Origin of the sequence: Ruegeria marina, assembly GCF_900101475.1 — a bacterium.
GTDB classification, from domain to species: domain Bacteria; phylum Pseudomonadota; class Alphaproteobacteria; order Rhodobacterales; family Rhodobacteraceae; genus Ruegeria_B; species Ruegeria_B marina.
Genome location: NZ_FMZV01000004.1, coordinates 1 through 56,989, shown reverse-complemented (window position 1 = coordinate 56,989; position 56,989 = coordinate 1). Strand labels below are relative to the sequence as shown.

Below are 56,989 nucleotides of genomic sequence, written 5' to 3'. Positions count from 1 at the left end.
ATCTCGAGTTTCGGCTTTGTGACGTCAAACGCCGTTGTCATGTTTACCTGGGCGGCCATCGTGGCAGGGATGACCTTTGTTGCCATGATCCCGGGATTCCTGGGGCTTTTCATCGTTTTGCCATGGCTTGGACATGCATCCTGGCACCTCTACCGACAGATCACACGCGGCGAGGATTGAAGCTGCGGTCGCCCGGGATCAGCGAAAAGGGTCGTCCGGACGCAGCAAACGGCGGTGAAACGGCGGCAGGTCTTCCTTGTTCAGGAAACCCGCCTGCCGGGCGGTCCGGTAAACCGCCGACTTGTCGCGCCCCAGGTGCTCATATGCCATTCGGGTAATCCGGATGCCTGTATCGGGTTCGCGAATTGACCGCGAGACGTATCCAACCCAGAAGTTGTTTTCGAACGAGGCGACCCGGGCAAGGTAATTGAATGAGAAAGTCATTGCATTCCTGCGCGAGATCAGGAGTGCAACGCCATCGTCCTCGCGCGTTACGTAGCCACGAAATTCGCGGGTCGAAGGATCCGTGGGAAGGTCCTGTTGACGCATTGCCTCTCGGGCTTCATAGCCGCGGATATAGGTTGCGCCATCCCTGCGAAATACAAACACAAGGCCCAGCACGAACTTGGTGTCATTGATAAAACTGCGCCGGGTAAACCTGTAGAAGCCGCTTGGAAAATCGTCTTCCTCGAGTTTCGTGACCGTAGGGCCAAAAAAATCGGCCAGCACAGTGCCGGACAATATCTGGTCAGAAGCGGGAATGCTGTCGACAGGGTCGAGCAGAATACGTGCGTCGACAGCAAAGAACTTGCAGATTCTGTCCAGAACATCGGGACGGGGGAAGCTTTCGCCGGAAAGATATCTGTTGAACTGGGTCCGATTGATTCCCAACTGCCGGGAAAGTTCGGAAATTGAAGGATAACGACGGCATAACCGGCGCAGGTTCTCACCGAACATGTTTCGAAGTTCTGCGGGTGTCCTGCTGGCTTTGTTCATGTCCAATCCGGGGAAAAGTCTAGTCGGGGTTGGCCGTAACGTAAAGGGAAAGTGGCAGTTCCTTCAGGCCGCAAACACGCACTGGCACTAAATAGCGTCATGGTTGACGCTATTTAGTGCCGGGAGGCTAGTTGAGCAGACACAAAATGCAATAGCCAGACACGCAATTTGCCATGTTTGAGATGGTTTATTTCGCTCAATCTAATCAAAACACTACAATGGGACGGAATATGTTTGGCGTAGTTCTGTGGAGCGACACAACTGACCGCAAGGCGGTCATCTGGTGCGAGGATCACGGGGACCTGGCCTTTTACAGGCAAACAGACAAGGCACAGGGCGTGCGACTGGATGTGGGGGACTGGGTCCAGTTTGATCTGGTGACCGAGCGCAACCAGCGCATGGCCTTCAATCCGCGCCTGGTAGACCAAGGCTACAGCCCTGGTCTACCGGACTTGTTGCGCCAGGCCGACACCTCGGAGTCGATGCAGGCGGCCAGTCATGGCGAGGCGACCGGCGCGAAGGTGGTTCCGTTTGCTCCACGCGATGAGAAGTCTCGGAGCAAGTCCCCGCCCCTCGCCTGTCGCGCCTGAGAGCAGGAGGGATCAGTCTCCGCGCAACAGCGCGGCCACGCCGGTGCGTGCGATCTCGGCCAGACCCAACGGGCGCATCAGGTCTGCAAATGCATCGATCTTTTCGGGGGCGCCGGTGATCTCGAAAACAAAGCTGTTGAGCGTGCTGTCGACCACGTTGGCCCGGAAGATATCCGCCAGTCGCAGCGCCTCGACCCGTTTGTCGCCGGCTCCCACCACCTTGAGCATCGCGAGTTCGCGTTCGACCGCTCGACCCTCGACCGTCAGGTCGTGCACGTCGCGGACTGAGACGATGCGGCCCAGCTGCGCCTTGATCTGTTCGATCACCTGCGGCGTGCCGGTGGTGACGATGGTGATGCGGCTCAGGTGACCGGTGTGGTCCACCTCGGCCACGGTCAGGCTTTCGATGTTGTAGCCACGGCCCGAGAACAGACCGATGACCCGCGCCAGAACGCCGGGTTCGTTCTCGACCAGAACGGCGATGGTATGCCGTTCGGCCACATCGGAAAAAGTCGGGCGCAGGTTGTATGCGGAGTGGCTCGTCGAGCCTTTCTTCAGGTGCAGGGCAGACATGGGGGCCTCTTTCTGAATGTTGCATGTGTCGGCTGGAACGGGCGCAGCCGACAAAATTCGCCGAATTTTGTCAGACGAGAACCGCGCCGCCGGCCTGGATGACGCCCTGTGTTTCCGCGTCGCCCAGCAGCATCTCGTTATGCGCCTTGCCTGACGGGATCATCGGGAAGCAGTTCTCGTGCTTTTCCACCAGGCAGTCGAAGATCACCGGCCCGTCATATTCGAGCATCTCCATGATCGCGTCGTCCAGATCCGCCGGGTCCTTGCACAGTATGCCTTTGGCGCCGAACGCCTCGGCCAGTTTCACGAAATCGGGCAGCGCCTCGGACCATGACTGGGAATAGCGCTCGCCATGCAAAAGCTCCTGCCACTGGCGCACCATGCCAAGGCGTTCGTTGTTGAGGATGAACTGTTTCACCGGCAGGCGGTACTGTATCGCGGTGCCCATCTCCTGCATGTTCATCAACCAGGATGCCTCGCCGGCGACGTTGATCACCAATGCTTCGGGATGCGCCATCTGGACGCCGATCGAGGCGGGAAAGCCGTAACCCATGGTGCCCAGACCGCCAGAGGTCATCCAGCGGTTGGGGTCCTCGAAGCCCAGGAACTGTGCCGCCCACATCTGGTGTTGGCCGACCTCGGTGCAGATGTAACGGTCACGCCCCTTGGTCAGCGCTTCGAGCCGTTCCAGCGCGTATTGCGGCTTGATGGTCTTTTCCGAAGGTTTGTAGGTCAGGCATTTCACCTTGCGCCATTCGTCGATCTGGGCGTTCCACTTGGCGACCGCCTCGGCATTGGTCTTGCGGCCGCGCGATTTCCAGATCTTGAGGATATCTTCGAGCACATGGCCGACATCGCCGACGATGGGAATGTCGACCCGGATCACCTTGTTGATCGAGCTGGGGTCGATGTCGATATGGGCCTTCTTCGACTTGGGGCTGAAGGCGTCGATCCGGCCGGTGATGCGGTCGTCGAAGCGGGCGCCGATATTGATCATCAGGTCGCAATCGTGCATCGCCATGTTGGCTTCGTAGAGGCCGTGCATGCCAAGCATCCCCAGCCAGTGCTTGCCCGAGGCAGGATAGGCGCCAAGACCCATCAGCGTCGACGTGATCGGAAAGCCGGTCGCGTCCACCAGCTCGCGCAAAAGCTGGCTGGCGCCGGGGCCCGAGTTGATCACGCCGCCGCCGGTGTAGAACACCGGGCGCTTGGCCTTTTCGATTGCGGCGACAAGTTCGGTGATCTCTTCCATGTCACCCTTGAGCCGCGGCTGGTAGTGCGAGGTGATCGCCTTTGGCCCGGTATAGGTGCCGGTGGCGAACTGCACGTCCTTGGGGATGTCGATCAGCACCGGGCCGGGCCGGCCCGAAGTGGCGACGTGGAACCCTTCGTGGATGGTGGCAGCCAGACGGTCGGTATCCTTGACCAGCCAGTTGTGTTTCGTGCAGGGGCGGGTGATGCCGACGGTGTCGGCCTCCTGGAACGCGTCCGAGCCGATCATGAAGGTCGGAACCTGGCCGGTGAGAACGACGATCGGGATCGAGTCGAGCAGGGCATCGGTCAGGCCGGTAACGGCATTGGTGGCGCCCGGACCCGAAGTCACCAGGACCACGCCGGGCTTGCCCGTGGAGCGGGCATAGCCCTCGGCCGCGTGCACCGCGCCCTGTTCATGGCGCACGAGAATGTGGCGAATGTCGTTCTGCAGGAAGATCTCGTCATAGATCGGCAGTACCGCGCCGCCCGGATAGCCGAATACCGTGTCCACGCCCTGATCCTTGAGGGCCTGTACCACCATCTTTGCGCCGGTCATCTCACGTGTCATCTGCTTTGCTCCATTGGCGACATGCGTCTTCTCGTTCAGCATAAAAAAAGCCCCCGAACTTTCGGAGGCGCATGGGGACGATTATGGTCTACCGTTACCGGCCCATGCGCTTGGTTCCTACGATTACGACTAGCGAAGTCATGGCCTTCGGCTCCTTTCAGCTTGGCGGGGACATTATGGGCGAGGGGACGGAGCGTCAACAGGCAATCGGGCAAAAAAACTGTCTCCGGGCACAGAAAATACGACATTTTATTGCGCGGTATGTCGCGGGCCGCGACATTTCCGTGAATTGTCCCCATCGGATCGAGCAGTTGCGACACGATTTGCGTCCGAACACGCCGCAAACGGGCCAGATCATTGCGAGTCGCCGGAACACTCTTTGCAGCAGAGACAAGCAGGAGGGCGCAATGGAGTTGCATGACCTGATCGACCTGGGCCGCTATCCGATCGACCGGCCTGACAGCGCGGCATATGCGGGGCTTCTGGCCGACCTGCGCCGCGAGATCGCCAGCGACGGTTGCGCCGTGCTTCCGGGGTTTGCCCACGAGGCCGGGCTGGCCCGGCTGGTGGCAGAGGCCGATGCGGTGGCGCATCTGGGACACCGGTCCTTCAGCCGGACAAACGTGTATTTCTCGCAGGACGATCCGTCACTCTCTGCGGATCATCCGGTGCGTCAGTTCTACGACCGGTCCAACGCGTTTGTCCCAGCCGACAACTTCAAGCCCGAGGGCCCGCTGCGCATGATCTACGAGGCCGCGCCCTTCATGCCGTTCATCCGGGACGTGCTGGACGAACCCGTCGACCGTTTCTTTCGCTATGACGATCCGCTGGCAGATGTGATCGTGAACGCGGTCGAGGCGGGGCAGGGGTTCCCCTGGCATTTCGACACCAACAATTTCACTGTCACGCTGGCAATCCAGAATGGCAGTTGGGGCGGCGCGTTCGAGTATGTGCCTGACCTGCGGACGTCGGCGGACGAGAATTTCGAAGGCGTGGGAAATGTCCTTGCCGGGGACCGGAGCAATGTCCGGGTGCTCGACCTGCAACCGGGTGATCTCCAGATATTCAAGGGCCGCTATTCTCTGCATCGGGTCGCCCCTGTCGAAGGGCCGAGGCGGCGTTACGTCGGCATCTTTTCCTTCGTCGAGACCGAAGGCATGTGTGGAGGGGTGGAGCGGACCCGGCAGCTTTATGGCCGGGTTCTGCCGAGACATTACGAGCGCGCCGGGTTGAGGGCCGACGCCCTGCGCGACTGAGCCGGGTTCAGCTGAGCCCCATCCAGCCGAGATAACCGGCGTAGGCCGCCAGCATGGCGGCCCCCGCCAGCCGCGAAATGCCGCCCCGCCACAACAGGAACGTCAGCAGCAAGGCCGCGGCCAGAGCGATCGGGGTGTCGAGCGTCAGGAAGCGGGTCCCGGCCTGAACCGGAGCGATGGCGGCGGTCACGCCGAGAATGCCGAGGATGTTGAACAGGTTGGAACCGATCACATTGCCCAGCGACATTGCAGAATTGCGCCGGAACGCGGCAACGACCGAGGTGGCGAGCTCGGGCAGGGAGGTTCCGACGGCCACGATGGTCAAGCCGATCACGGCCTCGGATATCTGTGCCATGCGCGCGATTTCCGTTGCGCTGTCCACCAGCAGCCGCGCGCCGAGCACCAGGGCCACCAGCCCGCCGGCAATCTGAAGGGCAGCCATCGGACGAAAGCGGCGCTCGACGATCAGGTTCTCGGCTGGAGTGGCATCGACCTGCCGGACCGAGGACCAGAGGAAGGCAACCAGCCCCGCCAGCATAACCGCGCCGTCGATGCGGGAAAGACTCCCGTCGGCCAGGAGCGCGGCAAGCGCCAGTGTGGCCAGGATGACCAGCGCCAGATCCTTGCGCACCGCGGCAAAGCTGGTGGCAATGGGGAACAGGACTGCGGAAGCGCCAAGGATCAGCAGGACGTTGGCGGTGTTCGACCCGATCACGTTGCCAAGGGCGATATCCGGCGCATTTGACAGGGCCGCGTTGACCGAGACCAGAAGCTCTGGCAGCGAGGTGCCAAAGCCGACGACGACCATGCCGATGACCAGTGGAGGGATGCGCAGAGCAAGTGCGGTAGCGGTTGCACCGCGCACCAGAAAATCGCCGCCAAGGATCAGGCCCGTGAGCCCGGCGGCGAAGGATAGGAGGATCATGTCAGCCTCGAGACGGAGTTGCCCGCAGCAGATGATCTGGCGGTCGGTACTTTGCAAGGGGCGCGCGCGGGTTATTTTTCGTGCCCGGCCGCACCTGGCCTAGAACGCGACGCCGGTTCCTTGCAGAACCCCATGTTCCAAGGCGTATCGGGTCAATCCGGCCGTCGAGGAAATGCCCAGCTTGCGCTTGATGTTCTTGCGATGGGTTTCGACCGTTCGCACCGAGATATCCAGCGCGATGGCGACTTCCTTGTTGGACTTGCCTTGTGCCAGTTGCAGCAGGATGGATTGTTCACGTCCCGTCAGCGACTCGCGCAACTCATTGCCATCCTTGGGTTCCAGCGAACCCTTGGCGCCGGTGCAGAGGTAGGGTTCGCCGCGCATCACCGCGTCGATGGCCTGCTTGATCTCTTCGGTCGGGACATCTTTCAGCACATAGCCCATCGCGCCATGGTTGAGCGCGGTCGAGATATACTCGGGGCTGTCATGCATCGACAGGATCAGTATCCGGGTTTCGGGCATCTGTTCGAGAATGATTTCGGTGGCGCTGAGCCCGCTCAGGCCGGGCATGTTCAGATCCATCAGGATTACGTCCGGACAAAGCGCCAACGCCCGCCCGACCGCCTCGCGCCCGTCATGCACGGTTCCGATCACCTGAAGCCCTTCGTAGCTTTCGAGGATTGCCTGAATGCCCTCGGCCACCATCGGGTGGTCGTCGACGATCAGTATGCGGACGGGGTCGGCGGTCATGGCGATACCTTTCTCTTGGGCATTGCCTCCTCTTGCGGGGGCAGAAGATGGCTCAGCGGCAGGCTTACCTCGATCACCGTGCCGGTCTGGGTGCCGCGTGATGACAGGATGCGCAGGGTTCCGTCAAGCTGTTCGATCCGCTCTTGCATGTTGCGCAATCCAAGGCCGGACCCCGTCTTGCCCGGGCCGGAGCTTATGCCGCGGCCATTGTCGGCGATGCGCATCGTCGCGCCCTTCTTGTGGCCCCGCAGGTCGATCGAGACACGAGTGGCCCCTGAGTGCCTCTCGATATTGGTGAGTGCCTCCTGCGCGATCCGGTAAAGCGCGATCTTGCTGTTCTGGTCCAGGCGGTTGCGGAACACCACGGTGGTGAACTCCGTCTCGATCCCCGTTCGTTCGCGGAAATCGTCGGTCAGCGATTTCAGCGCGGGGCCGAGGCCGAGATCGTCGAGCACGCCGGGGCGCAGGTCGCGGCTGATCCGGCGGACCTCGGTGATCGCGGTGCCAAGATGTTCGATCCCCTTGTCGAGCGGTGGTTCGGCGCCGTCCTTGTCGCCGCGCGCCAGCTTGCGGCGGGCATTGTCCAGCGCGTATCTGACGCCTACAAGGATCTGGCTGATTCCGTCGTGCAATTCGCGCGCAACCCGGCCGCGTTCCTCCTCCTGAGCGTCGAACACGCGCTGTGTCAACTCCTTGAGCTTGGCATCCGCCAACCGGCGTTCGCGGATGTTGATCACCATGCCCGAGCCGAAGACCGCTAGAAGCGCTGCCAGCGCGATGGCGCCGATGTAGAGGAAGGTGCGGCGGACGCGCAGCTGCGTTTCCGCGCGCGAAGCCGCAACCGAGGCCAACACGTCGTCGATGAACACACCGGTGCCGATGGCCCAGCGCCAGTCTTGCAGACCGACCACATAGGCCATCATCAGCGCCTCCTCCCCGGTTGAAGGTTTTTCCCACATGAAGGAATGCCAGCCCGCGCCCTGCCGGGCCAGGCTGATGAATTCGTCGACGATGGGAATGCCCTGACTGTCAGTCAGCCCTTCCCAGTTGCGATTGATGAATTCTGTCTGCCGGGGGCTGACGAGGTTGTTGCCATCGTAGTCATAGACAAAGAAGAACCCGTCCTGCCCATAGATCATCGCCGCCAGAATCTGGGCGACACGGGTCTTGGCCTCTTCGTCATCGGGGGCGGCGGGGCCGTAGATATGGGAAAATCCGTTGCGTGCCTGCGTCACGTAGTTTCGCAGTTCCGCCTTCTTGGCCTGCAAGAGCTGCCGCTCCAGCGCCTGGATCTCGCGTTCCGCCAGGGCCTGTGCCTGATAGGCGACCAGAGCCGCGATCGCCGCCACCGCCACGATCAGTGGCAGTGTCGCCAGAAGCGAGATCTTCTGGGCATAATTCGGGCGGATCAGGTTTTTCAGTCGGCGCATTGCGAATCGATACGAGAATCTGCGATCGGAATCAAAGTCCAGAATCAAGGGATACCATGGTGGCACATTACGATGCGCATGCGAATTGCCCTGAAAACAGGCGATTTCGAACTGTGTTTGGGCGGATTTCCTGCGTCGCTACGTAGTAATAGGTATTCACAGAGGGGCGCGCCTCTCGCTACCTTTGCGTCACTGAAACGATCCGCCCGACGGGAATGAACCCGCGGGTGTGTACGACTTGCAAGGGGAGGAAATACTCTATGGATCGTCGTTCTTTTCTGAAGACCTCGGCTATGGGCGGCGCGGCCGCCGCTGCCACCACTCTGGCGGCTCCGGCCTATGCGCAGGGCAAGCGCACGCTGACCATGGTCACCACCTGGGGTCGCGGTCTGGCGGGTGTGCATGACTCGGCGCAGCGCGTGGCCGACACCATCACCGCGATGTCGGACGGCAACCTGACCGTCGATCTCAAGGCGGCTGGCGAACTGGTGGGCGCGTTCGAAGTGTTCGACGCTGTGACCTCGGGCCAGGCCGACATGTACCATGGTGCCGACTACTATTTCGTTGGTCAGCACCCGGGATATGCCTTCTTCACCGCAGTTCCGTTCGGCATGACCGCGCAGGAACTCGTCAACTGGTACTATCATGACGGCGGCATGGAACTGCATGACGAACTGGGCCAGATCTTTGGCCTGAAGTCGTTCCTGGGCGGCAACACCGGCGCGCAGTCGGGTGGCTGGTTCTCGAAAGAGATCAACGGCCCCGAGGATTTCAACGGCCTGAAGTTCCGTATGCCGGGTCTGGGCGGCAAGGCGCTGGGCAAGCTGGGCGCCTCGGTCCAGAACATTCCCGGTTCGGAAGTGTACCAGGCCCTGTCCTCGGGCGCCATCGACGGCACCGAGTGGATCGGCCCCTGGGCAGACGAAAAGGCCGGCTTCCAGGAAATCACCAAGACCTACTACACCTCGGGCTTCCATGAGCCGGGCGCGGGTCTGTCGGTGGCCACCAACCGCGAAGTGTTCGAAAGCCTGACGCCCGCTCAGCAGAAGATCATCGAAATCGCTTCGGCAGAATGCCACCAGTGGAACCTGGCGCAATTCCTGTCGAACAACGGTGCCGCGCTGCAGCGACTGCAGGCCGGCGGCGTGAAGGTCATGGAATTCCCCGACAGCGTCTGGGACGCCTTCGGCAAGGCCTCGATGGAAGTCCATGCCGAAAACATGGGCGACGAGCTTTACAAGAAGATCTACGACAGCGCGATGGCGTCGATGAAGTCGTCGTCGGCCTGGCTGAACCTGTCGTCGGGTGTCTATACCGCGCAGCGCGACCGCGTTCTGGGCTGATCCCGATCACAGTTCGAAAATGGTACCCCCGCCGTCAGGCGGGGGACTTTCCCTTTGCCAGAGCCCGGACAGATGGGGTCCGTACAAGCCGCTCGGCAAGCTTCTCTCGGGGGCAACATGCAGGAAGATAACGGTATCTCCTTTTTCGGCGCCCTATGGAACGGTCTGGTATGGCTGGTTCAGAACATCGCCGAGTCCTTCTACAACTTCGGATACGCGGTCACGCATCCTCAGCTCTGGCTCGACTGGTCGGACAAGGAAGCGGTCATGCGTTTCGTCTACTACGGCGGTTCGGTGGAGTTCTTCTTTGTGATCTTCACCTTCGTGCTGATCCTGACCGCCATCGGGATGGTCTATCGCAACTTCATGTGGGGCATGGTGCGCGGTCTCGAGGGGTTCGCCAACACGGTTGGGCGCTTCTTTGCCTGGGCGGGCCTGCTGATGGTGCTGCAACAGATCATCATCGTGTTCATGCAGCGCGTGTTCGCGCGCCCTGACCTGTCGTTCGGTCTGGGCATTCCGGTCACGCTGGACGTCAGCTGGTGGTCGGAAGAACTGAAGCTTTACAACGCCATGGTGGTCTGCCTGTGCGCGACCTACACCTTCGTTCAAGGCGGTCATGTCCGCGTTGACCTGGTGTATTCGGGTCTCAGCCACCGCGCCAAGCGGGTGGTCGACATGTTCGGATCACTGTTCTTCATGATGCCGATGGCGATAGTGACCTGGCTTTACGGCTGGTACTTCCTGTGGCGCCACCTGATCGTGCCGAACCCGTCAGCCAGCGACCAGCTTGACCGTCTGCTGATGAAGGCGCGGGCGATGCGCTGGAATGTGGAAACCATCGGTTTCAGCCCCAACGGATTCAACGGGTATTTCCTGTTCAAGATCCTGCTGGTCACATTCGCGGCCATGGTCTTCATCCACGCCATCGCCTTTTTCTACCGCTCCTGGCTGGAGTTCGTGGAAGGCGAGGGCAGCGCCGGCAAATACCTCGACAAGGATACGCTTGGCGAGGGTGAAGAGGCCTATGAAGGCACGCATTAAGAATAGGAACTGGGGACATGCTATTCGGTCTTGATGGCGTCGAAATCGGCCTCATTATCGTCTTTTTCTGCCTCTTCGGGGGCATTCTCTCGGGCTTCCCGGTGGCGTTTGCCATCGGCGGAGCCGGGGTCATCTCCTTCGGCATCATCGCGGCGCTCGACAGCGCCGGGTTGCTGATACACCAGGCTATCGACACCTCGTCGCAGGCCTATCACGATCTGGTCAACTCCGGCATCAGGCCAGATACCATATCCATCTTCCGATACCCGGATCTGCCGCGTGCCGCTGAACATGTGTTCGCCGGAGGGTGGCAGACCGCGATGGATCGCAACATCGCTTTCATCGTGAACCGGATGAACGAGCGTGTGCTGGCCGGCCAGTCGATCGAGACGCTGCTGGCGGTGCTGATGTTCGTTCTCATGGGCATCACGCTGGAACGGTCGAAGATCGCCAACGACCTCCTGACGACCATGGCGCGGGTGTTTGGCCCGCTTCCGGGCGGCCTCGCGGTATCCATCGTTGTCGTGGGGGCCTTCCTTGCCGCCTCGACCGGTATCGTTGGTGCGACGGTGGTCACCATGGGCCTGCTGGCCCTGCCGACCATGTTGCGCAACAATTATTCCCCGGAACTGGCGACAGGTGTGATCGCGGCCTCGGGCACGCTGGGGCAGATCATCCCGCCCTCGATCGTGATCGTGCTTCTGGGCACTCTGGCGGGCGATCTCTATTCGACGGCGCAGGAAACCCGCGCCATCGAGGCGGGGTGTACCGACGCACTGACCTATCTGGGTGAGCCGGCCGTGGTTTCAGTAGGAACCCTGTTTCAGGCAGCATTGCTGCCGGGCATCATGCTGGCCGTGCTTTATGCGCTTTACGCCTTTGGATATGCCCTGCTGAACCCCGAAAAAGCCCCGGCCGTGGAGATGGCCGGCAAATCGGGTGAGGTCGTTACCCGCTCCGAAGGCTTTACCTGGCTTCTGGGCGCGCCGATCGCCTTGATCGTCGGCACCATCCTGCTGGCCAATGTTGGCATCGTGGGCAGCCAGGACCTGACGGTGTCGGGCTTCTCGGAGAGCTCGAAATCCGCGAGCCTGCGCACAAACGTGTCCGAGGACTGCAAGACATCGATGATTGCCTTGCACGGGCAGGCGGCATGGGATGCCGCTGTCGCCGAGCAGGAGGCCATCGACCAGGCGGGCGGTGTGCAGGAAGCGCACAAGCTGAACGAAGAAGAGATCGCCGCCGCGCTGGAGGCCAAGATCGCCGCAGCGGCGCCGATAGGAACCGGTGTTGCCACGCTGTTTGTCCTGCTGGGGCTGACACTGGTGGTGGGCCGCGGCGTCGCGCCTTCGCAAGACCCGCGTCCGCTGATGATCGGCGGGATCGGCCTGGCATTGCTGCTGCTGGTCGATATCCTGTTGATCGCGCCGACGACCTCTTCGGGTGTCACCGTGCTGTTGCTGGCGATCCCGACCGCTCTTGCGCTCTATGGATGCAAGGCGGCCGCGGCGCGTTGCGCGACCAATGACCTGATCCGGGTGGTGTTCCCACCGCTGGTCCTGATCATCGCGGTTCTGGGTTCGATCCTTGGGGGGGTCACAAACCCGACACCGGCCGCGGCGCTGGGTGCGGGCGGTGCCATCATGCTGGCGGCCTACCGGCGGCTGAAGGACGAAGGCCGGTCCGGCGCCATCATCATCTGGTCGACCTTCGCCATCATCATCTGCCTGTTGATCGGGGTGAATTTCGACCTGCGGATCAACCAGAGCAACGTGTCCGTCGAAAGCTGGATTGCCTTCGTCTTCGCTTATGCGACCTATGTCTATGCGCTGTTCGGCCTGTTGTTCGGTTGCTGGGTCCTGTTCGCAGGCGGTGTGCTGTCGCCCATCGTGCGGGAAACCGCCAAGGTGACCTCGATGGTCTTCACCATCCTGATCGGGTCGCAGCTGTTGAACCTTGTGGTGATCTCCTTCGGGGGCGAGCATTACATCCAGGACTTCCTGAAGAGCTTCGACAACGAGTTCAAGGTCTTCCTGATCGTGATGCTGGTGCTGTTCATCCTAGGGTTCGTGCTCGACTTCCTGGAGATCATCTACATCGTGATTCCGATCGTCGGCCCAGTCATCTACGGCGGGTCGTTCGATCCGAAATGGGTGACGATCATGGTGGCGGTGAACCTGCAGACTTCGTTCCTGACCCCGCCATTCGGCTTTGCCCTGTTCTACCTGCGCGGGGTTGCGCCGAAAGAGGTGACCACAGGGCATATCTATCGGGGCATCATACCGTTCGTGATCATCCAGGTGGTCGGAATTGGCATCCTGTGGATGTTCCCCGCAATCGTGACGATCGTTCCGGCGCTCATTCCGAACTGATCCGGTCAATGTTGCGTGAATATCGAAAAAGGGGGCCTTCGGGCCCCCTTTGTCTGTCTGTTTTTGTTTGGATCGAGACTGGATCCGTCCGTCAAGGAATATGCGGATGACGCAACCACTCTGCCGGAGTGCTTGAAAGCATCACTCTTTGGTGGGCCAGCGGTCGGGAAGCTGGATATTTGCCACCTGCTCCGAGATCGGGTCGGTCGACAACGGATGGCGGGCGGCGTGATGCTCCTCCGGGTCGCCCAATGCGCTCCAGGCGCCAGAGCGAAAAATTTCCAATCCGGAGAACCGCGACTTGTATCCCATTTTCGGGCTGCCGGGAACCCAGTACCCCAGATAGACATAGGGCAAACCCGCTTCGCGCGCGATCTCGACATGATCGAGGATCATGTAGGTCCCAAGCGAGTTGCGGTGCTGATCGGGGTCGTAGAACGAATAAACCATGCTCAGCCCGTCATCGAGCACATCCGTCAGGCTGACGGCGGTGAGCGCCCGGCTCTTGCGGTCGGTGTATTCGATCACCCGGCTTCGGATCGGAGTTTCCTCGATCATCGCGGCAAACTCGAAGACATCCATATCGGCCATGCCGCCATCGGCATGGCGGCTGTCCAGGTAACGGCGGAAGAGATCGAACTGTTCGTCCGTGGCCCAGGGAGACGTCGCCTTTCGGGCCAGATGCGCATTGCGCCGCAGAGTGCGCTTCTGACCTTTGGTCAAGACGAACGCCTCGACATTGATTCGGGCGGAAAGACAGGCCGAGCAATCGGCGCAGGAAGGTCGGTAAAGAACATTCTGAGAGCGGCGAAACCCTTGCTGTGACAAGGAATTGTTCAGCCGCTCGGCCCCTTCGCCCTGAAGAGCGGTAAACAATTTCCGCTCCATCCTGTCCGCAAGGTACGGACAGGGTTGGGGGGCGGTTACGTAAAATTGTGGCGCGATAGGCAGTGTATGGCGCATGGGGCTCCCGAGGTTTGTCGGGGCGATGATAACAACCGATATCAGACCCGCCAAGTGATCAAAATCACAAGGGTTACGCGTAAACCCGGCGATTGATGGCGACAGTTCCAAGCACGGCGTCGGTCAAACCCTGAGCCCGCGCGCCCAGCAACATCATCAGGATAGAGATCACCTGAAGAACGGGAAGAGCCATGCTCACCGTGTAGCCTGCGGTATGCGCCAGCGCCAACCCGCCATCCAGCCGGGACCCGTATGCGTCGCGCAACTCGATCCCGACAAAACGCATCCCCCAGGTGGCCGAGCCCCCGGCGATGGTCGCAACGCGATAGACGAAGCCTACGGCCAGATAGAGGATGGGCCAGATGAACGCGCCTACAAAGGCCGTCAGCAGGACAACGATCAGGCTGAGCAGCAAGATGACGCAGGTGTCGAACACCCAGGCAAAGAACCGCTTTATCGCAACGCTTTGGTAGAATTCCGGCTGGTGGTCGGGATGGGGCAGGTGAGACATCGCTTTCGATCCATTGGCAGGGGAACGGCAGCCCCCGTTCCGGGGGGCTGTGTCATTGGCTCAGGCGTCTTCGCCGTCCGGTTCATCGCGGGCCTTGCGGGCGCGTTCATCCATGAACTGGTCGAACTCGGCCTTGTCCTTGGCTTCGCGCAGACGGTGCAGGAAGGCTTCGAAATCGGCTTGTTCCTGTTCCAGGCGGGCCAGCGTATCGGCCTTGTAGGCATCGAAGGCGCTGTTGCCGGTGGTGGACATCGCTCGCATGCCATGATGGCTCCAGGCTTTGCGGCGGGTGCAGGATTTGCTGAACATGCGTTTGCTCCAGATCATGTAGGCGAGAAGGGCGAGGCCGAGAGGCCAGAAGAAGACAAAGCCAAGGACCATGGCGGCGATCCAGGCGCCTTTGCCCTTGCTGTCCAGCCATGCTTCGCTTCGGTGCAGCCAACCCGGATGTGACGGGGCGGCGACGGGGTCGGTCATCATGGTCATTGTCGGTCTCCAGATCAGAATGAATGTGAATGCCTTTCACATCAGGCAAGATGGGAGCCGACGAAGGATGATGCAAGAGGCAATGTGAAAAAGATTTACATTGAGGCACGCCGCGCTGGACAGAATGTCGGCAATCGCGACCGGAGCTGCCTTGCAACTCGAAAGAAACGGCCCGGCATCCACGATGCCGGGCGAGCCTACCCTGAAAACCCCTTCTGCAGGTCAGAAGATGAAGTTGTCTGCGGTCAGCTGTGACAACAGGATGTTTTCAAGGACAAGAACATTCGGCCCATCCGTTATCCGGACATCGGGAACCTCGTCGCGCCGGCCAAGCAGGATCTGGGAGATATGCAAGGAGAGATCTGCAAAATTGTTTATGGAGGTGCCGGACAGATCTATCCGGTCATCCGCCAGAGAGAACCCGTAAACCCAGTCTTCGCCTGTCCCGAAGATGACCACGTCATTTCCGGTTCCGGTAAAATAGTCGTCGTCCCCGGCATTGCCGTCGAGGGTGTCATCGCCATCTCCTCCGAAGAGGGTGTCGTTGCCGTCACCCCCCAGGAGACGATCGTTCCCGCTGTCGCCGCTCAACGAGTCATTGCCAGAATTGCCGGAGAGGGTGTCATTTCCACCAAGTCCCGAAACAGTATCGTTTCCGGCGAGTGCCTGGATCTGGTTGTTCGCATCCGAACCGAACAGGGAATCGTTTCCGGCTGTCGGAGCATTGGTGTCCGGGAACAGCGTCGATACGTTCACGATCTGGTCGAGAAAATTGAGAACCTCGACACCCTCAATGGTATCTGTCCCTTCGGTCGATGTAACAATCAGGGCGTTGCCCTGCTGGATTATGTTTGCCTGCGACCGGTTGACATCGAAAACCGCAACGTCTCCCGTACCAGGACCGCCAAAGATCTGATCATTGCCGGCGCCTCCGACAAGCGTATCGTCTCCGGCCGCGCCAAAGAGCGTGTCATTGCCGCCATTTCCTTCGATGCGGTCGTTCCCGGCGCCACCAAAGGCCGCATCGTGGCCAAAACCTCCCTCGATCCAATCGTCGTCGCGGCCGCCGCCGATCTGGTCGTCTCCGGCACCACCGATCAGGGTATCCATGCCGGCGGCCCCCCACAATTCGTCCGCGCCATTGCCACCGTCGAGTTGATCGTTGCCGCCTGCCGCGCCCAGGGTGTCGTTTCCGTCTCCGCCGTCCATCGTGTCGTTTCCGAACGATCCCCAAAGCTCATCGTTGCCGTCCTGACCCGAGAGCGAGTCGTTGCCGGCGGCGCCGCCCAGTGTGTCGCTGCCGAATCCGCCGACGGCCGTGTCGTCGCCACCAGCGCCCCAAAGCTGATCGTCGCCGACCTGGCCAAGCAGTGAATCGTTCCCCAGTGCCCCACCCAAGGTGTCATTTCCGTCGCCGCCGACAGCGGTATCGTTCCCGTCCGCCGTAAACAGGGCGTCATTGCCATCGCCACCAATCAGAGAGTCGTTTCCAGGGCTGCCGCCGATCAGGTCGTTACCTGCCTCGCCATCAAGCGTGTCATTACCGGGCCCGCCATAGAGCGTATCCGCTCCAAATCCTCCAAGGATCGAGTCGTTGTTGCCGCGTCCCTCCAGCAAATCGTTGCCGCCAAAGCCGCGGATCGTGTCCGCCTGGTCTTCGCCGTTCAATGTGTTGGCTTGTTCGTTTCCGTCAATGGTCTGCCCGGCAGCGGCCGGGACCGACAACGGGGTGCTTGTCAGGCTTTCGGGCGTGCCATGCCCGTCTGTATAGGAGATGCGGGCAGAAATCTGCGTCCCCGCATCGGCGATTGTCAGCGTATAGGATTGTCCGTCGGCACCGTTGATCGCCACGCCATTCCGAAACCATTGGAAGGAGAAGGCGCCAAGCCCGTCGATATCCTCGATCGTACCGCCGAAGACCGTCAGGGTTTCGCCGACCAGGGCCGAACCATCCACAAACGGTGCGCCGCTGGGGGCGTCGTTGACGTTTTCAACAGGCTGCGTGGCGGTGCCCACGATGGTTTCAGTCGTGCCCTGACCGTCCACATAACTGACGCGAACGGACATGGTCGCCCCGACATCGGCCTCGGTCAGAGCAAAATTGATCTCGTTCGCTCCGGAAACCTCGGTGCCATTGCGTAACCATTGATAGGTCAGACTGCCCAAACCGTCCGCATCGGCTATGGCTCCGGCCTGCGCGGCCAGAACTTGCCCCTGACGCGCCGTGCCGATGATTTCGACCGTGCCGGTGGGGGCATCGTTGACGTTGTTCACCGGTCCGACCGGTGCGCTCAACACCGTCTCCTGGGTTGCAAATCCGTCGATATATCGGACACGAACGGTAATTTCCGCGCCCACGTCCTCTTGCGTCAGCAGGTAGCTCGTTTCGGTCGCGCCACTGATCAGTTCACCGTCCCGCAGCCAGCGGATCGAGAACAAGCCAAGCCCGTCAGGATCGGCAATCGTGCCGAGATCCGCGGTCAGCGTTTGGCCCTGGGCCGCGACACCGGAGATCGTCGGCGCTCCGGTAGGGGTGCTGTTGCGAGGGACACCGAGAAGGGTCAATGACGAACCGTCGGACAGTTGCACGACCCGATCACCGCCAGAGGACGTTCCATAGGTGATCGCCGCGATTTCGCTCGCCGAAAGGCGCGATGTATCAAGGCTGTCCTCACCGAGCGTGAAATCGGTGGCCGTGTCGTTGCCCATGCCCAGTTCCAGCACGAAGGCATCGCCGCCCGATCCCCCAGTCAAGGTGTCGTTGCCTGCTCCTCCGCGCAGCGTGTCGTTGCCGGCCCTCCCGTCAAGATGATCGACATTGTTGCCTCCGAACAGGAAGTTGGCCCCGGCATCACCGAACAGGTCGTCGGACCCGTTCGATCCGAAGATGTGCTCGATTCCGGTAATCGTGTCGCCGCTCGCGTCACCCGCGTTCCGAGTTCCGTCTTCGAGATCGACAATGACAAAACCGGTCTGCGCATAGGACAGGGTATCGCTGCCATCGCCGCCATCGAAACTGTCTGTCCCGCCATGAGTAGTGAACAGGTCGTTGCCGCCCAGCCCCTCAACTCGGTTGTTTCCTGCATCATCGCTCAGCGTGTCGGCGAATTCGGACCCTGTAAGATTCTCGATGCTGTTGTAAACGTCGCCGCGTGCATCGCCCGTGTTGTTGGCAGGCGCAAAGAGGCTGGCGACCACCCCCGATTGGGCGGTCGAGTAATCGGCCGTGTCGCTGCCATCCCCTCCATCCAGCATGTCGGCGGCAGCGCCACCAATCAGGGTGTCGTCGCCGGTGCCGCCGATCAACTCGTCGACGCTGGCGCCACCGTTCAGCAGGTTGTTCACGCTGTTGCCGACAAGCGTATCCTGGAAATCGGTTCCGATCAGGTTTTCGATACTTTCGAAGGTGTCGCCTGCGGCCTCGCCCGTGTTTGATGCCGAATTGCCGAGGTCGGCTCTTACCCCGCCCGCGGCATTCTGGTAGGTCGCGGTATCGATCCCGGCATTGCCGGTTAGGAGATCTCCACCCTCGCCGCCGTTGAGTGTGTCGTCGCCGGTGCTGCCGAACAGAAAATCATTGCCGCCCAGGCCCTCGATCAGGTCGTTGCCACCCTGGCCGATGATCAGGTTACTGATCGCGGACCCGCGGAGAGTATCGTCGAAATTGGAACCGAAGAGGTCCTCGATCTGAGCGTAGCTGTCCCCTTGTGCATCGCCGGTATTGGTACTGGCGTCGCTCAGGTCGGCACGCAGGCCGGATTGTGCATCGCGATAACTGGCTGCATCGAAACCGGCGCCACCCAACAATGTATCGCCGCCGGCACCGCCGATCAGTTCATCGTTGTTGTCACCACCGTCGAGGATGTCGTTGCCGTCCTCGCCGTACAGAGTATCTTCGCCGTCATCTCCGGAAAGGGCGTCATTGCCGCCGCCGCCTCGCAATATATTGGCCGAGTTGTCACCGCTGATGTCGTCGGCAAAGTCCGAACCGATGATGTTGAAAACGTCGAAATAGAGGTCGTCCTGGGCGTCACCGGTGTTGTCGAATGGCGCAGTCAGGCTGACCGTAACCCCGGTTGCCGCGGTCTGGTAACTGGCGAAATCCGTGCCGCCGCCGCCAAAAAGCCAATCGTCGCCCGCTCCGCCGACAAGCGTGTCGTTGCCTTCGTTGCCGTAAAGGTCGTCGGATCCCGCATCGCCGAACAGAAGGTCGTTTCCCGTCCCCCCGCTCAACGTGTCGTTGCCGCTGTTGCCGCGCAGGATATCGTCGTCACTCTGGCCAAGGATCGAGTCGTTCCCGTCATCGCCGTTCAGCCGGTCGATTCCGAGACCGCCGAAAATGGTGTCATTGCCGCCGCCGCCGTTCAGCAAATCGTAATAATCGGAGCCCACCAGCGTGTTGGGGTTTCCGTTGCCGTTCTGGGTTTCGCCGATCAGGTCGTCGATCTGCAAATGCCCGTCGATCACACGAAACTGCCAGACCCCCGCAACCCCTGTATTACCCACGAGCGTGTCGAGGTTCTGGGCCTCTCCCAGGGCGTCCGCGGAGGTGCCACCGCGAAGGAACATGCGCGGGAACCCGTCTGCTACAGCGCCAATCTGGAAATTGGGCGGAGTGCCGTCCGGGCTGCCAAGATCCGGCCCGGAACTGCCCATGTCATTGTAGCGAAAGATGATCTCGGCGTCGCCGCCGCCAAGATCCATGATTTCCAGCTGGAATGTATTCGGAGCGGTAATGTTCTGATTGTAGATACCGACCCCGATCCAGGAGACAACAACTGAATCGCGCTCGGCGTTGATGTCGAAATAGATCCCCGGATCCGGCCCCGGCGGCAGGGCCCGGTTGTCCAGATCGTCATAAAACGGCGCAATTACGTATTCGGTGTTCAGGAATGTGCCATAATAATAGATGAAGGGGTTGACGAAGCTGACACCGCCATTGGTGCTGACGAACAGATCGGTGAACACCTGGTCGCCGAACGAGAACCCGTTTTCGAACACGGCCGTGATGTCGAACTGCTCGGAATTGTCATCGCCTTGGGCGATCAGGTTCTGGCCGTAGTCGAGAAGGGAATTGTCTGAAACCGTAGTGAAAAGCGCCGGATCTGCCATGCTGTTCGCCCCCCGTGCCTGGCATGGTGATAATGAAATGCAGATTCAAAGTCTTGGGACCGTAACATATCAAGTGCCTTGTGGATAGAACCAAGCGGCTTTCGGCGTGTGCGGGCAGGGATTGGAGCGGGTTCAGGAAAGCGGCCGGGCCGTGCGGAATTTGAAAACCCGGGGCGTCTGTGCGATACTTTGACGGTATTTTGGGGGGTGATTGATGCGCGTATTGCTGCTGCTTCTGCTGTTGTCCTGGCCCGTTGCAGGCTGGGCCAAGCAGGTTGCGCTGGTCATCGGCAATGCTGCCTACCAGAATGTTGCGCCTCTGGCCAATCCCGAGAATGACGCGAATGCGGTTTCCGAGGCCCTCACCCGACAAGGCTTTGAAGTTGTGAAGGCGACCAATCTGACTCTGGTCGAAACCTACCGGACCCTGCGGGAATTTCGCGATCTGGCGGATACCTCGGATGTGGCGATGATCTACTACGCCGGCCATGGTATCGAGATCGGCGGGCAAAACTTCCTCATTCCGGTCGATGCCCGGCTGGCCGACGAGAGGGATGCGCAGACCGAGATGGTCAATATGGACGTATTGCTGAGCCAGCTTTCGGGCGCACGGAAGCTGAAGATGGTGGTTCTTGACGCCTGCCGGGACAATCCCTTTGTCCAGCGCATGGAGCGGCAAGGCAAGAGCCGCAATATAGGTCGGGGTTTGGCAATGGTGGCAAATGCCGAGGCGGCAACGCTTATTGCCTATGCCGCCGCCGCGGGCGAGGTCACTCCGGATGGCAAGAAGGGGGGCAACTCGCCATTTACCCGTGCGTTTCTGAACGCTCTGGACCAGCCCCCGGCAGATGTCCGGGTGCTTATGGGCGCTGTGCGGGATGAACTGACCAAGGCCGTGCCGGGGGCGGTGCCGTTCGTCTATTCATCGCTGGGCAAGGAAGAGATCGTGATCAACCCCAATAGCCGCGCGGCGGAAACCGCCCAACCCGCGCAACCCCAACCGGCACCAGGCCCCGCGCAGGAGGAATTGACCGAGGATACGTTGCTGCGCGATTTTGCCATGGCTGAATATGCCGGCAGCATCGACGCCTGGGACATGTTCCTCGACAAGTATCGGGCCTTTCCGTCACATATGCTCTACATTCTCGCCCTCAGAAGCCGGAAGCAATTGTCCGAGCACATCCTTCCGGTGCGTCCACCGGGAGTGACCATGGCGCCGCCCATCCAGCCGGCGCCGGAGGGCCCGGTTCCCGAGGCGGCGCCTCAAGTGACCGTCGAACCGATGACCGAGGCGCCGCCCAGGATGGCGAACGACCTGGTCTCGCCGACCGTTCCGGAACCGGCTGAACTTGCGGCCTTGCCCCAAGAAGTGACGGAAAGCGCGGTTCCGACGCAGGACGGTGAGGAACAGGACACCAATCGGGCGATGCCCCCGATCATGCTGAACCGCGAGGCGGCATTGCGCGCTGTGCAGGAGATCTTGAAGGAAAGAAACTGTTACGGCGGCAAGATAGACGGGCTTTGGGGTCGGGGGTCGTCGTCGGGGCTTTCGCGCCTGATTAACGAACTGGGCCTTGATCTTGATTTTTCCACGCGGCCGGATGTTCAGGAACTCAACGATATTCTTGCTGTACTGGAACAGGCCGAACCGGGCGATTGTCCGATAATCGCCCGCGCACCGTCACCCTCCAAACCGCAAGCCAGGGTTCGCACGGCCCCCGCGCCGAACCCGGTGACAAAAACGGTGCCAGCGCCAGCGCCGGTACAGCCCGGCAAGCAGAGAAAACCTTCCTGGGCCTGCACCGGATCGGGCTATGCCGACCCGAATGCAGGGTGCTGAAGCGGCAGGACAATGATGCGCGCCCTTGGTTGCCGCTGGTCAGGACAGGCCGGTCACCGCTCCGGACATGACTTCGTCACACGCGCTGGGCGGCCGTGGATAAGTGCGACCGGGTCGGGAGACCCCGCGCACCGGGACAGCATGGACGTCAGTTTCCGGATGTATCGTAATTCGTTATCTTTATCAGTTCCTTGCGCCGGTGTTTTGATCTCGGGTGCAAAAATGGAAGAGTTGCATGACATGCAGCTTGATATTGACGGAAATCCATCAAGTTAAAATTCAAGGGGTGGTTGTTCTGGAGCGGGTAGCGGGAATCGAACCCGCACTTCAGGCTTGGGAAGCCGGCGCGCTACCACTACACCATACCCGCGCTCACAGGCTTTCGAATACGCAAAGGCCGGAGCGCCGTCAAGCGGTTCCGGCGCGCCGGGCCTGGAACAGGTTGATGGTGGCGGGCATGAGCACCCGATCGCCTTTGACATAGGGCTCCAGCGCCTGGGTCACGGTCTCGTGGATGGCGGTCTCGTCGGAGTCGGACCCATTGAAATGCGCCATTACCCGCGCCGCCGGCCCCAGGCGCGTGCAAAGCGCTGCCGCGCCCTCAAGCCCTCCGGGCGGGGTCAGTTCCACCTCGACGGCATCTGCCTCGATCCCGCTCAGGCCGGCCTCGGCCATCAGACCGGTCACCCGGCCGATATCGTGAAAGGCCAGCGGACCGGGCGCGTTCCGGTCGACCTTGGGCGGCTGGCCCAGTCGCTCGGTGGCGGCGAGATGGGGAATATAGAACCAGGGGTTTCCGGCCAGCGGTCCCCAGGCGGCAAAGGTCATGCGGCCGCCCGATTTCAACGCGCGGGCAATATTGGCAAAGGCCGCCACGGTGTCGGAGAAGAACATCATGCCGAAACGCGAGATCATCGCGTCGCGGTCGGCGGGGTTGAACGGCTCGATCTGCGCGTCGGCAAGGACAAACTCCACATTGTCCACGCCGCTGGCGCGCTGCCGGGCCCGGTCGAGGAACGGCGCCGAGATATCCGCGCCCAGCACATGGCCGGTTGGCCCCACCGCGCTGGCGGCGGCCAGAGTCGTGTCGCCCAGGCCGCAGCCGATATCAAGAACGCGCTGGCCCGGTTTCAGCGCGGCACGGTCGAGCAGCAGATCGACGACCGGCGCGAAAGAGGCGGCGATCTGCTCTTCGAAGGTGAGCCATTTCATGCCCGAGGCGGATTTGCCCCAATACTCGGCCTGGTCCTGGTTTGTCTCTGTCATGGCGCCTCCCTTTCGGGAGGCATCATGCCCTGCGGCGGCGGCGGCGGCCAGACCCGTCGTCGTCGCCGCCACCGGTGTTGAAGGACACCTTGGGCAGGGTGACGACCGAGTAGAGGTCCGGGAACGGGTCGGTCTTGTGCGGGATCGCGTTGGCGGCCACAAAATGATCCTGGAACTTGGGTTCGATCGCGGTTTCAACCTTGGTGATCTCGCGCACGACCCGCTCGATCTCGGCGCGGGCGCCGATGTTGGACAGGGCGATGCGGGCGCCGGTGCCTGCGGCGTTTCCGGCGCTCGTGACCTTGTCGAGCGGCGCATCGGGGATCATGCCCAGAACCATCGCGTGCTTGGTCGAGATATGGGCGCCAAAGGCTCCAGCCAGCACGATCCGGTCAACCCGGTCGACGCCCATCTCGTCCATCAACAGCCGCGCACCGGCATAGAGCGCCGATTTCGCCAACTGGATGGCGCGGATGTCGCCCTGGGTCACGGTGATGCGCGGACCGCCGGTTTCCGAAGCGTCGTGCAGCAGATAGGAATGGGTGCGCCCCTCGGGCACGCAGCGGGCTGTGCCGGTCTGCTCGGCCGAGCCGATCAGGCCGCTTTCATCGAGAAGCCCTGCCATGCGCATCTCGGCCACCGCCTCGATGATGCCCGAACCGCAGATGCCGGTGATGCCGGTGGTGGCGATGTCGGTCTCGAACCCGTCCTCGTCGGACCATTTGTCCGAGCCGATGACGCGGAAGCGCGGCTCCTTGGTGACGGGGTCGATTTCGATCCGCTCGATGGCTCCGGGGGCGGCGCGCTGGCCCGAGCTGATCTGCGCGCCCTCAAAGGCTGGGCCGGTTGGCGATGAGCAGGCCAGAACCCGGGTGACATTGCCCAGCAGGATCTCGGCATTGGTGCCCACGTCGACGATCAGCACCAGGTCTTCGGACTTGCCGGGTTCCTCGGAAAGCGCGACGGCGGCGCAGTCGGCGCCGACATGGCCGGCGATGCAGGGCAGGATATAGACCTGGGCGCGCGGGTTCATGGCGTCGAGCCCCATCTCGCGGGCGGGCAGCGACAGGCTGTCCGAGGTGGCCAGCGCAAAGGGCGCCTGGCCCAGTTCAACCGGGTCGAGGCCCAGCAGCAGGTGGTGCATCACCGGGTTGCAGACGAACACGGTTTCCACGATCTGGCGCGGCTCGATACCACCCTCGGCGGCGATCGAGCGGGTGAGGTCGTTGATCGCGTCGCGCACCGCTGCCGTCATCTCGCGGTCGCCGCCGGGGTTCATCATCGAATAGCTGACCCGGCTCATCAGATCCTCGCCAAAGCGGATCTGGGGGTTCATCAGGCCGCTGGAGGCCTTCACATCGCCGTTGCGCAGGTCGCACAGATGCGCGGCGATGGTGGTGGAGCCGAGGTCGATCGCAAGGCCGTAGATCCGTTCCTCGGAATAGCCGGGCCAGATTTCGATGATCCGGTGGCTGGTGTCATTGTGCCCCTTGTGCAGGGCGACGGTGACCTTCCAGGCGCCCTTGCGCAGGGTGGGTTGCAGTTTCGCCAGCAGCGACAGGTCGGCGGTCACCTCGCCAATGCCCCATTGCGCCTTGAGCGCACGTTGCAGGCGTTCGAGATCGCCGGTCGGCTCGTGCATGTCGGGCTCTTCGACCGCGACGTAAAAGAGATGCGTGGCCGGGTCCATGGTGATGGTGCGGTTGGTCGCTGCCTTGCGCACCACCTGGCGGTGGACCTGGCTTTCGGGCGGTACGTCGATCACCACGTCACCCTGCACGGTGGCCTGGCAGCCAAGGCGGCGGCCTTCCTTCAGGCCGCGCTTGTCCTGATAGCGCTGTTCGACCGCGTTCCATTCGCTGAGCGCGCCGTCGCGCACGGTGACGCCATGCTTGGGAAATTCACCGTAAGACGGGGTGATCTGGCATTTCGAGCAGATGCCGCGGCCGCCGCAAACCGAATCGAGATCGACGCCCAACTGCCGGGCGGCCGTCAGGATCGGGGTGCCGACGGGAAAATGCCCGCGCTTGCCCGAGGGGGTGAATACGACGAGGGGATCGCTGCTCATGACTTGTTGCCTTCCGGAGTACCGATTGTGCGCGACAATATTGTGTTTTGCGCCAGCGAAAAGGCGGCGGGCGGCATTTTCCTGTCCGGGGGCGGCATCTGGGTGAAAAAGATGCGACCTGAATGCGGGTTTTACCGATGTCCGGTGCCGCTATGCCACCGTCTCTGCCAGGAACAGCCGGGCATCGTCCAGCGTCGCGCAGACCCGGGCGCTTACGCGGCCGCCGAAGCGGGACAGGGTGTTTCTTTCCCAATCGGCCACCCATGCGGTGTCCTGGCCCGTGTCGGGCAGGGGCGGGATGAGCACGAATTTGCGCAGCGGCGAATCGAGGATAGCGGCGCGGAATTCCTCGCCGCTGACCCATTCGTAGTCCCGGTCCGAAAGCGCATAGGGCGATGTCGAGACATCGGCGACCCAATGCTCGACCCGGTTCGTGCGCACCCAGGCCAGGGCTGTCAGGACCGCGTCCCTGACCCGCGTGCCTTCATCATATTCGCTGAGCCATTTGAGGTAAATCGCTTGAAGCTCGGGCTGCCAGGTGACCCTGACCAGCCCCTCGGCGTGGTGAACGACACGTTCGGCCATCCTGTACGCTCCTCTAGTGGGGAGTTTCAGACTACCCGGTTTTGACAGGATTCCCAAACGCCGCGTCACATGGCGGGGTCCGGCTGGGCTTCGGGTATCGGGACAGGATGTCTCGTCAAGCTGCCAAAGGCTGTTTTCTGACGCCCTATGACTTCTCGAGCCATGCGAGGATTGCGGCGCGGTCTTCGTCCAGCGCGGGCGCGGGGGCGCGGGTGACGGGATCGGGCAAGGCCGACATCTTGATCGGATTGCCAGCGGCCACATAGGCCGGTGCGCCGTCGCGGCCCAGGATGTCGACCACCATGTTGCGGGCGTTGATCTGGGGATCCTCCAGCACTTCGGCCACGTTCTGGATCGGACCTGTGGGCACGCCTGCACGGGTGAGCAGGTCGATCCAGTAGGCCTTGGGCCGGTCGAGCGTCACCGACTCGATCAGCCGTTTCAGGAGACGCGCGTTCTGGCAGCGCGCCGGGTTGGTGGCAAAGCGCGGGTCATCCGCCAGCGGCAGTTGCAGCGCATCGCAGAGCTTGCCGAACAGCGCGTCATTTCCGGCGGCGATCACGAACAGCCCGTCCTCGGCATGGAAGGTTTCGAACGGGGTGATCGACGGATGGCGCGCGCCCGAGGGGCGCGGCGGCTCGCCGGTCACGGTGGTGATGGCGATGGCGTGTTCCAGCAGCGCCAACTGGCTGTCCAGCATGGAAATGTCTATCTTTTGCCCGGCGCCGCCGCGTTGCACCACCAGCAATGCGGCCAGCACGCCCTGCGCCAGGAACATGCCCGCGACGATATCCCCGATCGAGGCGCCGACGCGCACCGGTTCGCGATCGCGCTCGCCGGTGATCGACATCACCCCGCCGCGCGCCTGCACCACCATGTCATAGGCGGGGCGCTCGGCCTCGGGGCCGGTGTGGCCAAAGCCCGAGACCGCGCCGTAGATCAGCCTGGGATACCGGGCATGCAGCGCCTCCCAGCCATAGCCCAGCCGCTCCATCACGCCGGGGCGGTAGTTTTCCAGCAGAATGTCGGCGCGGTCGAGGAGCCGTTCGAATATGGCGCGGTCCCCGGCGGACTTGAGGTCGAGCGCGATGCTCTCCTTGCCATGATTGATCGCGGCGAAATAGGCGCTCTCGCGGCCCTTGAACGGTGGAAAGGAACGGGTGTCGTCGCCGGTGCCGGGGCGTTCGACCTTGATCACCCGCGCGCCCAGATCGGCGAGTGTCATGCTGGCGTAGGGTCCGGCCAGCACATGGGTCAGGTCGAGGATGAGAGTGCCATCTAGGGGGCCGGGCATGGGCTGCTCCTTTGCTGTTCGCGCGGAAACAGGGATAACGAGGACTGATGACAGCGCCTTGACACAGATCAGTCCGGGCAGGGGGCAGGGTTTTCTTGCCGCAGGCCCTTTCCCCTTGCCGGCAACTGTGCCATAGGGTCACCGCCAAACGGGATTATGCATGGGGACCGCATATGCAGATTCGTGAGGCTCTCACCTTTGACGACGTTCTTCTGGTTCCGGCGGCCTCGTCGGTGCTGCCGTCCACGGCCGACACCAAGACGCGCGTGACGCGCGAGATCAAGCTGAACATTCCGCTACTCAGCTCGGCCATGGATACGGTGACCGAGGCGCGCATGGCGATTGCCATGGCACAGGCCGGCGGCATGGGGGTGATCCACAAGAACCTCGGGATCGAGGAACAGGCGCGCGAGGTGCGCCGGGTCAAGCGGTTCGAAAGCGGCATCGTCTATAATCCGGTCACCCTGAAGCCGGACCAGACCATCGCGGATGCGCGGGAACTGGTCGAGCGCTACAATTTCACCGGCTTCCCGGTGGTGGACGGCAAGGGCCACATTGTCGGCATCGTCACCAACCGCGACATGCGATTCGCCACCAGCGACGACATGCCGGTGAGCGCTGTCATGACCTCGACGGACCTTGCTATGCTGGCCGAGCCAGCCGATCTGGACGAGGCCAAGAGCCTGATGCGGGCGCGCCGGATCGAAAAGCTGCTGGTGCATGACGGCAAGGGGCGGCTGACCGGCCTGCTGACGCTCAAGGACACCGAACAGGCGGTGCTGAACCCCACTGCCTGCAAGGACGAGTTGGGCCGTCTGCGGGTGGCGGCGGCCAGTTCGGTGGGTGACAGCGGCTTTGCCCGCTCCGAGGCGCTGATCGACGCGGGCGTCGATATCGTGGTGGTCGATACCGCGCATGGCCATTCGGCAGGCGTGATCGAGGCGGTCCGGCGCATCAAGGCGCAGTCGAACGCGGTGCAGGTGATCGCGGGCAACGTGGCCACCGCCGAGGCGACAAAGGCGTTGATCGACGCGGGCGCGGATGCGGTCAAGGTGGGCATCGGGCCGGGTTCGATCTGTACCACAAGGATGGTGGCAGGCGTGGGCGTGCCGCAACTGACCGCGATCATGGATTGCGCCCAGGCGGCGGGCGATGTGCCGGTGATCGCCGATGGCGGCATCAAGTTTTCGGGCGATTTCGCCAAGGCGATTGCGGCGGGGGCGTCCTGCGCCATGGTCGGTTCGATGATCGCGGGCACCGATGAAAGCCCGGGAGAAGTCATTCTGTATCAAGGCCGTAGCTTCAAGAGTTATCGTGGAATGGGGTCGCTTGGCGCGATGGCGCGTGGCTCGGCGGACCGCTATTTCCAGAAAGACGCGGCCAGCGACAAGCTGGTGCCCGAAGGGATCGAGGGGCAGGTGCCCTATAAAGGGTCGGCAAGTGCCGTGATCCACCAACTGGTGGGCGGCCTGCGCGCGGCGATGGGCTATACCGGCTGCGCCACCGTCGAGGAAATGCGTCACAACTGCCAGTTCGTGAAGATCACCGGTGCGGGCCTGAAGGAAAGCCACGTGCACGACGTGCAGATCACCCGCGAAAGCCCGAACTACCGGGTCGGCTGATGGCAGCGGGCGAGACATTCCGGGCCGGGCCGTGGCAGGTCACCTGCCTGGTCGACGGTGGGCTGACCTTTGGCGCAGAGGTGTTTCCCGAAGTGCCCGCAGCGCGCCAGGCCGAATTGCTGGCCCGGGCCGGGCTGGCCGGTGCCGAGACCGAGTTCAACGCCTATGTGCTGCGGCATGACGACGGCCGGGTCTGGCTGGTCGATACCGGGTGCGGTGCGGCTTTCGGCCCGGCGGGCGGGCACATGCCGGCGCGGCTGGCCGAGATGGGAATTGCGCCCGGTGACGTCAGCCGAGTCATCTTCACTCATCTGCACGGCGATCACTGCGGCGGCGCACTGGTCGACTGCCAACCTGTCTATGCCGCCGCCGAAGTGGTGCTGCATGCGCGCGAGGCGGCGCATTGGCGCGGCACCGAGGGCCTGGGCGGGCAGGTGCTGGCGGCCTGTGGCGACAGCTTGCGCTGCGTCGGGGAGGACGAGGATCTGGGCGATGGGATCGTGGTCTGGGCGCTGCCGGGACATACGCCGGGCCATATGGGGCTGCGGATCGGCGAGGGGCTGGTCCTGGCTGGCGACATCGTCCATTCCGAGGCGCTGCAACTGCCGGATCCGCGGAACGCCACGAAATACGACGTGGACGGGTCCCAGGCGCTTGCCAGCCGCCATGCAGCGCTGGCCGAGATCGCTGACAAGGGACTGGTCTGGGCGGGCAGCCACATGATCGGCGCCAAATTCGCGCGTCTGGAGCGTTCCGGCGACGGATACGCCAAGCTGAACCTCTGACAGATGACCCCAGCCGCCCGCATTCAGGCCGCCATCGAGATTCTCGACGATATCCTTGGCGGCAGACCGGCCGAACAGGCGCTGACCTCCTGGGCGCGGCGCTCGCGCTATGCCGGGTCAAAGGACCGGGCGGCGATCCGTGATCATGTGTTCGATGCTCTGCGCGCCCGGCGGTCTCTGGCCGCGCGCGGCGGGGCTGTGACCGGGCGTGGTCTGATGATCGGGCTGCTCCGGGCGCAGGGACAGGAGATTTCTTCCTTTTTCACCGGCGACAGGCATGCGCCCGATGCCTTGAGCGAAGCCGAGCAGGCAGCTGGTCGGAACCCGGAGCCGGGCGCGGAAGCTTCGGACATTCCTGATTGGCTTTGGCCCGAGTTCACTGCCAGCCTGGGCGAGAGTGCCGAAGCAGCCGGGCGGATCATGCAAAGGCGCGCACCGCTGCATTTGCGCGCCAACCTGCTGAAAACGGACAGGCAGACTGCCATATCCCTGCTGGCGGAAGACGGTGTCGTCGCCCAGCCGCATCCCGCCTGCGCGACAGCGATGGAAGTTGTCGAGGGCGCCCGGAAGGTGGCGCAAACCCGTGCGTATCAGCAGGGAATGGTCGAACTGCAGGATGCTGCAAGCCAGGCTATCGCCGAGCGGGTGCCGCTGCGGTCCGGGTTGCGGGTGCTTGACTTCTGCGCCGGCGGCGGTGGCAAGACGCTGGCCCTAGCGGCCAGGGTGCGGGGCGAGATCCTGGCCCACGATGCTGCGCCCCAAAGGATGCGCGACCTGCCGGCGCGCGCAACACGGGCCGGCGCGCAGGTACGGCTCGTCGCGACTGACGTGGTCGAGCGCGAGGCGCCCTTCGATCTGATCCTGGCGGACGTGCCATGTTCCGGCAGTGGCTCATGGCGTCGCGCGCCTGACGGAAAATGGCTGCTGACTCCCGAACGCCTGCTGGAACTGACCCGAATTCAGTCCGCAATACTTCGGACGGTTTCCGGGCTGGTCGCAACCGGAGGGCAAGTCGCTTATGCCACCTGTTCGATGCTTCGGGTCGAAAACAACAACATTGTCGAGCAGTTTCTGTCGGAGAATCCGGGCTGGAAACAGGACGATCGGGCACAATGGACGGTTCTGGACGGAACGGATGGATTCTTTCTGTCGGTATTGACGAGAGTCGCCTAGCGATACTATCAACTTAAGGTAGAAATCGGCATCAACTTGGCCCATGTTAAACCGGGCTTAACACTGGTGCGTGACAAACCCGAGTAACCTCGTTTCCGGGAGCCGACCTGTGACCGAATTCACCGCCTCATCTTCGTTACCGCCCGATGAGCGACGCAGATTTGGTTTACGCGTCACGATCGTGCTGCTGGTTGCCGTTTCGGCATTCTGTGCGGCGGTATTCCTCAATGTATCCGACTTTGGTTACAGGGCACTGCTCGCCGCCGGAGCGTCCTCGCTGATCGCGGCGGGATTTATGTTTGTCAGAACATGGAACGGTGCGGGAGCGACCGGCCGGATGCGCGACCTTCTGGCCGGGTTCATCGAAAAGGATTCGACGCCAAGCTTCGTGGCGGATGACGACGGGATCATTCTGGCGCGCAACAATGCCGCATCAATCAGGTTTTCGGGGGCCGCAGATCTTACCCTCGCGGCGACTTTGCGGTCCATTTTCGGCAACCCTTCTGCGGTCTTGTTTCGCTTGCAGAGCCGCGCGCGACTGGAGGGCAATGCGCGCGAGGATGTGGTGACGCGCCGGGGGCATATCCGGCTGTCGGTCCACTCCGTCGGCGAGGACTGTTTTCTTTGGCGGGTCGAAGACATTACCGACAGGGCGGGGATCAACTCGCGCGCCGACAGCCTGCCGTTGCCGATGCTGACGATCGGGAGGTCGGGGGCCGTGCTGTTCATGAACGAGGCTGCAAGAGAACTCGTCGGTCACGGGTGAAATCGCTGGATCGCCTTTTCCTGCAACTGCCGTTTCGGCCCAATGAGATCACCCATGTCTCGACTGCCGCTGGAGTGGTGCCGGTTCTGGTCGTGGAACTATCCGCAAGTCCGGGGCGGCAGGAACTGTTTCTGATTCCGGTCTCGGGAGAATTCGGCCAGGGCCAAAGCCCCGATTTCGCGACACTTCCCGTAGCCTTGATGCGCCTGTCGGCCAGCGGCCAGATTCAGGAAGTGAACCGCATGGCGCAGGAACTTCTGGGCGGGCCGGTGGCCGCCGACACGACGCTGGACCAGTTGATGCTGGGACTTGGCCGGCCGATTCCGGATTGGTTGAAAGAGGCGGTCGACGCCAAGACGGCGCCGCGTTCCGAGTTTCTGCGACTTGTCAGTCGTGATCGGGAAGTTTTCGTCCAGGTCACGCTTTGCCCGGTCCTGCAGGGCGGCCAGATTGGTCTTGTCGCGGTCCTGAATGACGCGACAGAGTTGAAAACACTTGAGGCTCAGTTCGTCCAGAGCCAGAAGATGCAGGCAGTGGGGCAGCTTGCCGGCGGTGTCGCACATGATTTCAACAACTTGCTGACAGCGATTTCGGGACACTGCGACCTGTTGCTGTTGCGTCATGACCAGGGAGACCCGGAGTATGGAGATCTGGTCCAGATCCATCAGAATGCGAATCGTGCCGCGGCCCTTGTCGGGCAATTGCTGGCCTTTTCCCGCAAACAGACGCTCCGCCCCGAGATTCTGGACCTGCGCGACACTCTTTCGGATCTGATCCATCTCCTGAACCGACTGGTCGGCGAGAAGGTGACGTTGACACTCAGCCACGACCCGGTTCTCAAAGCGGTCCGCGCTGACAAGAGGCAATTGGAACAGGTGCTGATGAACCTTGTCGTGAATGCCCGTGACGCGATGCCGAAAGGGGGAGAGATCCGCATCGAGACCGAAGTGGTGAGCCTGCAGGAACCATTGGAGCGCGATCGTGCGACAATTCCAGTCGGGGAATACGTCACAGTCAGAGTCCGCGACGAAGGAGTCGGGATCGAACCGGACAGGCTGCAAAAGATATTCGAGCCGTTCTACACCACGAAACGTACGGGTGAGGGAACCGGGCTGGGCCTTTCCACTGTCTATGGCATCGTCAAGCAGACCGGCGGGTTCATTTTTGTCGACAGTGTTCCAGGCAAAGGATCAGAGTTCACCGTCTACTTGCCCGCCTTTCATGGTCGTGATGCCGAGAGCGCGCAAATGCCGGCAGCCGAGGAGGTGCCCACCAGCAAGCATGGCGAAGGCGTTGTCCTGCTGGTCGAAGATGAAGCACCGGTGCGCGCCTTTGCGTCGCGGGCGCTGCGGCTCCGGGGGTACACGGTTCTGGAGGCCGATTCGGCAGAGGACGCGTTGCGTCTTCTGGAAGATCCGGATCTGACCGTCGATGTCTTTGTGACCGACGTGGTCATGCCCGGCCTTGACGGGCCCACATGGGTGCGACAGGCGTTGACTGCGCGACCGCAAGTGCGGGTGGTTTTCGTTTCCGGGTATTCGGAGGGCGCTTTTGGCGAGGCCGACGCAGATATACCCAACTCGGTGTTTCTGCCAAAACCGTTTTCTCTAAACCAGTTGACCGAGACAGTACATCGGCAGTTGCACTAAGGCGGTTTCGGACAGCCCCACATCGCAAATGCAACGCTGCGCTCCGTGCTCGCGTGACGTTGGCGATATTTTTTGCTTCGGGCAGTACCGAAATACTCCCGAATAGATCACCGTGCGCTGGTGTGCAGGTCAAATTCGTCGGCGAACTTCCGGCGAAACCGCTCGGCAATGTCCGGATCAAGGTCAAGAGACATCGCGGGCGAGACGTTTTCGCGCGGCAGGTCGATCTTGGTGTCCAGGCGGGATTGGAGGAAATCGAGAAGGGCCGGCTGATTCTCGTATTTGAAAAGATAACTCGCCTTGCAGCCGTCCGGGCGCGGGGTCAGAAACCTCGCCTGGCTACCGACATCGGCATAGGGTGGTCTTTTGCCCTGCAGGTAGGCCGTCACGAATTCGTCAAAGCTGATGCCGGCGGTGGAATTCGGTTTTCCCGCCATGAAAGGTCGCTGGCGGTAACGGTACCAACTGCCTAGCCAGTCGACCGGTTCGCGTACTACGGCCAGGATGTCCATCTCGATGCCGAACATCTTGGAAAAGATCGGCCGAAAGAACCGGTCGTAGCGATAGATGGGCGCATGTTTCAATTCGGGCGGGTCCGATACCACGATGTCGGCACGTGTGCGTAAGGCCGATTGAAAAGCGGTGGTACCCGTTTTGGGAACCGACAGGAAAACGAGGCGTTCCTTAAAGAAAACAAGCATTTACAATCCAGCTTCTAGCGCCCGGAAACGCAAATTTCATACGTAAATCATTCTTTAACACAAATCGAAAAAACTTGGACAGGAAAGATTTTATTTGTAATGTTCTTGCTTTGGCCCCATAAGGAACAAGGCGAGAACAAAGCAGCGATTGCCGCCCGTGACGGCGTGTGACAAAAGAGAGGTACGGGAAAGTGGCGGATCTACTGACGATGAGCAGCAAACAAAACGCAGACAAGCAGAAGGCGCTGGACAGCGCCCTGGCACAGATCGAACGGCAGTTCGGCAAGGGTTCGATCATGAAACTGGGGGGGGACAACCCGATCCAGGAAATCGAGGCCAGTTCCACCGGTTCGCTGGGGCTCGACATTGCGCTCGGCATCGGCGGTTTGCCAATGGGGCGGATCGTGGAAATCTATGGCCCCGAAAGCTCGGGCAAGACCACGCTGACCCTGCATTGCATTGCCGAACAGCAGAAGCGCGGCGGAGTCTGCGCCTTTGTCGATGCCGAACACGCACTGGATCCGCTGTATGCCCGAAAGCTTGGGGTCGATCTGGACGAGTTGTTGATCAGCCAGCCAGACACCGGCGAACAGGCGCTGGAGATTACTGACACGCTGGTACGGTCGGGGGCCGTTAACATGGTGGTGGTCGATTCCGTTGCCGCGCTGACCCCGAAATCGGAACTTGAAGGCGATATGGGCGATTCGAGTGTCGGCGTTCAGGCGCGCCTGATGAGTCAGGCAATGCGCAAGCTCACCGCCTCGATCAGCCGTTCGCGCTGCATGGTCATCTTCATCAACCAGATCCGCATGAAGATCGGCGTGATGTTCGGCAGCCCCGAAACCACCTCGGGTGGCAATGCGCTGAAGTTCTACAGTTCGGTGCGCCTGGACATTCGCCGGATCAGTTCCATCAAGGATCGTGACGAGATCGTCGGCAATTCGACCCGGGTCAAGGTGGTGAAGAACAAGGTGGCGCCGCCCTTCAAGCAGGTGGAATTCGACATCATGTTCGGTGAAGGCATTTCGAAGACCGGCGAACTGCTGGATCTGGGGGTCAAAGCGGGCGTTGTCGAAAAGTCCGGTAGCTGGTTCTCTTACGGCGATGAGCGCATCGGGCAGGGCCGTGAGAATGCCAAGTCCTTTCTCAAGGAGAACAGCAGGATCGCGCTAGAGATCGAAGACAAGATCCGCGCGTCGCACGGGCTGGAGTTCGATATGGGTTCAAGCGACGACGACATCCTTGAAGCTTGAAGCCTCGGCAAGTTGCCGGCGGACGTGACGGACGGGAAGCGGCCTTGCGGGCCGCTTTCTTCGTTCTGGCAACGGTGGCTGTGGACAGTAAGGCAGGCTGCCGCTAAACCAGCGCAGACCCAGTCGATTTCGCGCCGAGAGAGCCAGAATGCCCACGCTGAACGATATCCGATCCACGTTTTTGAACTATTTTGCCAAACAGGGACACGAGGTAGTGCCGTCGAGTCCGCTGGTGCCGCGCAACGACCCGACGCTGATGTTCACCAACTCGGGCATGGTCCAGTTCAAGAACTGCTTCACCGGCGTTGAAAAGCGCGATTATGTCCGCGCCACCACCGCGCAGAAATGTGTTCGCGCCGGCGGCAAGCACAATGACCTCGATAACGTGGGGTACACGGCGCGGCATCACACGTTCTTCGAGATGCTGGGCAATTTCTCCTTCGGGGATTACTTCAAGTCCGAGGCGATCCCCTTTGCCTGGGAACTGATCACCCGCGATTTCGACATCCCCAGGGATCGGCTTTATACCACGGTGTTCCACACCGATGACGAGGCGTTCGAGATCTGGAAGAAGGTCGGTGTGCCCGAGGACCGGATCATCCGCATCGCCACCTCGGACAATTTCTGGCAGATGGGGCCGACCGGCCCCTGCGGCCCCTGCACCGAGATCTTCTATGACCATGGCGACCATATCTGGGGCGGTCCTCCGGGCAGCCCGGAAGAGGATGGCGACCGGTTCATCGAGATCTGGAACATCGTCTTCATGCAGAACGAGAAGTTCGAGGACGGCTCGATGGTCGATCTCGACATGCAGTCGATCGACACCGGCATGGGGCTGGAGCGGATCGGCGCGCTGCTCCAGGGCAGCCACGACAATTACGACACCGACCTGTTCAAGGCGCTGATCGAGGCTTCGGCCGATGCGACCAGCGTCGATCCCTATGGCGACCAGAACGTGCATCACCGGGTGATCGCGGATCACCTGCGTTCGACCTCGTTCCTGATCGCAGATGGGGTGATGCCGTCGAACGACGGGCGCGGCTATGTGCTGCGGCGGATCATGCGGCGGGCGATGCGACATGCGCATCTGTTGGGGGCCAAGGATCCTGTGATGCACCGGCTGGTACGTACGCTGGTCGGCCAGATGGGCGCGGCCTATCCGGAACTGGGCCGGGCGCAGGCGCTGATCGAGGAGACGCTCTTGCTGGAGGAAACCCGGTTCAAGCAGACGCTGGATCGCGGGTTGAAGCTGCTGGATGACGAGTTGGGCGCACTGCCAGAGGGCGCACCGCTGCCGGGCGAGGCGGCGTTCAAGCTCTATGATACTTACGGTTTCCCGCTGGACCTGACGCAGGACGCGCTGCGCGAAAAGGGCCGCAAGGTCGATACCGACGGGTTCGATGCGGCGATGGCCGAGCAGAAGGCCAAGGCGCGCGCCGCCTGGGCGGGCTCGGGCGAGGCTGCGGACAATACGGTCTGGTTCGACGTGCTGGACCAGGCCGGCGCTACCGATTTCCTGGGCTATGACACCGAAAAGGCCGAAGGTCAGGTGCTGGCGCTGGTGGTTGACGGTGCCCGGGCAGACAAGATCGCCGAGGGCGGCAGCGGCTGGGTAGTGACCAACCAGACCCCTTTCTATGGCGAGGCGGGCGGCCAGGTGGGTGATACCGGCGTGATCCGTCGGCTGGAAAACCGCGATCACGTGGCCCTCGTCGAGGACACCCGCAAATTCGCGGATGGCAAGGTCTATGCCCATAAGGTGACGATGGAGCGTGGCACGCTGGCCAAGGGCGATGCGGTCGAGCTGGAGGTGGATCATGCCCGTCGCAGCGCGATCCGCGCCAACCACTCGGCCACGCACCTGTTGCACGAGGCGCTGCGCGAGGCCCTGGGCGACCACGTGGCGCAACGCGGCTCGCTGAACGCCGCCGACCGGCTTCGGTTCGACTTCAGCCATGCCAAGGCGCTGAGCGAGGCGGAACTGGTTCAGGTCGGCACCGAGGTGAACCGGTTCATCCGGCAGAATTCGAAGGTCGAGACCCGGATCATGACCCCCGACGATGCCCGCGCCATCGGGGCGCAGGCGCTGTTTGGCGAGAAATATGGCGACGAGGTGCGGGTGGTGTCGATGGGCCGGGCCGAGACCGGCAAGGGCACCGATGGCAAGACCTGGTCGATCGAGCTGTGCGGCGGCACCCATGTGGCGCAGACCGGTGACATCGGCATGTTCGTGATCCTGGGCGACAGCGCGTCGAGCGCCGGGGTGCGCCGGATCGAGGCGCTGACCGGGCAGGCGGCATTCGAGCACCTGTCGCAGGAGGTCGCGCGCCTGTCCGCAGTGACCGCGATGCTCAAGGCACAGCCTGCCGAGGTGGCCGAGCGCGTGCGCGCGCTGATGGACGAGCGCAAGGCGTTGCAGAACGAGGTGGCCCAGCTGCGCCGCGATCTGGCCATGGCCGGCGGGTCCGGGCAGGGCGCCGCGGCCGAGGCCCGCGAGGTGGGCGGTGTGCCTTTCCTGGCGCAGGTGCTGTCGGGCGTGTCGGGCAAAGACCTGCCGGCGCTGATCGACGAACACAAGAGCCGCATGGGTTCGGGCGCGGTACTGCTGATTGCCGATACCGGGGGCAAGGCGGCGGTTGCGGCTGGTGTGACCGAGGATCTGACTGGCCGTGTTTCCGCGGTGGATCTGGTCAAGGCGGCGGTCGTGGCCCTTGGCGGCAAGGGTGGCGGTGGCCGCCCCGACATGGCGCAGGGCGGTGGTCAGGACGCAGGCAATGCAGATGCTGCGATCAAGGCCGCTGAACAGGTTCTGGGAGGATAAGACAATGGGCGCACTCTGGATTGCACATGTGACGGTGACCGACGCCGAGGCTTATGGCAAATATGCCCAGCTGGCCGGTCCCGCCATCGCCAAGCATGGTGGCACCTTCATCGCTCGGGGCGGTCGTTTCGTGCAACTCGAAGGCAAGGAGCGGCCCCGCAACGTGGTTGCGCGCTTTCCCAGCGTCGAGGCGGCGGTCGATTGTTACAACTCGCCTGAATACCAGGAAGCGCTGAGCCATGCGCGCGGCGCCTCGGAACGCGAATTGATGGTGGTCGAGACCAGCGAATGACAGGCCGGGAATGACGCCCGCGCATCTGCTGCCGCTGGTGTTATTGGCAGCCTCGAATGTCTTCATGACATTCGCATGGTACGGGCATCTGAAATTCCCCGGCAAACCGCTGGCCGTTGTCATCCTCGTCAGCTGGGGCATTGCCCTGATCGAATACTGCCTTGCGGTGCCTGCCAACCGGATCGGGCACCGTGTCTACACGGCGGCCGAACTCAAGACGATGCAGGAGGTCATTACCCTGATCGTCTTTGCGGGTTTCTCAGTTCTGTTTCTGAAGGAATCTCTGACCGTGAACCACGCGATCGGGTTCGGGTTCATCGCGCTGGGGGCGTGGTTCGTGTTTCGCGGCCCGTTCTGAAAGGGAAAGGGCACCCTCGGGGCGCCCTTTTTGGTTCAGCTTGCCGCCTTGGACTGGCGCTTGCGTTCGTGCGGGTCAAGGAACCGCTTGCGCAGCCGGATCGAGTTCGGGGTCACCTCGACCAGTTCGTCATTGTCGATATAGGCGATCGCCTCTTCCAGGCTGAACTGGATATGCGGGGTCAGGCGAACCGCTTCGTCCGTGCCCGAGGCGCGCACGTTGGTCAGTTTCTTGCCCTTGAGCGGGTTCACTTCGAGATCGTTGTCACGGCTGTGCTCGCCGATGATCATGCCCTCATAGACATCTGCCTGCGGGCCGATGAACATGCGGCCGCGCTCTTCGAGGTTCCACAGCGCGTATGCCACCGACTGGCCGTTCTCCATCGAGATCAGAACGCCTGCGCGACGGCCCGGGATCGGGCCTTTGTGCGGGGCCCAGGCGTGGAACACGCGGTTCAGCACGCCGGTGCCACGGGTATCGGTCAGAAACTCGCCGTGATATCCGATCAGCCCGCGCGACGGCACATGTGCGATGATCCGCGTCTTGCCGGCCCCGGCGGGCTTCATCTCGACCAGCTCACCCTTGCGGGCGCCGGTGACTTTCTCGATCACCGCGCCGGTGAATTCGTCATCCACGTCGATGGTGACTTCCTCGATCGGCTCCAGCCGCTCGCCGTCTTCCTCGCGGAACAGGACCTGCGGGCGCGAGATGCTGAGCTCGAACCCTTCGCGGCGCATGTTCTCGATCAGAACGCCCATCTGAAGCTCGCCACGGCCTGCAACCTCGAACGCGTCGCCGCCCGGCGTATCGGTGACACGGATGGCGACGTTCGATTCCGCCTCTTTCATCAGCCGGTCGCGGATGACGCGGCTTTGCACCTTCTTGCCGTCGCGGCCGGCCAGCGGGCTGTCGTTGATGCCGAAGGTGACCGAGATGGTCGGCGGGTCGATCGGCTGGGCGGGCAGCGCTTCGGTCACTTGCGGGTTGACCAGGCTGTCGGCCACGGTGGCCTTGCTCATGCCGGCGATGGTGACGATGTCACCAGCCTCGGCCACGTCGATCGGCTGCTGGCCAAGGCCACGGAAGGCGAGGATCTTGGTGGCGCGGAAGTTCTCGATCAGATCGCCCTTGCGGCTGAGCGCCTTGAGGCTCTCGCCGGTCTTCAGCGTGCCGCTTTCCACCCGACCGGTCAGGATGCGGCCGATGAACGGGTCGCTGCCCAGCGTGGTGGCCAGCATGCGGAACGGCTCGTCCTTGCGGGCGATCTGGGCCGGGGCGGGCACGTGGCGCACGACAAGGCTGAAGAGCGCCGTGAGATCCTTGCGCGGGCCCTCAAGCGTTTCATCGGCCCAGCCAGAGCGGCCCGAGGCGTAGAGATGCGGGAAATCGAGCTGTTCGTCGGTGGCGCCAAGGTTGGCGAAAAGGTCGAAACATTCGTCCAGAGCGCGGTCGGGCTCGGCATCGGGCTTGTCCACCTTGTTCAGTACCACGATGGGGCGCAGGCCCAGGGCCAGCGCCTTGGAGGTCACGAACTTGGTCTGCGGCATCGGGCCTTCGGCGGCATCGACCAGCAGCACCACACCGTCAACCATGCTGAGAATGCGCTCGACCTCGCCGCCGAAATCGGCGTGGCCCGGGGTGTCGACGATATTGATGCGGGTGCCCTGCCATTCGACCGAGGTCGCCTTGGCGAGGATGGTGATGCCGCGTTCGCGTTCCAGATCGTTGCTGTCCATGGCGCGTTCGGCCACGGCCTGGTTCTCGCGAAAGGCGCCGGACTGTTTCAGCAGCTCGTCCACCAGGGTGGTCTTGCCGTGGTCCACGTGAGCGATGATCGCAATATTGCGCAGGTCCATGAGGTCAGCCTTTGTAAGGGAGTTGGCCCGGCGCATAGCCCGACAGGCCGGCAAAGGCCAGAGAAAATGCATCCGTCCTGCCGATTATCGCCGCGTCGCGGCGTCAATGGGTCGATGTGGACGAGAAAAGATGGATCACCACGATGCCGCCGACGATCATCGCCAGGCCCAGAAGCGCGGGCAGGTCGAGCTTTTGCTTGAAGACGAAGTAGCCGATGGCGGCGATGAACACGATGCCCAGGCCAGACCAGATCGCGTAGACGACACCGACGGGCATGACCCTCAGCGCCTGCGCCATCAGGAAAAAGGCCAGGCCGTAGCCCACCACGACCAGGATCGAGGGAACGAGGCGGGTGAACTGGTGGCTGGCCTGAAGTGCCGTGGTGCCGACGGTTTCGGCCGCGACCGCAAGGACAAGGTAGATATAATGGACTGGCATGGCCACTCTCCGCCTGGATGGATTTGATTCTGATGCCCGGACAGTTTCGAACTAGCCGAAAACCTGCGCGGGTGACAGGCCGGCGTTTTTGACACAAATGCGAACAATTTCCTGTGCGCAATTTCACTTTGCGTACAAAGCGAAGCACTATAAGGAGCAACATCAGCCGTTCTCCGGCGCGCTGTCGCGCCTCATCCAGGGAGAGTGAACATGTGCCGTTGGGCCGCCTATCACGGAACCCCCATCTTTCTGGAGGATGTCATTTCGCGGCCCGGGCATTCGCTGATCGCCCAAAGCGCCCATGCGGAACAGTGCAAGACCGCGACCAATGGTGACGGGTTCGGTGTGGCCTGGTACGACGCGCGGCCTGAACCGGGGCTGTATCGCGATGTCTACCCGGCCTGGTCCGACCCCAACCTGCGTGCCGTGGCGCATCACGTCCGCTCGGGCCTTTTTCTGAGCCATGTACGCGCCTCGACCGGGTCCTGCATCAGCCGCAACAACTGCCATCCCTTTGCCGCCCGCCAGTGGTGTTTCATGCACAACGGGCAGGTCGGCGGGTTTGAAGGGTTCCGCAAGCACGCAGACATGATGATCGCGGACGAGTTCTACACCTATCGCAAGGGCAGCACGGATTCGGAGGTTCTGTTCCTTCTGGCGATGAGCGAGGGGATGGACAGCGACCCGCATGGCGCCCTGGCGCGGTCGGTGGCGCGGCTCGAAGGTTTGAGCCGGGCGCAGGGAACAATCCCGCACATGCGGCTTTCGGCGGCCTTCAGCGACGGGCATACCCTTTATGCGGTGCGCTACTCGTCGGATCACATCGCGCCTTCGGTCTACTATCGCTACTCCAGGGCACGGGAAGGCTGGGCGGTCGTGTCGGAACCGCTGGACCATGAAGAGGGCGATTGGACTGAACTGATGCCCGGTCGAATCCTGACCATCAACGGCAACGGTGCGGTGGAATGCGATTTCGGCCCGGCCGATCTGGCGAGCGCAGCCTGACATGATCGGCTCCGGACGCAACCCCGAGGTGGTGAATACCCCACTGGGCAAACAGCCCCGGTCGAATTAATCTTCTTCCTGTTGATTTTTGATCTTCAGGTTCATCATGATTACCCCCTTTGTAAAAGCCGTGTTGCTCGCTTCTCTCCTGGTAGTCGCCGTTGGTTTGGGTTTCGCGCCCAAGGAACCGGCCCCGAAACCTGCCGCGCAGTTGGAACATCCTGCTGTAGCCGAGCGGGTATGAACTCTCAGACCGGCAGGCCGAGTCGCGTGAAACAGTCCAGAAGTTGCGGCTGAAGCCAAGTCCAGAGATCGGGCGCACCGCGTCTGACCGGGCGGCCGACGCGGGCCTCCAATTGCGGCAGACTGACCCGGTAACTGATCCAGGAACCGCCGCCGTTTTCAAGATTGGCGATTGGCGTCTGCACCCTGTCGACCGCCTTGCCGAAAATCGCCTCCGGGGTTTCTGCGGCCTCGAATTCCTGCCACAGAGACCGCAATGAAACGCCCTGTTCGGGTGGCAGCAGTCCGAACAGACGTTCGGCGGCGGCCTGTTCCAGCGCGTCTTGCGCGGCGTGGTCCACATTGCCGTGGATCGGGTTGTCGCCTGCGTCGATCTCGACAAGGTCATGCAGCAGAAGCATCCGCAGAACCCGGTCGGTATCGACCGGATGCACGCCGTGTTCACTCAGGACCCAAGCATAAAGCATGATGTGCCAGCTGTGTTCGGCCGAGTTCTCGAACCGGCTGTCATCCAGCAGGCGCGAGGCGCGGAACACCGATTTCAGCTTGTCGGCTTCGGCCAGAAACAGCAGACGCGATGTGAACGCGTCCTGCTGGCCCGGAGTATTCTCCAGAAGGGCCATCGCATGCGTGAAAGCTTCGGGGAAGGCGGAGGAGAGGTAAGCTGCCCGACCGTTCAAAAGGTTTTCGCGCACAACCTCCACATGGTCGGAGCGAGGAGCATCGGCGCAAAGGACCTGAAACAGCGGTTGGCAGCGATCCAGCATCTTTGCATAGCGCGCGTCAGGCGTAGTGTCGGCTTCGAACTCGGTCCAGAGATCGAGAAACATGGCGGCCTGGTCGGGAGGCAACAGGCCGAAGAGCCGGCGCGCCGCAGCACGTTCGGCGCGGGCAACAGCGTCCCAGTCGGTTTCTTCGTGTATCGGATGATCACCGGTTTCGATCTCGACCAGATCGTGCAGCAGAAGCATGCGGATCGCGCGGTCGACCGATACGCCAGCGCCGGCGAAGGGTTCCAGCACCAGCGCCCAAAGCGCAAGGTGCCAGCTGTGTTCGGCGGAATTTTCCGGACGCGAAAGGTCGAGCAGGACATTTGCCCGTTCCACGCTTTTCAACCTGTCGGCAACCTTGAGAAAGCCAATCTGGGCCGACAGGCGGGCTGTCATTGCGCGTCCTTGCGGTCCTGGGCTGCCTTCAGTTCGGTCATCCTGCGAACCAGGAACCGGCGTGCCTGGCGTTCGGCCAGACGTACGCGGACCTCGGTGAGATAGGCCTCTTCCAGCGATTGCGACGCGGCGGCCAGAACCTTGCCGACCTCGACATAAAGCCGTTCCTCGCCGGACTGGTCCATGACCTTCATCGTGTCCTCTGCCAGTTTCGCGGCGAGGCTTTCGATGGTTCCTGCCATCAGCGCGAGGTCTCCGTCAGGCGGCGTTTCACATAGTCCGCCACCTCGGTGATCATCGTGTCCATGTGCTGGTTCTGGAAGAAGTGATCGGCGCCTTCAACCTCGGTGTGGGTGATGGTGATGCCCTTCTGTTCGTGCAGCTTGCTGACCAGCGAACGGGTATCAGCCGGCGGCGCTACGCGGTCGGCGGTGCCGTTGATGATCAAACCGGACGAGGGGCAGGGCGCCAGGAACGAGAAGTCGTACATGTTGGCGGGCGGTGCCACGCTCACGAAACCGGTGATCTCGGGCCGGCGCATCAAGAGTTGCATGCCGATCCAGGCACCGAAAGAGAAACCCGCCACCCAGCAGTGTTTGGAATTGTTGTTCATCGACTGGAGGTAATCCAGCGCCGATGCGGCATCCGAGAGTTCGCCGATGCCCTGGTCGTATTCGCCCTGGCTGCGGCCGACGCCGCGGAAATTGAACCGCAGCACGGTGAAGCCGAGGTTATAGAAGGCGTAGTGCAGGTTGTAGACCACCTTGTTGTTCATGGTGCCGCCGAATTGCGGATGCGGATGCAGCACGATGGCGATCGGTGCGTCTTTTTCCTTTTGCGGGTGGTAGCGGCCCTCGAGGCGGCCTTCGGGTCCGGGAAAAATCACCTCGGGCATGTGTGCTTTTGTCCTGTGTAACTTCCTGCGATGCCAGGTAATCTTGACGGAATCCCTAAGGCACCTTAGAACGGTTCTAAACTCTGGTGCCGCCTTGCGGCAGCGCTGTCAGTGGGAGATACGCACTGAGGGCGACAAGGTCAATGATTTCGCGCATCTGGGCGCCGAGCGGAGGATGAAAGGTGAAACTGTCCACAAAGGGGCGTTATGCTATGGTGGCGCTGGCCGATATTGCGCTGCAACCTTCCGACAGCCTGGTGACTCTGGGCGAGATCTCGGCCCGGCAGGATATCTCACTGCCCTATCTTGAACAGCTCTTTGTGAAACTGCGCCGGGCCGACCTGGTGGAATCCGTGCGCGGACCCGGCGGCGGCTATCGTCTGGCGCGGCCGGCCTCGGAAATCCGGGTCGTGGATGTGCTGGCTGCGGTCGATGAGTCGGTGAACGCGATGCACAAGGGCGCGGGCGCATCCGGCGCGATGTCGGGCAGCCGGGCGCAATCGCTGACCAATCGGCTTTGGGAGGGATTGAGCGCGCATGTCTATGTATTCCTGCACCAGACGAGATTGTCGGACGTGGTGCGCAATGATCTGGCGCCTTGTCCTGCGGTGCCCTCGCTGTTCTCGGTCGTTGACGACTGACATACCTGTGAAAGGCCGACGAAACGGTTTGTCAAATCTGTCCTGCGCCGTTATCGGGCGCGAAACCTTCAAATAGATGAATCCTCGATGCGTGTTTATCTCGACCACAACGCCACCACTCCGCTCCGCGCCGAAGCGCGGGCGGCGATGATCGCGGCGATGGATGTTTGCGGTAATCCATCCAGTGTTCACGCCGAGGGGCGGGCGGCCAAGGCGCTGATCGAGAAGGCGCGCGCGCAGATTGCTGCGGCCTTTGGCGCGGACGGGGCCGATATCGTGTTCACATCGGGCTCGACCGAAGGAGCGGCCCTGACGCTCGCGGGGCGGGATCTGCACGGGGCGGCAATTGAACATGACGCGGTAAGGTCCTGGATTTCAGAAGATTTGCCCGTTTCATCGGATGGATTGGTCGCGGTGGATCATCCGGAACGCTCGACCTTGCAACTGGCGAATTCCGAAACCGGCATCGTGCAGGATCTACCTCAGGGCCTGGCGGTGACAGATGCGACACAGGCCTTTGGCAAGCTGCCGGTGGCCTTCAACTGGCTTGGGGTCGAAATGGCGCTGATCTCGGCCCACAAACTGGGCGGCCCCAAGGGGGTTGGCGCCGTCGTGATGCGGCGCGGCACGGACCTTGCCGCGCAGATCAAGGGCGGTGGGCAGGAGATGGGGCGCCGTTCCGGCACCGAAAACGTGATCGGAATCGCGGGTTTCGGCGCGGCGGCAGAGACTGCGGGACGCGATCTGGCCGATGGTGTCTGGGAAAGGGTGGCTAAACTTAGAAATATTCTAGAAAAGGCTCTTGAGGCTGACGCTAAATCTACTATTTTTGTCGGGAAAGATCTCGTTCGCCTGCCGAATACCCTTTGCCTGGCTACGCCGGGGTGGAAGGGCGAAACGCAGGTGATGCAGATGGACCTGGCTGGATTTGCGATCAGCGCGGGCAGCGCCTGCTCCAGCGGCAAGGTGCGCGCTAGCGCTGTGTTGCGTGCCATGGGATATGACGAAGCAACGGCGTCCAGCGCGATCCGGGTATCGCTGGGACCCGAGACGACGGAAACGGATGTGCTGCGCTTTGCCGAGGCGTGGCTGGGCAAAGAAAAGAAACATCGCGCGCGTGCCGCGTGACACGGAACTAACTGCGCGATCAGCGCTAAGGAGGGCTCTCATGGCCGCATTGGACCAGACCCAGGTGAAGGAAGGCGTCGACCAGGAAACGGTGGACGCCGTTCGCGAAGTGGGCACTTACAAATATGGCTGGGAAACCGATATCGAGATGGAATATGCGCCCAAGGGCGTGAACCCTGATATCGTGCGGCTGATCTCGGGAAAGAACGAAGAGCCGGAATGGATGACTGAATGGCGTCTGGCCGCGTTCGAGCGCTGGTCGGGCATGAAAGAGCCGAAATGGGCGATGGTTCACTATCCGGAAATCGATTTCCAGGAACTGTACTACTATGCCCGTCCCAAGAGCATGTCGGAAAAGCCCAAGTCGCTGGACGAGGTCGACCCCAAGCTGCTGGCAACCTATGAAAAGCTGGGTATTCCGCTGAAGGAACAGATGATCCTTGCCGGTGTCGAAGGGGCCGAAGCCGCCCCCGCCGAAGGCCGCAAGGTGGCGGTGGACGCGGTGTTCGACAGCGTCAGCGTCGGCACCACATTCCAGGCCGAGCTGAAAAAGGCGGGGGTCATCTTCTGCTCGATCTCCGAGGCGATCCGCGAACATCCCGAACTGGTCAGGAAATACCTCGGATCGGTGGTGCCGGTCAGCGACAATTTCTACGCCACGCTGAACAGCGCGGTGTTCTCGGACGGGTCGTTCGTCTATGTGCCGCCGGGCGTGCGATGCCCGATGGAGCTCTCCACCTATTTCCGCATCAACGCGGAAAACACCGGCCAGTTCGAGCGCACGCTGATCATCGCCGACAAGGGCAGCTATGTCAGCTATCTGGAAGGCTGCACCGCGCCCAAGCGCGACACCGCACAGTTGCACGCGGCGGTGGTCGAGATCATCGTCGAGGAGGATGCCGAGGTGAAATACTCGACCGTCCAGAACTGGTATCCGGGCGACGAGAACGGCAGGGGCGGGATCTACAACTTCGTGACCAAGCGCGCCGATTGCCGGGGCGACCGGTCCAAGGTGATGTGGACACAGGTGGAAACCGGCTCGGCCGTGACCTGGAAATACCCGTCCTGCATCCTGCGCGGCGACGACAGCCAGGGCGAGTTCTATTCGATCGCCATCGCCAACAACTACCAGCAGGCCGATACCGGCACCAAAATGGTGCACCTGGGCAAGAACACGAAATCGCGGATCGTGTCCAAGGGGATCAGCGCCGGCAAGGCCCAGAATACCTATCGCGGGCTGGTGTCGATGCACCCCAAAGCGAAGAACAGCCGTAACTATACCCAGTGCGACAGTCTGCTGATCGGCGACAAATGCGGGGCGCATACGGTGCCCTATATCGAGGTCAGGAACAACTCGTCACGCTGTGAGCACGAGGCGACCACCTCCAAGGTGGACGATGATCAGCTGTTTTATTGCCGTTCGCGCGGGATCGACGAGGAAGCGGCGGTTGCGTTGGTTGTCAACGGGTTCTGCAAGGATGTGCTGCAGGCGCTGCCGATGGAGTTCGCCATGGAAGCGCAACAACTGGTCGCGATCAGCCTTGAAGGGTCGGTTGGCTGATGCGCCGGACCGCGCTTGATATCGCGCTGGCAACGGCGGTGTTTCTTGCCGTTTCGTTCGTCTGGAACGGAACGGCAGCGCCGCTGGGCACGATATTCAGCGCACTGGTCTTTGCCATGTCCTATGGCGCGATCCGGGTCGGGCTGGTCGTGTTCGGCCGTCGGGATGCGTGACGGTGGCGGGACAGACCCGATGTTTCGGGCGACATGAACGGAGCAGATGAGCGGACATGCCAGGCAATGACGAAATTCTGGGTTTTGTCGCCTATGCCCTGCCGGTTGCCGGCGGGCTGGCCGGGGTTGCCTATGTGAACCTGCATCCCGAGGCCTTCATCAACCCGGTTCTGGCGGTTGCCGCCGGCGCCGTGGCCGGATGGCTGCTGGCACGGGTATTGCGGGCGGTTCTGGGGCGGAGGTAGCGATGGACGACGGGCAGTTCAGCCAACAGCCTCGCGCCGCACAGATGCTGCGCCGGCGGCATGATTTCCTGCGCAGCGCGATCGCGCCGAACCGGCCTTTGCGTATCGCAGATGTCGGTGCCAACCCGATCAATGTGCCCGATTACGATGCGCTGCTGACCCTGGGCGGCTGCGAGGTCTGGGGATTCGAGCCGGACCAGGCGTCATTCGATGCGCTGATGGCCGACCCGCGACCGGGCACGCATTACCTGCAACAGGCCGTAGGGCCCACCGGACCGGGCCTTTTTTATCCGCATCCGCAAAGCGGTCTGGGATCGCTTTATCCGATCCGGGCCGCCTCGGTCGCGTTTCTGGGGAAACCGGGCTGGCACCGCGACGGGGTCGAGCCCATCGCAATGGATCTGGTCGCGCTCGACGATCTGGACGAGACCGCGATGCCGAAGCCGGACATGCTGAAGATCGACATTCAGGGGGCAGAGCTGGATGTGATCTCGACCGGGCGCAAAAAGCTGTCCGAAGCCGTTTGCGTCATCCCCGAGGTCCGGTTTTATCGAATCTACGAGCGGGAGCCGTTGTTCGGGCCTCTGGACGTGGAACTGCATGACCAGGGGTTCCGTTTCCACAGGTTTCAGTTCACCAAGTCGATGCAGGTCATGAACTCGCAGCGTGCGCGGTTGGCGGGCAAGGCATTACGCAGCCAGATGATGGATGGCGATGCCATATACATCCGCGACCCGGAGACAATCGGGAATTGGAGCGCCGAACAGGTGCGGCAACTGGCGGTCGCCTCGTCCTGCGTGTTCGGAAGTTTTGACCTGACGGTCTTCTGCCTGGATGAACTGGTGCGGCGCGAACTGGTCGAGGCCGATGTTCCGGCACGGTTCGTCGACACGCTGCCCACCTGGATGCAGAAGGATCGCTGAGATGAATGCAGCGCGATTTGAACCATTGCGGCTCTACTGGTGGAAGGGCGTGCCGAATTTCGGCGACGGGCTGTCGGCGTTGGTGGTGGGGCATGTCTCGGGCCGTGCGGTGCGCCATGCCGGGCCGAAAGCCTGCGAAATGCTGGCCATCGGTTCGCTGATTCAGGTCATGCGCCGGAACTATGGAGAGCCCGCACCGGATGGACGCCGACCGGTGATCTGGGGGGCGGGGCTGTTACATCCGGTCGGGTCGACCGGGTTTCTCGATAACGTGGACGTGGCTTTGGTGCGTGGTCCGCTGACGGCCGAGTTGCTGGGGCTCAAGATGCGTGCCTTTGGCGACCCGGGGCTATTGGTGGATGCGGTGCTGGGCGATCTGCCCGCCCGAGCCGACCGTATCGCGCTGGTGCCGCATCATTCGATGCGGGATGATCCCGCGCTTGCGGCGCTGGTGGCAGGTGAACCGGCACTCGACCTGATCGACGTCGGCGGTGATACGCTGGAGGTCTGCCGCCGGGTCGCCGCCTGCCGGCATGTGATCTCGGCCAGCCTGCACGGGCTGATCGTCGCGGATGCCTGTGGCGTGCCCTCGACCTGGCTCAGGCCCGGGGATCAGGGCCTCCTGAAATTCTACGACTACGCGGCTTCGGTCGGACGTCCCTTGGGTCTGCCGATCGAGCTGGACGAGGTTCCCGCGCTGTTGCGCGGGATGAAGGACGGCGACAGGCCGGGCTGGTCCGAAGGCGTGGACCGAGCGAAATCCGACTTGCTGAGCCATTTCCCGGCGCAATTGCGCGCCAGTACAGACACTGTCCGCACCAGCGTGCGGGCCTGAGATGAGACGAGGATAAAAATGCTTACAATCAAAAACCTGCACGTCAAACTTGAAGAAGAGGACAAGCAGATCCTCAAGGGTGTCGACCTGACCGTAGAAGCGGGCAAGGTTCATGCGATCATGGGGCCGAACGGATCGGGGAAATCGACGTTGTCCTATGTCCTTTCTGGGCGCGACGGATATGAGGTGACCGAGGGATCGGCCGAGCTCGAAGGTATGGACCTGCTGGAGATGGAACCCGAAGAACGCGCCGCGGCGGGCCTGTTTCTTGCCTTCCAGTACCCGGTCGAAATTCCCGGTGTGGGCAACATGACCTTCCTGCGCACGGCGTTGAACGCACAGCGCAAGGCGCGCGGCGAGGAAGAACTGAGTGCCGCCGACTTTCTTAAGGAGGTGCGGGCCAAGGCCAAGACGCTGAAGATCGATGCCGACATGCTCAAGCGGCCGGTCAACGTGGGCTTTTCGGGCGGCGAGAAGAAGCGCAACGAGATCCTGCAAATGGCGATGCTGGCGCCCAAGATGTGCATCCTGGACGAAACCGACTCGGGGCTTGACGTGGACGCGATGAAGCTGGTGGCCGAAGGCGTGAACGCGCTGCGTGATGCTGGCCGCGGGTTCCTGGTGATCACCCATTACCAGCGCCTGCTGGATCACATCAAACCGGACGTCGTGCACATCATGGCCGATGGCCGGATCGTCAAGACCGGGGGTCCCGAACTGGCGCTCGAGGTCGAGAACAACGGTTATGCCGATATCCTGGCCGAGGTGAACTGATGGCTTTGCCTGCACAGAAACTGACCGCGACCGAGACGCTCTTGTCGTCGCTTTCCTTGCCCACGGCCGGCTGCACCCGCGCCGCGCGCGAGGCGGCATTGGCCCGCCTGCAAGAGATGGGCGTACCGGGGCGGCGTGACGAGTACTGGAAATATACCCGCCCTGACACGCTGATCGCGCCCGAGGCGCCGAGCGCCGCAACCTTCGATGCGGGCGAACCGATGATGTTCGATGCGGTCGAGCGGCTGAAGATCGTCTTTGTCGATGGCGTGTTCGATGCCGAAGCCTCAGACCCGTTGGAGCTGGAAGGTGTCCAGATCGAGCGGATCGAAGATATCTGCTGCAAGGATATCCATTGGGCCAAGGACTTGTACGGCGTTCTTGAAGCGCGCGGCCAGGCTCCGGTACCGCGCCCCCTGGCGGCGCTGAACACGGCCTTTGCCGCCGATGGCGTGGCGATCCATGTCACTGGCACGCCCTCAAAGCCGATCAGCCTGATCTATCAGCATGCCTCGGAAACCTCGGACGCGATCCTGCATCATGTGATCCGGGTGGAAAGCGGTGCCGAGGTCACGATCCTTGAAAACGGCCCGGCGGCCTCGCGGTTCAACAAGTGCATGGAAATCGACATCGCCGATGGCGGAACCCTGCATCACGTGCGGGCCCAAGGCCGCGATCACGAGCGGCGGGCAGTCACGCATATATTCACGCGGCTGGGCGAGGGGTCGGTCTACAAGTCCTTCACCCTGACCGTGAACGGGGTGCTGACCCGCAATGAACAGGTCATCGAACTGACGGGCGACGATGCGGTTGCCCATGTGGCGGGCGCCTGCGTGGGCGATGGCGATTTCCACCATGACGACACCGTGTTCATCACGCATGACGCGGTGGGCTGCGAAAGTCGCCAGGTATTCAAGAAGGTGCTGCGCAATGGCGCGACCGGCGTGTTTCAGGGCAAGATCCTGGTGAAACCGGGCGCCCAAAAGACCGACGGATACCAGATCAGCCAGTCGCTCCTGCTGGACGATGACAGCCAGTTCCTGGCCAAGCCGGAACTGGAGATCTATGCCGATGACGTGGCCTGTTCACATGGCTCGACCAGCGGCGCGATCGACGAGACCGCGCTGTTCTACCTGCGTTCGCGGGGCGTGCCGCACAAGGAGGCGACCAACCTACTGACGCTGGCCTTCCTTGCCGAGGCCGTGGACGAGATCGAGGACAAGTCCCTGGCCGAAGATATCGTGTCGCGGCTCGACGGCTGGCTGGCGCGGCGCACCTGATGCCGGTGACCGCCGATATCGTGGCCAGCTACCGCGGGCCGGGGCGGGTGATGCGTCGCCTTCTGGACATGGGCCAGCGCGAGGACCGCGCCCTGGCCTTTGTCATGGCCTTCTGTGTCATCGCTTTTGTGGCGCAGATGCCGGCGCTGGCGCGGCGGGCGCATCTGGAACAGCAGGAACTCGAAATGATGATGGGCGGTGCCCTTCTGGGCAGCGTGATCATCCTGCCGCTGCTGCTTTACAGCATCGCCCTGATCTCACATTGGGTGGCGCGTATTCTTGGCGGACATGGCTCGGCCTATGCCGCGCGCTTGGCGTTGTTCTGGTCGCTGTTGGCCTCGACGCCGCTGGTGTTGCTCAACGGGCTTGTCGCGGGATTCATCGGCCCCGGTCCGGTGTTGAGTGCCGTTGGCCTCTTGTGGATGGCGGTGTTCCTGTGGTTCTGGTTGTCCAACCTTTTTCAGGCGGAAAGGCCTGCATGATGACCACGAGTGAATTGCGCCGCCTGGCGTGGATGTCGATCACTGATCCGGCCAGTGCCGCGCGGGCGGTGCTGGAGATGAAACTCGAGCGCGAAACGCTCTGGCTGGGTTTTGCCCTCGCCGTGGTGCTCAATGCATTCTTGCACGGGCTGTCCAATCTTGCATTCGGGCCGATGACCATGCCGCTGCCCGGCATGCCGATTTCCGTGGTCGGCTATGGTGCGTTGATGGCAGGCGGCCTTGCGCTGACCATTGCGGCGGTCCACCGGGTCGGCCGGTGGCTAGGCGGGCAGGGGTCGTTCCAGGACGTGATGGCGCTGATCGTCTGGATGCAGTTGTTGCTGGTGGCGGTTCAGGCCGTCACCCTGGTTCTGGCCCTGACGATCCCGCTCCTATCGGCACTGCTGGCATTGGCGGCCAATCTTGTCGCTCTTTATGTCTTTCTGCATTTCATCGACCAGGCGCATCGCCTGGGGTCGTTGATGCGTGCGGTGGGCGTTCTCGTCCTTTCGGTTCTGGCCATCGCTTTTGCCCTGTTCATCCTGCTGTCCCTCGTCGGGGGACCGATCCCGGGAGCGCTCCCCCATGTATGACGTCCAGAAGATCCGTACCGAATTCCCGATCCTTGGCCGCGAGGTGAACGGCAAGCCCTTGACCTATCTGGACAATGGCGCATCGGCACAGAAACCGCAGGTGGTGATCGACGCGGTGACGACGGCGTATTCCATGGAGTACTCCAACGTGCATCGTGGTCTGCATTTCCTGTCGAACCTCGCGACCGAGAAATACGAGGCGGTGCGCAGTATCATCGCCCGCTTCCTGAACGCCGGGTCCGAGGACGAGATCGTTCTGAACTCGGGCACCACCGAAGGCATCAACATGGTCGCCTATGGCTGGGCCATGCCGCGCATGCAGGCAGGCGACGAGATCGTGCTGTCCACGATGGAGCATCACGCCAACATTGTGCCCTGGCATTTCCTGCGCGAGCGGCAGGGCGTCGTGCTGAAATGGGTCGATCCGGCCCCCGACGGGTCACTGGACCCGCAAGCGGTCCTGGACGCCATCGGCGCGAATACAAAACTGGTGGCAATCACCCATTGCTCCAATGTTCTAGGGACCGTAGTTGATGTGAAATCCATCTGCGAGGGCGCACGTGCAAAGGGCGTGCCGGTTCTGGTCGACGGTTCCCAGGGCGCGGTGCACATGCCCGTGGACGTGCAGGACATCGGCTGCGATTTCTATGCGATCACGGGCCACAAGCTTTATGGCCCCTCGGGCTCGGGCGCGATCTATTGCAAGGCCGCACGGATGGCGGAGATGCGCCCGTTTCTGGGCGGCGGTGACATGATCCGCGAAGTCACAAAGGAGACGGTGGTCTACAACGATCCGCCGATGAAGTTCGAGGCCGGCACGCCCGGTATCGTGCAGACCATCGGGCTGGGCGCGGCGCTGGAGTACATGATGGGGCTGGGCATGGACCAGATCGCCGCTCATGAAGCAGGTTTGCGTGACTATGCGATGCAGCGTTTCGATGGCCTCAACTGGCTGAGCGTGCAGGGCCGGGCACCGGGCAAGGCGGCGATCTTCTCCTTCACCCTTAATGGCGCGGCGCATGCGCATGACATCTCGACCATCCTCGACAAGAAAGGGGTCGCCGTGCGGGCCGGTCATCATTGCGCCGGGCCGCTGATGGAACATCTCGGCGTTACCGCCACCTGCCGAGCGAGTTTCGGTCTTTACAACACGCGGGAAGAAATCGACACGCTGATCGATGCCCTGGAACTGGCGCATGAACTGTTCGCCTGATCGCAGGCCGTCGATCGGCAAAGGGGGCTTTGCCCCCGTCGCCCGTTGGGCGATCCCCCCGGAGAATTTGCCGAAGAGATGAAGTGGCGGGTCGCGCTAGTCCGGGCGGCCGATCAGCCGGTCGATCGGGGCGAAATCATCAGTGAGCAGGGTCCCTGTCGCCGCAAGTCGTGCGACCCAATCCGGATCCAGCGCGCCGAATTCGGTCCGGTCCGGCGCGCGGGTGGCGAATCGGGAATGCCCTGTCGGCTGCCAGCCCGCCGCGATCACGAAAACCGCGCGGTCGCCGGCCGCCGGCGGGGTGGTGTCCGTCCAGACCTCGACAACCGGGAACACGGCGTTCAACGTGCGTGTGAGCGATGCCAGGGCGTGCAGACGATCCTGGTAGTCGATGACGTTCATCAGGTAGGTGCCACCGGGATTGAGCCGGTCGCGGACCAGTTCGAAGAATTCGCGGGTCACGAGGTGGGCCGGAACCGCGACATCGGTGAACGCGTCGCCGATGATCACGTCATAGCGGGTCTCGGGGCGGGTCAGCAGGGCGCGGCGGGCGTCCTGGTGCAGGATCAGGGCGCTTGCCGGATCGAACCAGAACTGCTCGGTGGCGATGCGCGTCACCTCGGGGTCGATCTCGGCTACCGTGCGCGGGCCGGTGCCGCGCAGCGCAAGGGCGCGCGGGATCGTGTATGAGCCGCCGCCGATGAAGAAGGCACTGAAGTCCGGGCGAGGGGCCCGGATCCGTGACAGCGCATCCAGCATGGCGCCGTGATCTGTGAAATTGACCAGCGGCGCATCGCGGTCGCTGATGCCATGCCCCAGGTGGTCGATCACCATCAGCCGTCTCTGGCCCTCTTCGGCGCCCAGTTCGATGACCCGAATGCAATAGTAGCGGCTTTCCCGCGTGCAGGGATCCGGCGCCGCCAGAGTCGCAGCTGCCAGCGCGGAGACAATCAGCACGGCCAGGAGCGGGGCGTGCAGTCTCTGTCCGGCGAGATAGAAGCAGATCAGCGCGGCAAGCGCGTAGATCCCGGTGACGGCCAGCAGGGTGAGCGACGATCCAAGCCAGGAAATGAACAGAAACCCTGCGAGCAGGGTGCCTGCGATGGCGCCGAGGGCTCCGGCAGCAAACATTGCCCCCAGTGCCCGGCCGGCGCCGCCGGGCCCGGTGACTGCCAGCGCCGCCAGTACCGGTGCAGGAACACCCGCAAAGGTCGAGGGCAGGAAAAAGACGGCAAGCGTCAGGATGGCGATACCCCAGACCGGATGTGGCACTGCCTCCAGGACCGGGCCTGAGAGGCCACGCAGGAGGAGTGCCGCTGCCGCCGTTGTGAGGGCCGCGGCGATCATCGTCCAGCCGGTCAGCGCCAATGCGCGCGGTGCAGGATGCTCGGCCAGCCGCCCGCCTATCCAATGCCCGAACGAGAACCCCGCCAGCACAACGGCGATGACCGATGTCCAGGTGTAGAGCGACATGCCGACATAAGGGGCAAGCATCCGTCCGGCCACGATCTCGACGACCAGCGAGGCGGCGGAAATCGTGACTTGCAACAGGATCAGAATGAAAAGCGGGGGTGTTCGGTTCATGCGCTCATTTGCCGAAGCCGATGTGGGGAAAGCAAGAAAAATCCTCAGATAACCGATTGCAGTGACCGGCCTGATACCGTATAGCCCGATGCACCGGCACCCGTAGCTCAGCTGGATAGAGTGCTGCCCTCCGAAGGCAGAGGTCACAGGTTCGAATCCTGTCGGGTGCGCCAACCTTTTCAATAATTTAGCTTGTTCGTCCTGTTTGGCATCTTGGCGCAGGAAGCACATAGGAAGCACGGCGTAGGTAATCTGCGGTCACTTCTGGTCGATTCCGTAAGGCTGCCACCAACCTAAGATAGATAGAGATAGAGATACCAAGAGAGCTTGTTTTCCTCGGTGCCGCCTTCGCGCCCCCATAGCGAGAAGAAGGCGGCTCCGAGGGGAACAAGCGGGTTTTCCTTGACGAGCTTGAAGCAAGCTCTGATCCTTCCTCGCCTCGCTGTCGTTCATTGCCCTATGAGGCTGCATAGCTCGCCGAAAAAAATAATCGTCCAAGGCGTCAATGTCCTTCTTTGACCGAATGGTGACCTCCAAGTCTCCAGTCCCAAGATGCCCTTTCTGGCGCACATCTCGCATCATTGAAGGGTTGATCTTCACGTCGTCCGGGTCGAGGTTCAAATATACGCGCACGACCCGCTTTTGGTTGTAGATTTGCACTGAGGCAAAATTCCTATTCCGACGAAATGCCATATAGTGCTTCTGTGGGTGAACGGGGCGTTGTTGCATAAATCAGCCAAGGAGCGGACTTCCGCTTTCCCCGGACGGATTTACTCTACGGGCACGGTGACGGGTATGCCAAGCGCGGTGTAGCCGTTCAGCACGGCGATGCGGACCTGCAATTCCGCGGCCTGGCGATCGAAGTCTCGAGCCATCAATGACTGACCAAGCAGCTTGATGCAGTTCATCTTGGACTCGACACGGCTCCTGCGGTGATAACCGCTCCATCGTCGCCAGATAGCGCGACCCAGGTACTTTGAGGCTCGCCGAGCTTCGTTGCGTGCGACGGCGCCCGGGCTCGTCGGTTTCCATGGCTTGGCGTTTTTTCGGGGCGGTATGACAGCGGCGGCGTTTCGAGCGGCAATTGCTTGGTGGCACTTTCGGGTGTCGTAGGCACCGTCGGCGGTGACGCTACTGATCTTCTGATCCGGCGGGATCTGCTCCAGCAGTTCCGGTAGGACAGGTGCATCTGCGATGTTGCTTCCGGTGATCTCGACGGCCCGGACTTCCAGCGTTTCTTCATCGATGCCGATGTGTATCTTGCGCCAGATACGTCGTTTTTCGCCACCATGCTTGCGGGCGTTCCA

At 62.2% G+C, this 56,989-nt stretch carries 50 protein-coding genes, 2 tRNA genes and 1 pseudogene (1 of these 53 cut by a window edge); 29 read left to right on the top strand and 24 right to left on the bottom strand.

Going from position 1 to position 56,989, the window contains the following annotated elements:
• Positions 1-180, top strand: the 3' portion of a protein-coding gene (locus BLT75_RS06975) for a DUF2189 domain-containing protein (protein ID WP_093029193.1). 591 nt of this gene lie to the left of the window's left edge; 180 of the gene's 771 nt are visible here — the last part of the coding sequence; its start codon lies off the left edge, out of view; the stop codon is at positions 178-180.
• Between the two features lie 18 nt (positions 181-198).
• On the opposite strand, the gene BLT75_RS06970 is transcribed toward BLT75_RS06975, so the two are convergent.
• Complete coding sequence (locus BLT75_RS06970) at positions 199-996, bottom strand: helix-turn-helix domain-containing protein (protein ID WP_093029191.1); 798 nt, start codon at positions 994-996, stop codon at positions 199-201.
• A gap of 173 nt (positions 997-1,169) precedes the next feature.
• Between BLT75_RS06970 and BLT75_RS06965 the strand changes: the two genes are divergently transcribed.
• Positions 1,170-1,586, top strand: a complete 417-nt coding sequence (locus BLT75_RS06965) for a hypothetical protein (RefSeq protein WP_143028524.1) — start codon at positions 1,170-1,172, stop codon at positions 1,584-1,586.
• 12 nt (positions 1,587-1,598) lie between these two features.
• Here the strand turns inward: BLT75_RS06965 and ilvN are convergent, their stop codons facing one another.
• Both ilvN and BLT75_RS06955 read right to left on the bottom strand, forming a co-directional pair.
• The gene (gene ilvN, locus BLT75_RS06960; protein ID WP_093029187.1) at positions 1,599-2,159 is read right to left on the bottom strand and encodes an acetolactate synthase small subunit; all 561 of its coding nucleotides are present in this window, start codon (positions 2,157-2,159) and stop codon (positions 1,599-1,601) included.
• 70 nt (positions 2,160-2,229) lie between these two features.
• Positions 2,230-3,981 (bottom strand): acetolactate synthase 3 large subunit, encoded by a 1,752-nt coding sequence (locus BLT75_RS06955; RefSeq protein ID WP_093029676.1) that lies wholly within the window; start codon positions 3,979-3,981, stop codon positions 2,230-2,232.
• A 407-nt stretch (positions 3,982-4,388) separates the two neighbouring features.
• Between BLT75_RS06955 and BLT75_RS06950 the strand changes: the two genes are divergently transcribed.
• Positions 4,389-5,237: a HalD/BesD family halogenase gene (locus BLT75_RS06950; protein ID WP_093029185.1), complete on the top strand. Its 849-nt coding sequence runs from the start codon at positions 4,389-4,391 to the stop codon at positions 5,235-5,237.
• A gap of 7 nt (positions 5,238-5,244) precedes the next feature.
• On the opposite strand, the gene BLT75_RS06945 is transcribed toward BLT75_RS06950, so the two are convergent.
• From BLT75_RS06945 to BLT75_RS06935, 3 genes are all read right to left on the bottom strand, one after another.
• The gene (locus BLT75_RS06945; protein ID WP_093029183.1) at positions 5,245-6,162 is read right to left on the bottom strand and encodes a calcium/sodium antiporter; all 918 of its coding nucleotides are present in this window, start codon (positions 6,160-6,162) and stop codon (positions 5,245-5,247) included.
• Between the two features lie 99 nt (positions 6,163-6,261).
• Positions 6,262-6,912 (bottom strand): response regulator transcription factor, encoded by a 651-nt coding sequence (locus BLT75_RS06940; RefSeq protein WP_093029181.1) that lies wholly within the window; start codon positions 6,910-6,912, stop codon positions 6,262-6,264.
• Positions 6,909-8,342, bottom strand: coding sequence for a cache domain-containing protein (locus BLT75_RS06935; RefSeq protein WP_093029179.1), 1,434 nt, complete (start codon positions 8,340-8,342; stop codon positions 6,909-6,911). Before BLT75_RS06935 ends, BLT75_RS06940 begins: the two co-directional genes overlap by 4 nt.
• Before the next feature lie 260 nt (positions 8,343-8,602).
• On the opposite strand from BLT75_RS06935, the gene BLT75_RS06930 reads away from it, so the two are divergent.
• From BLT75_RS06930 to BLT75_RS06920, 3 genes are all read left to right on the top strand, one after another.
• Positions 8,603-9,685, top strand: a complete 1,083-nt coding sequence (locus BLT75_RS06930; RefSeq protein ID WP_093029177.1) for a TRAP transporter substrate-binding protein — start codon at positions 8,603-8,605, stop codon at positions 9,683-9,685.
• A gap of 117 nt (positions 9,686-9,802) precedes the next feature.
• Positions 9,803-10,729 carry a TRAP transporter small permease subunit gene (locus tag BLT75_RS06925; RefSeq protein WP_093029175.1) on the top strand — a complete coding sequence of 309 codons (927 nt, stop codon included), beginning with the start codon at positions 9,803-9,805 and terminating at the stop codon, positions 10,727-10,729.
• A gap of 17 nt (positions 10,730-10,746) precedes the next feature.
• Positions 10,747-13,101: a TRAP transporter large permease gene (locus tag BLT75_RS06920; protein WP_093029173.1), complete on the top strand. Its 2,355-nt coding sequence runs from the start codon at positions 10,747-10,749 to the stop codon at positions 13,099-13,101.
• A gap of 141 nt (positions 13,102-13,242) precedes the next feature.
• Here the strand turns inward: BLT75_RS06920 and BLT75_RS06915 are convergent, their stop codons facing one another.
• From BLT75_RS06915 to BLT75_RS06900, 4 genes are all read right to left on the bottom strand, one after another.
• Entirely contained in the window at positions 13,243-14,064 is an 822-nt protein-coding gene (locus tag BLT75_RS06915; protein ID WP_093029171.1) for an arginyltransferase, read from the bottom strand.
• A 73-nt stretch (positions 14,065-14,137) separates the two neighbouring features.
• A complete protein-coding gene (locus BLT75_RS06910) occupies positions 14,138-14,575 on the bottom strand; it encodes an RDD family protein (protein ID WP_093029169.1) in 438 nt (145 codons plus the stop codon).
• Between the two features lie 60 nt (positions 14,576-14,635).
• Positions 14,636-15,061 carry a DUF2852 domain-containing protein gene (locus BLT75_RS06905; protein WP_093029167.1) on the bottom strand — a complete coding sequence of 142 codons (426 nt, stop codon included), beginning with the start codon at positions 15,059-15,061 and terminating at the stop codon, positions 14,636-14,638.
• Between the two features lie 222 nt (positions 15,062-15,283).
• Entirely contained in the window at positions 15,284-20,173 is a 4,890-nt protein-coding gene (locus BLT75_RS06900; RefSeq protein ID WP_093029165.1) for a beta strand repeat-containing protein, read from the bottom strand.
• Positions 20,174-20,387: 214 nt separating this feature from the next.
• Between BLT75_RS06900 and BLT75_RS06895 the strand changes: the two genes are divergently transcribed.
• Positions 20,388-22,013 carry a caspase family protein gene (locus BLT75_RS06895; RefSeq protein WP_093029163.1) on the top strand — a complete coding sequence of 542 codons (1,626 nt, stop codon included), beginning with the start codon at positions 20,388-20,390 and terminating at the stop codon, positions 22,011-22,013.
• 296 nt (positions 22,014-22,309) lie between these two features.
• Here the strand turns inward: BLT75_RS06895 and BLT75_RS06890 are convergent.
• From BLT75_RS06890 to BLT75_RS06870, 5 genes are all read right to left on the bottom strand, one after another.
• Positions 22,310-22,383 (bottom strand) — tRNA-Gly (locus BLT75_RS06890).
• 38 nt (positions 22,384-22,421) lie between these two features.
• Positions 22,422-23,279, bottom strand: coding sequence for a class I SAM-dependent methyltransferase (locus tag BLT75_RS06885; RefSeq protein ID WP_093029674.1), 858 nt, complete (start codon positions 23,277-23,279; stop codon positions 22,422-22,424).
• 22 nt (positions 23,280-23,301) lie between these two features.
• Positions 23,302-25,347 carry an ASKHA domain-containing protein gene (locus BLT75_RS06880; protein ID WP_093029161.1) on the bottom strand — a complete coding sequence of 682 codons (2,046 nt, stop codon included), beginning with the start codon at positions 25,345-25,347 and terminating at the stop codon, positions 23,302-23,304.
• 150 nt (positions 25,348-25,497) lie between these two features.
• Positions 25,498-25,932, bottom strand: a complete 435-nt coding sequence (locus BLT75_RS06875; protein WP_093029159.1) for a hypothetical protein — start codon at positions 25,930-25,932, stop codon at positions 25,498-25,500.
• Positions 25,933-26,077: 145 nt separating this feature from the next.
• Positions 26,078-27,226 carry a CaiB/BaiF CoA transferase family protein gene (locus BLT75_RS06870; protein WP_093029157.1) on the bottom strand — a complete coding sequence of 383 codons (1,149 nt, stop codon included), beginning with the start codon at positions 27,224-27,226 and terminating at the stop codon, positions 26,078-26,080.
• Positions 27,227-27,399: 173 nt separating this feature from the next.
• Here BLT75_RS06870 and guaB point away from each other — a divergent pair, with 173 nt between their 5' ends.
• The 4 genes and pseudogenes from guaB (at position 27,400) to BLT75_RS06850 (ending at position 33,221) form a co-directional block, all read left to right on the top strand.
• Positions 27,400-28,848 (top strand): IMP dehydrogenase, encoded by a 1,449-nt coding sequence (gene guaB, locus BLT75_RS06865; RefSeq protein WP_093029155.1) that lies wholly within the window; start codon positions 27,400-27,402, stop codon positions 28,846-28,848.
• Positions 28,848-29,633: an MBL fold metallo-hydrolase gene (locus tag BLT75_RS06860; RefSeq protein ID WP_093029153.1), complete on the top strand. Its 786-nt coding sequence runs from the start codon at positions 28,848-28,850 to the stop codon at positions 29,631-29,633. The genes guaB and BLT75_RS06860 overlap by 1 nt, the downstream gene beginning before the upstream one ends.
• Before the next feature lie 3 nt (positions 29,634-29,636).
• The gene (locus BLT75_RS06855; protein ID WP_093029151.1) at positions 29,637-30,806 is read left to right on the top strand and encodes an RsmB/NOP family class I SAM-dependent RNA methyltransferase; all 1,170 of its coding nucleotides are present in this window, start codon (positions 29,637-29,639) and stop codon (positions 30,804-30,806) included.
• 109 nt (positions 30,807-30,915) lie between these two features.
• Positions 30,916-33,221 (top strand): annotated as a pseudogene (locus tag BLT75_RS06850) (two-component system sensor histidine kinase NtrB).
• 107 nt (positions 33,222-33,328) lie between these two features.
• Here BLT75_RS06850 and BLT75_RS06845 read toward each other — a convergent pair.
• Positions 33,329-33,922, bottom strand: coding sequence for a sulfotransferase family 2 domain-containing protein (locus tag BLT75_RS06845; RefSeq protein WP_093029149.1), 594 nt, complete (start codon positions 33,920-33,922; stop codon positions 33,329-33,331).
• A 191-nt stretch (positions 33,923-34,113) separates the two neighbouring features.
• On the opposite strand from BLT75_RS06845, the gene recA reads away from it, so the two are divergent.
• The 4 genes from recA to BLT75_RS06825 all read left to right on the top strand — a co-directional run bounded on the left by recA (position 34,114) and on the right by BLT75_RS06825 (position 38,646).
• Positions 34,114-35,175, top strand: a complete 1,062-nt coding sequence (gene recA / locus BLT75_RS06840) for a recombinase RecA (RefSeq protein WP_093029147.1) — start codon at positions 34,114-34,116, stop codon at positions 35,173-35,175.
• Positions 35,176-35,323: 148 nt separating this feature from the next.
• The gene (gene alaS / locus BLT75_RS06835) at positions 35,324-37,996 is read left to right on the top strand and encodes an alanine--tRNA ligase (protein WP_093029145.1); all 2,673 of its coding nucleotides are present in this window, start codon (positions 35,324-35,326) and stop codon (positions 37,994-37,996) included.
• Positions 37,997-38,000: 4 nt separating this feature from the next.
• Positions 38,001-38,288: a DUF1330 domain-containing protein gene (locus BLT75_RS06830; protein ID WP_093029143.1), complete on the top strand. Its 288-nt coding sequence runs from the start codon at positions 38,001-38,003 to the stop codon at positions 38,286-38,288.
• A 10-nt stretch (positions 38,289-38,298) separates the two neighbouring features.
• The gene (locus tag BLT75_RS06825; protein ID WP_093029141.1) at positions 38,299-38,646 is read left to right on the top strand and encodes a DMT family protein; all 348 of its coding nucleotides are present in this window, start codon (positions 38,299-38,301) and stop codon (positions 38,644-38,646) included.
• Between the two features lie 35 nt (positions 38,647-38,681).
• On the opposite strand, the gene typA is transcribed toward BLT75_RS06825, so the two are convergent.
• Positions 38,682-40,502: a translational GTPase TypA gene (typA, locus tag BLT75_RS06820; RefSeq protein WP_093029672.1), complete on the bottom strand. Its 1,821-nt coding sequence runs from the start codon at positions 40,500-40,502 to the stop codon at positions 38,682-38,684.
• 103 nt (positions 40,503-40,605) lie between these two features.
• Positions 40,606-40,941 carry a DMT family transporter gene (locus tag BLT75_RS06815; protein WP_093029139.1) on the bottom strand — a complete coding sequence of 112 codons (336 nt, stop codon included), beginning with the start codon at positions 40,939-40,941 and terminating at the stop codon, positions 40,606-40,608.
• Between the two features lie 210 nt (positions 40,942-41,151).
• On the opposite strand from BLT75_RS06815, the gene BLT75_RS06810 reads away from it, so the two are divergent.
• Complete coding sequence (locus BLT75_RS06810; RefSeq protein WP_093029136.1) at positions 41,152-41,946, top strand: class II glutamine amidotransferase; 795 nt, start codon at positions 41,152-41,154, stop codon at positions 41,944-41,946.
• Between the two features lie 248 nt (positions 41,947-42,194).
• Here BLT75_RS06810 and BLT75_RS06805 read toward each other — a convergent pair whose 3' ends face one another.
• From BLT75_RS06805 to BLT75_RS06795, 3 genes are read right to left on the bottom strand one after another with little or no spacing between them, the layout of a single operon-like run.
• Positions 42,195-43,355 carry an HD domain-containing protein gene (locus BLT75_RS06805; RefSeq protein WP_093029134.1) on the bottom strand — a complete coding sequence of 387 codons (1,161 nt, stop codon included), beginning with the start codon at positions 43,353-43,355 and terminating at the stop codon, positions 42,195-42,197.
• Positions 43,352-43,597: a hypothetical protein gene (locus BLT75_RS06800; protein ID WP_093029132.1), complete on the bottom strand. Its 246-nt coding sequence runs from the start codon at positions 43,595-43,597 to the stop codon at positions 43,352-43,354. Before BLT75_RS06800 ends, BLT75_RS06805 begins: the two co-directional genes overlap by 4 nt.
• Positions 43,597-44,250 carry an alpha/beta hydrolase gene (locus tag BLT75_RS06795; RefSeq protein ID WP_093029130.1) on the bottom strand — a complete coding sequence of 218 codons (654 nt, stop codon included), beginning with the start codon at positions 44,248-44,250 and terminating at the stop codon, positions 43,597-43,599. The genes BLT75_RS06800 and BLT75_RS06795 overlap by 1 nt, the downstream gene beginning before the upstream one ends.
• A gap of 182 nt (positions 44,251-44,432) precedes the next feature.
• Between BLT75_RS06795 and iscR the strand changes: the two genes are divergently transcribed.
• From iscR to BLT75_RS06740, 12 genes are all read left to right on the top strand, one after another.
• On the top strand, positions 44,433-44,891 hold the full coding sequence (gene iscR / locus BLT75_RS06790) for a Fe-S cluster assembly transcriptional regulator IscR (RefSeq protein WP_093029128.1): 459 nt from the start codon (positions 44,433-44,435) through the stop codon (positions 44,889-44,891).
• Between the two features lie 87 nt (positions 44,892-44,978).
• Positions 44,979-46,019 carry a cysteine desulfurase family protein gene (locus BLT75_RS06785; protein WP_093029126.1) on the top strand — a complete coding sequence of 347 codons (1,041 nt, stop codon included), beginning with the start codon at positions 44,979-44,981 and terminating at the stop codon, positions 46,017-46,019.
• A 40-nt stretch (positions 46,020-46,059) separates the two neighbouring features.
• Complete coding sequence (sufB, locus tag BLT75_RS06780; RefSeq protein ID WP_093029124.1) at positions 46,060-47,580, top strand: Fe-S cluster assembly protein SufB; 1,521 nt, start codon at positions 46,060-46,062, stop codon at positions 47,578-47,580.
• On the top strand, positions 47,580-47,753 hold the full coding sequence (locus tag BLT75_RS24325) for a hypothetical protein (RefSeq protein WP_176827870.1): 174 nt from the start codon (positions 47,580-47,582) through the stop codon (positions 47,751-47,753). Before sufB ends, BLT75_RS24325 begins: the two co-directional genes overlap by 1 nt.
• A 56-nt stretch (positions 47,754-47,809) precedes the next feature.
• Positions 47,810-47,998 carry a hypothetical protein gene (locus BLT75_RS06775; protein ID WP_093029122.1) on the top strand — a complete coding sequence of 63 codons (189 nt, stop codon included), beginning with the start codon at positions 47,810-47,812 and terminating at the stop codon, positions 47,996-47,998.
• A gap of 2 nt (positions 47,999-48,000) precedes the next feature.
• On the top strand, positions 48,001-48,921 hold the full coding sequence (locus BLT75_RS06770) for an FkbM family methyltransferase (protein ID WP_176827868.1): 921 nt from the start codon (positions 48,001-48,003) through the stop codon (positions 48,919-48,921).
• A gap of 1 nt (position 48,922) precedes the next feature.
• Positions 48,923-49,756, top strand: coding sequence for a polysaccharide pyruvyl transferase family protein (locus tag BLT75_RS06765; protein WP_093029118.1), 834 nt, complete (start codon positions 48,923-48,925; stop codon positions 49,754-49,756).
• 18 nt (positions 49,757-49,774) lie between these two features.
• The gene (gene sufC / locus BLT75_RS06760; RefSeq protein ID WP_093029116.1) at positions 49,775-50,530 is read left to right on the top strand and encodes a Fe-S cluster assembly ATPase SufC; all 756 of its coding nucleotides are present in this window, start codon (positions 49,775-49,777) and stop codon (positions 50,528-50,530) included.
• Positions 50,530-51,810: a Fe-S cluster assembly protein SufD gene (gene sufD / locus BLT75_RS06755; RefSeq protein ID WP_093029114.1), complete on the top strand. Its 1,281-nt coding sequence runs from the start codon at positions 50,530-50,532 to the stop codon at positions 51,808-51,810. The genes sufC and sufD overlap by 1 nt, the downstream gene beginning before the upstream one ends.
• Positions 51,810-52,292 (top strand): YIP1 family protein, encoded by a 483-nt coding sequence (locus BLT75_RS06750; protein WP_093029112.1) that lies wholly within the window; start codon positions 51,810-51,812, stop codon positions 52,290-52,292. Before sufD ends, BLT75_RS06750 begins: the two co-directional genes overlap by 1 nt.
• Positions 52,289-52,885 (top strand): YIP1 family protein, encoded by a 597-nt coding sequence (locus tag BLT75_RS06745; protein ID WP_093029110.1) that lies wholly within the window; start codon positions 52,289-52,291, stop codon positions 52,883-52,885. Before BLT75_RS06750 ends, BLT75_RS06745 begins: the two co-directional genes overlap by 4 nt.
• Complete coding sequence (locus BLT75_RS06740) at positions 52,878-54,098, top strand: cysteine desulfurase (protein WP_093029108.1); 1,221 nt, start codon at positions 52,878-52,880, stop codon at positions 54,096-54,098. The genes BLT75_RS06745 and BLT75_RS06740 overlap by 8 nt, the downstream gene beginning before the upstream one ends.
• Before the next feature lie 96 nt (positions 54,099-54,194).
• On the opposite strand, the gene BLT75_RS06735 is transcribed toward BLT75_RS06740, so the two are convergent.
• Positions 54,195-55,682 carry a fused MFS/spermidine synthase gene (locus BLT75_RS06735; protein WP_093029105.1) on the bottom strand — a complete coding sequence of 496 codons (1,488 nt, stop codon included), beginning with the start codon at positions 55,680-55,682 and terminating at the stop codon, positions 54,195-54,197.
• A 96-nt stretch (positions 55,683-55,778) separates the two neighbouring features.
• Here BLT75_RS06735 and BLT75_RS06730 point away from each other — a divergent pair.
• Positions 55,779-55,855 (top strand) — tRNA-Arg (locus tag BLT75_RS06730).
• Positions 55,856-55,940: 85 nt separating this feature from the next.
• Here BLT75_RS06730 and BLT75_RS25235 read toward each other — a convergent pair.
• The gene (locus BLT75_RS25235; RefSeq protein ID WP_425441123.1) at positions 55,941-56,375 is read right to left on the bottom strand and encodes a hypothetical protein; all 435 of its coding nucleotides are present in this window, start codon (positions 56,373-56,375) and stop codon (positions 55,941-55,943) included.
• Positions 56,376-56,452: 77 nt separating this feature from the next.
• Positions 56,453-56,989, bottom strand: a 537-nt coding sequence (locus BLT75_RS06720) for an IS5 family transposase (protein WP_143028523.1), incomplete at its 5' end; no start/stop codon positions are given.

Bases quoted from the DNA above. Each gene is read 5' to 3' on its own strand.
- BLT75_RS06815 (WP_093029139.1), bottom strand. From the start codon at position 40,941: ATGCCAGTCCATTATATCTACCTTGTCCTTGCGGTCGCGGCCGAAACC.
- BLT75_RS06965 (WP_143028524.1), top strand. From the start codon at position 1,170: ATGTTTGAGATGGTTTATTTCGCTCAATCTAATCAAAACACTACAATG.
- BLT75_RS06875 (WP_093029159.1), bottom strand. From the start codon at position 25,932: ATGGCCGAACGTGTCGTTCACCACGCCGAGGGGCTGGTCAGGGTCACC.
- BLT75_RS06860 (WP_093029153.1), top strand. From the start codon at position 28,848: ATGGCAGCGGGCGAGACATTCCGGGCCGGGCCGTGGCAGGTCACCTGC.
- BLT75_RS06735 (WP_093029105.1), bottom strand. From the start codon at position 55,682: ATGAACCGAACACCCCCGCTTTTCATTCTGATCCTGTTGCAAGTCACG.
- BLT75_RS06825 (WP_093029141.1), top strand. From the start codon at position 38,299: ATGACGCCCGCGCATCTGCTGCCGCTGGTGTTATTGGCAGCCTCGAAT.
- BLT75_RS06905 (WP_093029167.1), bottom strand. From the start codon at position 15,061: ATGACCATGATGACCGACCCCGTCGCCGCCCCGTCACATCCGGGTTGG.
- BLT75_RS06950 (WP_093029185.1), top strand. From the start codon at position 4,389: ATGGAGTTGCATGACCTGATCGACCTGGGCCGCTATCCGATCGACCGG.
- BLT75_RS06805 (WP_093029134.1), bottom strand. From the start codon at position 43,355: ATGACAGCCCGCCTGTCGGCCCAGATTGGCTTTCTCAAGGTTGCCGAC.
- BLT75_RS06940 (WP_093029181.1), bottom strand. From the start codon at position 6,912: ATGACCGCCGACCCCGTCCGCATACTGATCGTCGACGACCACCCGATG.
- BLT75_RS06845 (WP_093029149.1), bottom strand. From the start codon at position 33,922: ATGCTTGTTTTCTTTAAGGAACGCCTCGTTTTCCTGTCGGTTCCCAAA.
- BLT75_RS06920 (WP_093029173.1), top strand. From the start codon at position 10,747: ATGCTATTCGGTCTTGATGGCGTCGAAATCGGCCTCATTATCGTCTTT.
- BLT75_RS06775 (WP_093029122.1), top strand. From the start codon at position 47,810: ATGCCAGGCAATGACGAAATTCTGGGTTTTGTCGCCTATGCCCTGCCG.
- sufD (WP_093029114.1), top strand. From the start codon at position 50,530: ATGGCTTTGCCTGCACAGAAACTGACCGCGACCGAGACGCTCTTGTCG.
- BLT75_RS24325 (WP_176827870.1), top strand. From the start codon at position 47,580: ATGCGCCGGACCGCGCTTGATATCGCGCTGGCAACGGCGGTGTTTCTT.
- BLT75_RS06750 (WP_093029112.1), top strand. From the start codon at position 51,810: ATGCCGGTGACCGCCGATATCGTGGCCAGCTACCGCGGGCCGGGGCGG.
- BLT75_RS06765 (WP_093029118.1), top strand. From the start codon at position 48,923: ATGAATGCAGCGCGATTTGAACCATTGCGGCTCTACTGGTGGAAGGGC.
- BLT75_RS06895 (WP_093029163.1), top strand. From the start codon at position 20,388: ATGCGCGTATTGCTGCTGCTTCTGCTGTTGTCCTGGCCCGTTGCAGGC.
- BLT75_RS06900 (WP_093029165.1), bottom strand. From the start codon at position 20,173: ATGGCAGATCCGGCGCTTTTCACTACGGTTTCAGACAATTCCCTTCTC.
- BLT75_RS06880 (WP_093029161.1), bottom strand. From the start codon at position 25,347: ATGAGCAGCGATCCCCTCGTCGTATTCACCCCCTCGGGCAAGCGCGGG.
- BLT75_RS06955 (WP_093029676.1), bottom strand. From the start codon at position 3,981: ATGACACGTGAGATGACCGGCGCAAAGATGGTGGTACAGGCCCTCAAG.
- alaS (WP_093029145.1), top strand. From the start codon at position 35,324: ATGCCCACGCTGAACGATATCCGATCCACGTTTTTGAACTATTTTGCC.
- BLT75_RS06910 (WP_093029169.1), bottom strand. From the start codon at position 14,575: ATGTCTCACCTGCCCCATCCCGACCACCAGCCGGAATTCTACCAAAGC.
- BLT75_RS06855 (WP_093029151.1), top strand. From the start codon at position 29,637: ATGACCCCAGCCGCCCGCATTCAGGCCGCCATCGAGATTCTCGACGAT.
- sufB (WP_093029124.1), top strand. From the start codon at position 46,060: ATGGCCGCATTGGACCAGACCCAGGTGAAGGAAGGCGTCGACCAGGAA.
- guaB (WP_093029155.1), top strand. From the start codon at position 27,400: ATGCAGATTCGTGAGGCTCTCACCTTTGACGACGTTCTTCTGGTTCCG.
- BLT75_RS06745 (WP_093029110.1), top strand. From the start codon at position 52,289: ATGATGACCACGAGTGAATTGCGCCGCCTGGCGTGGATGTCGATCACT.
- BLT75_RS06915 (WP_093029171.1), bottom strand. From the start codon at position 14,064: ATGCGCCATACACTGCCTATCGCGCCACAATTTTACGTAACCGCCCCC.
- sufC (WP_093029116.1), top strand. From the start codon at position 49,775: ATGCTTACAATCAAAAACCTGCACGTCAAACTTGAAGAAGAGGACAAG.
- BLT75_RS06945 (WP_093029183.1), bottom strand. From the start codon at position 6,162: ATGATCCTCCTATCCTTCGCCGCCGGGCTCACGGGCCTGATCCTTGGC.
- BLT75_RS06870 (WP_093029157.1), bottom strand. From the start codon at position 27,226: ATGCCCGGCCCCCTAGATGGCACTCTCATCCTCGACCTGACCCATGTG.
- BLT75_RS06970 (WP_093029191.1), bottom strand. From the start codon at position 996: ATGAACAAAGCCAGCAGGACACCCGCAGAACTTCGAAACATGTTCGGT.
- BLT75_RS06925 (WP_093029175.1), top strand. From the start codon at position 9,803: ATGCAGGAAGATAACGGTATCTCCTTTTTCGGCGCCCTATGGAACGGT.
- BLT75_RS06830 (WP_093029143.1), top strand. From the start codon at position 38,001: ATGGGCGCACTCTGGATTGCACATGTGACGGTGACCGACGCCGAGGCT.
- ilvN (WP_093029187.1), bottom strand. From the start codon at position 2,159: ATGTCTGCCCTGCACCTGAAGAAAGGCTCGACGAGCCACTCCGCATAC.
- BLT75_RS06800 (WP_093029132.1), bottom strand. From the start codon at position 43,597: ATGGCAGGAACCATCGAAAGCCTCGCCGCGAAACTGGCAGAGGACACG.
- BLT75_RS06935 (WP_093029179.1), bottom strand. From the start codon at position 8,342: ATGCGCCGACTGAAAAACCTGATCCGCCCGAATTATGCCCAGAAGATC.
- BLT75_RS25235 (WP_425441123.1), bottom strand. From the start codon at position 56,375: ATGGCATTTCGTCGGAATAGGAATTTTGCCTCAGTGCAAATCTACAAC.
- BLT75_RS06810 (WP_093029136.1), top strand. From the start codon at position 41,152: ATGTGCCGTTGGGCCGCCTATCACGGAACCCCCATCTTTCTGGAGGAT.
- BLT75_RS06740 (WP_093029108.1), top strand. From the start codon at position 52,878: ATGTATGACGTCCAGAAGATCCGTACCGAATTCCCGATCCTTGGCCGC.
- BLT75_RS06930 (WP_093029177.1), top strand. From the start codon at position 8,603: ATGGATCGTCGTTCTTTTCTGAAGACCTCGGCTATGGGCGGCGCGGCC.
- BLT75_RS06795 (WP_093029130.1), bottom strand. From the start codon at position 44,250: ATGCCCGAGGTGATTTTTCCCGGACCCGAAGGCCGCCTCGAGGGCCGC.
- BLT75_RS06885 (WP_093029674.1), bottom strand. From the start codon at position 23,279: ATGACAGAGACAAACCAGGACCAGGCCGAGTATTGGGGCAAATCCGCC.
- BLT75_RS06770 (WP_176827868.1), top strand. From the start codon at position 48,001: ATGGACGACGGGCAGTTCAGCCAACAGCCTCGCGCCGCACAGATGCTG.
- typA (WP_093029672.1), bottom strand. From the start codon at position 40,502: ATGGACCTGCGCAATATTGCGATCATCGCTCACGTGGACCACGGCAAG.
- BLT75_RS06785 (WP_093029126.1), top strand. From the start codon at position 44,979: ATGCGTGTTTATCTCGACCACAACGCCACCACTCCGCTCCGCGCCGAA.